This window comes from Echinimonas agarilytica, from assembly GCF_023703465.1.
In the GTDB taxonomy this organism is placed as follows: Bacteria; Pseudomonadota; Gammaproteobacteria; order Enterobacterales; family Neiellaceae; genus Echinimonas; species Echinimonas agarilytica.
In genome coordinates this window covers 461,373-518,891 of the sequence record NZ_JAMQGP010000001.1, presented here as the reverse complement: position 1 = coordinate 518,891, position 57,519 = coordinate 461,373, and the positions used below count along the sequence as shown (strand labels likewise).

Annotated in this window: 57 protein-coding genes and 3 tRNA genes (2 of these 60 running past the window's edge); 24 read left to right on the top strand and 36 right to left on the bottom strand. The window is 47.2% G+C overall.

Features of this window, described 5'->3' with window-relative positions; all coding sequences use genetic code 11:
• A protein-coding gene (xylA, locus tag NAF29_RS02235) for a xylose isomerase (protein WP_251259852.1) crosses the window boundary here: on the bottom strand, positions 1-345 show its start. The gene continues 975 nt to the left of window position 1, outside the view; only the first 345 of its 1,320 coding nucleotides appear in the window; its start codon is at positions 343-345; its stop codon lies beyond the left edge, outside the window.
• A 299-nt stretch (positions 346-644) separates the two neighbouring features.
• On the bottom strand, positions 645-2,096 hold the full coding sequence (gene xylB / locus NAF29_RS02230) for a xylulokinase (RefSeq protein ID WP_251259851.1): 1,452 nt from the start codon (positions 2,094-2,096) through the stop codon (positions 645-647).
• Positions 2,097-2,326: 230 nt separating this feature from the next.
• Between xylB and NAF29_RS02225 the strand changes: the two genes are divergently transcribed.
• Positions 2,327-3,556, top strand: coding sequence for a XylR family transcriptional regulator (locus NAF29_RS02225; protein ID WP_251259850.1), 1,230 nt, complete (start codon positions 2,327-2,329; stop codon positions 3,554-3,556).
• Between the two features lie 103 nt (positions 3,557-3,659).
• Positions 3,660-4,445: a Rho-binding antiterminator gene (locus NAF29_RS02220; protein ID WP_251259849.1), complete on the top strand. Its 786-nt coding sequence runs from the start codon at positions 3,660-3,662 to the stop codon at positions 4,443-4,445.
• Between the two features lie 93 nt (positions 4,446-4,538).
• Here the strand turns inward: NAF29_RS02220 and NAF29_RS02215 are convergent, their stop codons facing one another.
• The 7 genes from NAF29_RS02215 to rpsF all read right to left on the bottom strand — a co-directional run bounded on the left by NAF29_RS02215 (position 4,539) and on the right by rpsF (position 8,809).
• A complete protein-coding gene (locus NAF29_RS02215) occupies positions 4,539-5,063 on the bottom strand; it encodes a lipocalin family protein (protein WP_251259848.1) in 525 nt (174 codons plus the stop codon).
• Positions 5,064-5,150: 87 nt separating this feature from the next.
• Positions 5,151-6,290, bottom strand: a complete 1,140-nt coding sequence (gene chrA / locus NAF29_RS02210; RefSeq protein WP_251259847.1) for a chromate efflux transporter — start codon at positions 6,288-6,290, stop codon at positions 5,151-5,153.
• Positions 6,291-6,425: 135 nt separating this feature from the next.
• Positions 6,426-7,088, bottom strand: coding sequence for a YitT family protein (locus NAF29_RS02205; protein WP_251259846.1), 663 nt, complete (start codon positions 7,086-7,088; stop codon positions 6,426-6,428).
• 258 nt (positions 7,089-7,346) lie between these two features.
• The gene (gene rplI / locus NAF29_RS02200; protein ID WP_251259845.1) at positions 7,347-7,799 is read right to left on the bottom strand and encodes a 50S ribosomal protein L9; all 453 of its coding nucleotides are present in this window, start codon (positions 7,797-7,799) and stop codon (positions 7,347-7,349) included.
• A 25-nt stretch (positions 7,800-7,824) separates the two neighbouring features.
• Entirely contained in the window at positions 7,825-8,052 is a 228-nt protein-coding gene (gene rpsR / locus NAF29_RS02195; protein ID WP_251259844.1) for a 30S ribosomal protein S18, read from the bottom strand.
• Positions 8,053-8,063: 11 nt separating this feature from the next.
• Positions 8,064-8,372: a primosomal replication protein N gene (gene priB, locus NAF29_RS02190; RefSeq protein WP_251259843.1), complete on the bottom strand. Its 309-nt coding sequence runs from the start codon at positions 8,370-8,372 to the stop codon at positions 8,064-8,066.
• Positions 8,372-8,809, bottom strand: a complete 438-nt coding sequence (gene rpsF / locus NAF29_RS02185) for a 30S ribosomal protein S6 (RefSeq protein ID WP_251259842.1) — start codon at positions 8,807-8,809, stop codon at positions 8,372-8,374. Before rpsF ends, priB begins: the two co-directional genes overlap by 1 nt.
• A 328-nt stretch (positions 8,810-9,137) precedes the next feature.
• Here rpsF and NAF29_RS02180 point away from each other — a divergent pair, with 328 nt between their 5' ends.
• Together NAF29_RS02180 and NAF29_RS02175 are read left to right on the top strand one after the other, a co-directional pair.
• The gene (locus NAF29_RS02180; RefSeq protein ID WP_251259841.1) at positions 9,138-10,394 is read left to right on the top strand and encodes a serine hydrolase domain-containing protein; all 1,257 of its coding nucleotides are present in this window, start codon (positions 9,138-9,140) and stop codon (positions 10,392-10,394) included.
• Positions 10,395-10,546: 152 nt separating this feature from the next.
• On the top strand, positions 10,547-12,880 hold the full coding sequence (locus NAF29_RS02175; protein WP_251259840.1) for a beta-galactosidase: 2,334 nt from the start codon (positions 10,547-10,549) through the stop codon (positions 12,878-12,880).
• 148 nt (positions 12,881-13,028) lie between these two features.
• Here the strand turns inward: NAF29_RS02175 and NAF29_RS02170 are convergent, their stop codons facing one another.
• From NAF29_RS02170 to NAF29_RS02145, 6 genes are all read right to left on the bottom strand, one after another.
• Positions 13,029-13,424: a DUF2750 domain-containing protein gene (locus NAF29_RS02170; protein WP_251259839.1), complete on the bottom strand. Its 396-nt coding sequence runs from the start codon at positions 13,422-13,424 to the stop codon at positions 13,029-13,031.
• A gap of 3 nt (positions 13,425-13,427) precedes the next feature.
• Positions 13,428-14,171: a 23S rRNA (guanosine(2251)-2'-O)-methyltransferase RlmB gene (gene rlmB, locus NAF29_RS02165; RefSeq protein WP_251259838.1), complete on the bottom strand. Its 744-nt coding sequence runs from the start codon at positions 14,169-14,171 to the stop codon at positions 13,428-13,430.
• Between the two features lie 6 nt (positions 14,172-14,177).
• Complete coding sequence (gene rnr / locus NAF29_RS02160; RefSeq protein ID WP_251259837.1) at positions 14,178-16,640, bottom strand: ribonuclease R; 2,463 nt, start codon at positions 16,638-16,640, stop codon at positions 14,178-14,180.
• A 112-nt stretch (positions 16,641-16,752) separates the two neighbouring features.
• On the bottom strand, positions 16,753-17,415 hold the full coding sequence (locus NAF29_RS02155) for a tetratricopeptide repeat protein (RefSeq protein WP_251259836.1): 663 nt from the start codon (positions 17,413-17,415) through the stop codon (positions 16,753-16,755).
• A 526-nt stretch (positions 17,416-17,941) separates the two neighbouring features.
• A complete protein-coding gene (locus NAF29_RS02150) occupies positions 17,942-19,237 on the bottom strand; it encodes an adenylosuccinate synthase (protein WP_251259835.1) in 1,296 nt (431 codons plus the stop codon).
• A gap of 71 nt (positions 19,238-19,308) precedes the next feature.
• A complete protein-coding gene (locus tag NAF29_RS02145) occupies positions 19,309-19,500 on the bottom strand; it encodes a DUF2065 domain-containing protein (protein WP_251259834.1) in 192 nt (63 codons plus the stop codon).
• A 118-nt stretch (positions 19,501-19,618) separates the two neighbouring features.
• Between NAF29_RS02145 and NAF29_RS02140 the strand changes: the two genes are divergently transcribed.
• Positions 19,619-19,876, top strand: coding sequence for a GrxA family glutaredoxin (locus tag NAF29_RS02140; protein ID WP_251259833.1), 258 nt, complete (start codon positions 19,619-19,621; stop codon positions 19,874-19,876).
• A gap of 70 nt (positions 19,877-19,946) precedes the next feature.
• Here NAF29_RS02140 and hflC read toward each other — a convergent pair whose 3' ends face one another.
• From hflC to NAF29_RS02095, 9 genes are all read right to left on the bottom strand, one after another.
• Positions 19,947-20,828, bottom strand: coding sequence for a protease modulator HflC (gene hflC, locus NAF29_RS02135; protein WP_251259832.1), 882 nt, complete (start codon positions 20,826-20,828; stop codon positions 19,947-19,949).
• Positions 20,828-21,979, bottom strand: coding sequence for an FtsH protease activity modulator HflK (gene hflK, locus NAF29_RS02130; RefSeq protein WP_285817576.1), 1,152 nt, complete (start codon positions 21,977-21,979; stop codon positions 20,828-20,830). The genes hflC and hflK overlap by 1 nt, the downstream gene beginning before the upstream one ends.
• A gap of 44 nt (positions 21,980-22,023) precedes the next feature.
• A complete protein-coding gene (gene hflX / locus NAF29_RS02125) occupies positions 22,024-23,322 on the bottom strand; it encodes a ribosome rescue GTPase HflX (RefSeq protein ID WP_251259830.1) in 1,299 nt (432 codons plus the stop codon).
• Positions 23,323-23,353: 31 nt separating this feature from the next.
• Complete coding sequence (hfq, locus tag NAF29_RS02120; RefSeq protein WP_251259829.1) at positions 23,354-23,617, bottom strand: RNA chaperone Hfq; 264 nt, start codon at positions 23,615-23,617, stop codon at positions 23,354-23,356.
• Between the two features lie 79 nt (positions 23,618-23,696).
• The gene (miaA, locus tag NAF29_RS02115) at positions 23,697-24,596 is read right to left on the bottom strand and encodes a tRNA (adenosine(37)-N6)-dimethylallyltransferase MiaA (protein WP_251260255.1); all 900 of its coding nucleotides are present in this window, start codon (positions 24,594-24,596) and stop codon (positions 23,697-23,699) included.
• 51 nt (positions 24,597-24,647) lie between these two features.
• On the bottom strand, positions 24,648-26,501 hold the full coding sequence (mutL, locus tag NAF29_RS02110) for a DNA mismatch repair endonuclease MutL (RefSeq protein ID WP_251259828.1): 1,854 nt from the start codon (positions 26,499-26,501) through the stop codon (positions 24,648-24,650).
• Positions 26,498-27,781 (bottom strand): N-acetylmuramoyl-L-alanine amidase, encoded by a 1,284-nt coding sequence (locus NAF29_RS02105; protein WP_251259827.1) that lies wholly within the window; start codon positions 27,779-27,781, stop codon positions 26,498-26,500. The genes mutL and NAF29_RS02105 overlap by 4 nt, the downstream gene beginning before the upstream one ends.
• A 79-nt stretch (positions 27,782-27,860) precedes the next feature.
• The gene (gene tsaE, locus NAF29_RS02100) at positions 27,861-28,331 is read right to left on the bottom strand and encodes a tRNA (adenosine(37)-N6)-threonylcarbamoyltransferase complex ATPase subunit type 1 TsaE (RefSeq protein WP_285817539.1); all 471 of its coding nucleotides are present in this window, start codon (positions 28,329-28,331) and stop codon (positions 27,861-27,863) included.
• A 4-nt stretch (positions 28,332-28,335) separates the two neighbouring features.
• Positions 28,336-29,847 carry an NAD(P)H-hydrate dehydratase gene (locus NAF29_RS02095; RefSeq protein WP_251259825.1) on the bottom strand — a complete coding sequence of 504 codons (1,512 nt, stop codon included), beginning with the start codon at positions 29,845-29,847 and terminating at the stop codon, positions 28,336-28,338.
• Positions 29,848-29,853: 6 nt separating this feature from the next.
• Between NAF29_RS02095 and queG the strand changes: the two genes are divergently transcribed.
• The 4 genes from queG to ppgK all read left to right on the top strand — a co-directional run bounded on the left by queG (position 29,854) and on the right by ppgK (position 33,327).
• Positions 29,854-30,996, top strand: coding sequence for a tRNA epoxyqueuosine(34) reductase QueG (gene queG / locus NAF29_RS02090; RefSeq protein WP_251259824.1), 1,143 nt, complete (start codon positions 29,854-29,856; stop codon positions 30,994-30,996).
• A gap of 146 nt (positions 30,997-31,142) precedes the next feature.
• Positions 31,143-32,054, top strand: coding sequence for an SPFH domain-containing protein (locus NAF29_RS02085; RefSeq protein ID WP_251259823.1), 912 nt, complete (start codon positions 31,143-31,145; stop codon positions 32,052-32,054).
• A gap of 13 nt (positions 32,055-32,067) precedes the next feature.
• Entirely contained in the window at positions 32,068-32,538 is a 471-nt protein-coding gene (locus NAF29_RS02080) for an NfeD family protein (protein WP_251259822.1), read from the top strand.
• 18 nt (positions 32,539-32,556) lie between these two features.
• Complete coding sequence (ppgK, locus tag NAF29_RS02075) at positions 32,557-33,327, top strand: polyphosphate--glucose phosphotransferase (RefSeq protein ID WP_251259821.1); 771 nt, start codon at positions 32,557-32,559, stop codon at positions 33,325-33,327.
• Positions 33,328-33,368: 41 nt separating this feature from the next.
• Here ppgK and NAF29_RS02070 read toward each other — a convergent pair whose 3' ends face one another.
• On the bottom strand, positions 33,369-33,728 hold the full coding sequence (locus tag NAF29_RS02070) for a MaoP family protein (protein ID WP_251259820.1): 360 nt from the start codon (positions 33,726-33,728) through the stop codon (positions 33,369-33,371).
• Positions 33,729-34,163: 435 nt separating this feature from the next.
• Between NAF29_RS02070 and pfkA the strand changes: the two genes are divergently transcribed.
• The gene (gene pfkA / locus NAF29_RS02065) at positions 34,164-35,126 is read left to right on the top strand and encodes a 6-phosphofructokinase (protein WP_251259819.1); all 963 of its coding nucleotides are present in this window, start codon (positions 34,164-34,166) and stop codon (positions 35,124-35,126) included.
• A 92-nt stretch (positions 35,127-35,218) separates the two neighbouring features.
• On the top strand, positions 35,219-35,776 hold the full coding sequence (locus NAF29_RS02060; protein WP_251259818.1) for a hypothetical protein: 558 nt from the start codon (positions 35,219-35,221) through the stop codon (positions 35,774-35,776).
• Between the two features lie 87 nt (positions 35,777-35,863).
• Here the strand turns inward: NAF29_RS02060 and NAF29_RS02055 are convergent.
• The 4 genes from NAF29_RS02055 to orn all read right to left on the bottom strand — a co-directional run bounded on the left by NAF29_RS02055 (position 35,864) and on the right by orn (position 36,755).
• Positions 35,864-35,939, bottom strand: a tRNA-Gly gene (locus NAF29_RS02055).
• A gap of 19 nt (positions 35,940-35,958) precedes the next feature.
• Positions 35,959-36,034 (bottom strand) — tRNA-Gly (locus NAF29_RS02050).
• 25 nt (positions 36,035-36,059) lie between these two features.
• Positions 36,060-36,135 (bottom strand) — tRNA-Gly (locus tag NAF29_RS02045).
• A 74-nt stretch (positions 36,136-36,209) separates the two neighbouring features.
• A complete protein-coding gene (orn, locus tag NAF29_RS02040) occupies positions 36,210-36,755 on the bottom strand; it encodes an oligoribonuclease (protein ID WP_432763220.1) in 546 nt (181 codons plus the stop codon).
• Positions 36,756-36,836: 81 nt separating this feature from the next.
• Between orn and rsgA the strand changes: the two genes are divergently transcribed.
• The 6 genes from rsgA to NAF29_RS02010 all read left to right on the top strand — a co-directional run bounded on the left by rsgA (position 36,837) and on the right by NAF29_RS02010 (position 42,521).
• Positions 36,837-37,883 carry a small ribosomal subunit biogenesis GTPase RsgA gene (gene rsgA / locus NAF29_RS02035; RefSeq protein ID WP_251260254.1) on the top strand — a complete coding sequence of 349 codons (1,047 nt, stop codon included), beginning with the start codon at positions 36,837-36,839 and terminating at the stop codon, positions 37,881-37,883.
• A 58-nt stretch (positions 37,884-37,941) separates the two neighbouring features.
• Entirely contained in the window at positions 37,942-38,811 is an 870-nt protein-coding gene (gene asd / locus NAF29_RS02030; RefSeq protein ID WP_251260253.1) for an archaetidylserine decarboxylase, read from the top strand.
• Positions 38,808-39,680, top strand: a complete 873-nt coding sequence (locus tag NAF29_RS02025) for a DMT family transporter (RefSeq protein WP_251259816.1) — start codon at positions 38,808-38,810, stop codon at positions 39,678-39,680. Before asd ends, NAF29_RS02025 begins: the two co-directional genes overlap by 4 nt.
• 261 nt (positions 39,681-39,941) lie before the next feature.
• A complete protein-coding gene (locus NAF29_RS02020; RefSeq protein ID WP_251259815.1) occupies positions 39,942-41,336 on the top strand; it encodes an SLC13 family permease in 1,395 nt (464 codons plus the stop codon).
• 24 nt (positions 41,337-41,360) lie between these two features.
• Complete coding sequence (locus NAF29_RS02015) at positions 41,361-42,086, top strand: glycerophosphodiester phosphodiesterase (protein WP_251259814.1); 726 nt, start codon at positions 41,361-41,363, stop codon at positions 42,084-42,086.
• A gap of 12 nt (positions 42,087-42,098) precedes the next feature.
• On the top strand, positions 42,099-42,521 hold the full coding sequence (locus NAF29_RS02010; protein ID WP_251259813.1) for a hypothetical protein: 423 nt from the start codon (positions 42,099-42,101) through the stop codon (positions 42,519-42,521).
• A gap of 34 nt (positions 42,522-42,555) precedes the next feature.
• Here NAF29_RS02010 and NAF29_RS02005 read toward each other — a convergent pair whose 3' ends face one another.
• From NAF29_RS02005 to NAF29_RS01990, 4 genes are all read right to left on the bottom strand, one after another.
• Positions 42,556-43,329, bottom strand: a complete 774-nt coding sequence (locus NAF29_RS02005) for a metal ABC transporter permease (protein WP_251259812.1) — start codon at positions 43,327-43,329, stop codon at positions 42,556-42,558.
• Positions 43,326-44,240 carry a metal ABC transporter solute-binding protein, Zn/Mn family gene (locus NAF29_RS02000; protein WP_251259811.1) on the bottom strand — a complete coding sequence of 305 codons (915 nt, stop codon included), beginning with the start codon at positions 44,238-44,240 and terminating at the stop codon, positions 43,326-43,328. The genes NAF29_RS02005 and NAF29_RS02000 overlap by 4 nt, the downstream gene beginning before the upstream one ends.
• Entirely contained in the window at positions 44,230-45,462 is a 1,233-nt protein-coding gene (locus NAF29_RS01995) for a hypothetical protein (RefSeq protein WP_251259810.1), read from the bottom strand. The genes NAF29_RS02000 and NAF29_RS01995 overlap by 11 nt, the downstream gene beginning before the upstream one ends.
• 83 nt (positions 45,463-45,545) lie before the next feature.
• Positions 45,546-45,833: a hypothetical protein gene (locus NAF29_RS01990; RefSeq protein WP_251259809.1), complete on the bottom strand. Its 288-nt coding sequence runs from the start codon at positions 45,831-45,833 to the stop codon at positions 45,546-45,548.
• A gap of 293 nt (positions 45,834-46,126) precedes the next feature.
• Between NAF29_RS01990 and NAF29_RS01985 the strand changes: the two genes are divergently transcribed.
• Together NAF29_RS01985 and NAF29_RS01980 are read left to right on the top strand one after the other, a co-directional pair.
• Complete coding sequence (locus tag NAF29_RS01985) at positions 46,127-47,113, top strand: FHA domain-containing protein (RefSeq protein ID WP_251259808.1); 987 nt, start codon at positions 46,127-46,129, stop codon at positions 47,111-47,113.
• Between the two features lie 23 nt (positions 47,114-47,136).
• Positions 47,137-49,713, top strand: coding sequence for a serine/threonine-protein kinase (locus NAF29_RS01980; protein WP_251259807.1), 2,577 nt, complete (start codon positions 47,137-47,139; stop codon positions 49,711-49,713).
• Here the strand turns inward: NAF29_RS01980 and NAF29_RS01975 are convergent.
• Positions 49,684-50,184 (bottom strand): DP-EP family protein, encoded by a 501-nt coding sequence (locus NAF29_RS01975; protein WP_251259806.1) that lies wholly within the window; start codon positions 50,182-50,184, stop codon positions 49,684-49,686. The two genes, NAF29_RS01980 and NAF29_RS01975, sit on opposite strands and share 30 nt — an antisense overlap.
• A 321-nt stretch (positions 50,185-50,505) precedes the next feature.
• Between NAF29_RS01975 and NAF29_RS01970 the strand changes: the two genes are divergently transcribed.
• The 3 genes from NAF29_RS01970 (at position 50,506) to NAF29_RS01960 (ending at position 52,964) form a co-directional block, all read left to right on the top strand.
• Complete coding sequence (locus NAF29_RS01970; RefSeq protein WP_251259805.1) at positions 50,506-51,663, top strand: sensor histidine kinase; 1,158 nt, start codon at positions 50,506-50,508, stop codon at positions 51,661-51,663.
• A gap of 8 nt (positions 51,664-51,671) precedes the next feature.
• A complete protein-coding gene (locus NAF29_RS01965; protein ID WP_251259804.1) occupies positions 51,672-52,313 on the top strand; it encodes a response regulator transcription factor in 642 nt (213 codons plus the stop codon).
• Between the two features lie 84 nt (positions 52,314-52,397).
• A complete protein-coding gene (locus NAF29_RS01960) occupies positions 52,398-52,964 on the top strand; it encodes an elongation factor P-like protein YeiP (RefSeq protein WP_251259803.1) in 567 nt (188 codons plus the stop codon).
• Here the strand turns inward: NAF29_RS01960 and NAF29_RS01955 are convergent.
• Positions 52,961-54,139, bottom strand: coding sequence for a hypothetical protein (locus tag NAF29_RS01955; RefSeq protein WP_251259802.1), 1,179 nt, complete (start codon positions 54,137-54,139; stop codon positions 52,961-52,963). The genes NAF29_RS01960 and NAF29_RS01955 overlap by 4 nt on opposite strands.
• Before the next feature lie 250 nt (positions 54,140-54,389).
• Positions 54,390-55,226 (bottom strand): hypothetical protein, encoded by an 837-nt coding sequence (locus NAF29_RS01950; protein ID WP_251259801.1) that lies wholly within the window; start codon positions 55,224-55,226, stop codon positions 54,390-54,392.
• A 234-nt stretch (positions 55,227-55,460) separates the two neighbouring features.
• Here NAF29_RS01950 and frdA point away from each other — a divergent pair, with 234 nt between their 5' ends.
• Together frdA and NAF29_RS01940 are read left to right on the top strand one after the other, a co-directional pair.
• A complete protein-coding gene (gene frdA / locus NAF29_RS01945) occupies positions 55,461-57,248 on the top strand; it encodes a fumarate reductase (quinol) flavoprotein subunit (RefSeq protein WP_251259800.1) in 1,788 nt (595 codons plus the stop codon).
• Positions 57,245-57,519, top strand: partial view of a succinate dehydrogenase/fumarate reductase iron-sulfur subunit gene (locus tag NAF29_RS01940; protein ID WP_251259799.1) — the 5' end (the start) only. Its footprint extends 472 nt past the window's final position; the window shows 275 of its 747 coding nt (coding positions 1-275); the start codon lies at positions 57,245-57,247; the stop codon falls past the right edge of the window. Before frdA ends, NAF29_RS01940 begins: the two co-directional genes overlap by 4 nt.

Sequence of the window (57,519 nt, the reverse complement as noted above, 5' to 3'; positions counted from 1 at the left end):
ATACTCTTTAATCGAGTTGCCGCCTGGCGCTACGTCCGCATCATGGAATGAGTAGTATTGAACACCTAACTTGCTAAAGAATTCAAAAGCAACGTCAGCTTTCGCTTTCGCCATTTCCATTTCATCGCCTGGCTTCATCCAAGGACGATCGAAAGTGCCAGCACCGAAGATATCGAAACCATTCCAGCAGAAGTTGTGCCAGTAACATGCTGCAAAACGCAGATGCTCTTTCATAGTGCGACCAGCAACTACTTTATTTTCGTCGTAAAAGCGGAATGCCAAAGGGTTAGTTGAATCAGGTCCTTCGTATTGGATTTTTCCAATACCGTCAAAATATTCGCTCATGATTTGCTCCACGCTCGAGATAAGGTCCAAACCGCTTGGACGCTACGAATTGGGGACTATATTCGTCATCAGGGCGGGTTATCGCAATTATGTTATTTGCAGGCATGATTGTTTAATTTTTTATTTATGTGCCCAGCTCACAGTTCAGCCGTCTTAAATAGCTCTTAAAGACACGTTTTACCTACATTTACGCCACTTCTCATTTTTATTAAAGCTGACAAATTTCCATAAAAAAACCCGCTCATACGAGCGGGTTCTAAAATAAAACAACTTTATTTAAGGCTGAATTCTGAGCAAACTCAGAATAAATCTTCAACCTTTGCATAGAGCTTACGGAAGGTTGCACGACGCTCTTGGTACGCAGCAACATCCGCGACGACTGGTTTGTGAGTTTCAACCAACTCCGGTACTGGACAAATCTCAGCAATTGGCGTGTCTGGGTTCATCGCTAAGCGCGCCAAACGAGCCGCTCCCAAGGCAGGCCCAACATCACCACCTTTTCGATACACTAAAGTTTGATTCAAGATACTAGCAAGCATTTGACGCCAACCGGGGCTTCGAGCACCCCCACCAATCAAACTGACTTCATCGGGTTTAACACCACTTGCGTGCAGGGCATCAAAACCATCAGCAAAGGCAAATCCAACGCCTTCCAACACGGCTCTTGCCATCGCAGGGCGATCTGTTTCGTGGGTGAGCCCAAAAAACATTCCCTTGGCCATTGGATTGTTGTGCGGCGTTCGCTCGCCCGATAAATACGGGAGGAAGAACGGGTCACCGGGTTCTGGCGTGAAGCGATCTAATTCATCCAACATTTCTGGCACACCGGTTTTTCCCGTTGCGTTATCCAACCACGCAAGGCATGAAGCGGCGCTGAGAATCACTGACATTAAATGCCAAGTATTCGGCAACGCATGACAGAATGCATGAACCGCTGAATCTGGATTCGCGCTAAAGCCATCGCTCACTGCAAAATAAACCCCCGAAGTACCGAGTGACAACATCGCTTGGCCAGGCTGAGTTAAACCCACTCCTACCGCACCCGCAGCATTATCACCACCACCGGCAACAACACCCACTTGAGAGCACCCCCAACGCGCGGCTAGTTCAGCACTTAACGTACCTGTGATATCGCTGCCTTCGCAAAGCTTTGGCATATGGGAACGATTGAGCCCCGTGGCTGCCAGCATTTCGTTGCTCCAGTCACGCTTGCCGACGTCCATCCAGCATGTACCAGCGGAGTCAGACATATCTGAAGCAAAATCGCCGGTTAATTTGAAGCGCAAATAATCCTTGGGCAGCAACACCTTATCGATTTGAGCAAAGATGTTGGCTTCGTGACGCTGCACCCACAACACTTTAGGTGCGGTAAAACCGGTCATGACGATATTACCAGTAATGCTGCGCGCTTCTGGCACACGCTGTTCAATCAACTCACATTCAGCAGCGCAACGTCCGTCATTCCACAAAATAGCCGGGCGCAATACTTTTTGTTCTGCATCGAGCAATGTTGCGCCGTGCATTTGACCGCTTAAACCAATCGCTTTGACCTGTGCCATTTGGCCACTTTCTTTCAGGCCATCAACTGCTTCAAGCGTGGCATTCCACCAATCTTCAGGGTTTTGCTCTGACCACAATGGGTATGGACGTGAAATAGGAAGGCTCACGTTGTGTGATGCAACCACCTGATCATTGTCGTCTAGAAGCACCGCTTTAACACCCGATGTTCCCAAATCAATGCCGATATACATGCTATTCTCCTTAAAACAATTCAGCATCACTCTCACATTGAGCAGCTTACTGGTTGGCAAGAATAGTGCGAATTAGTTAAGTTGTGATCAATGACGAAATTTGTCAGTCACCATTCTTGTTTTTGTTCATTGTGAATTGCTTCACACACTGAGCTACAATAGCTTTCATCTTATTGTTCGCGTTAACATACTGTGTCGCGAAGGGCTCGGGAAGACAACGAGGGTAGTCCGTGTTTTCTAAACGCTATGGTATTACGCTGCTTTTTAATGCAAATAAGGTCTACGACCGACAAGTCATTGAAGGCATCGGAGAGTATTTACAAGCATCACAGTGCGACTGGGACATCTTCTTCGAAGACGACTTCAGGTGCCGCATTGCTGATATTAAAGATTGGATGGGTGACGGCATTATCGCCGACTTTGATGACCCTGAAATTGTTGAAGCAACTCGCGGTCTCGGTATCCCAGTCGTTGGCGTAGGCGGTTCTTACCACAACAAAAGTGAATACCCAGACGGCCCGTACGTAGCCACTGATAACGCTGCGCTGGTGAGTGCGGCCTATCAGCACTTGCGTGAAAAGGGCTTGGAGAACTTTGCCTTTTACGGCCTTCCCGATTTGCCACAAATGCGCTGGGCACGAGAGCGTGAGCTTGCATTTAAAGATCTGGTCTCAGCAGATGGCTACCAAGGTGATATTTATCGCGGAACGTTAACCACCCCTGAAAATTGGCGTTATGCCATGAATCGGCTGTCGGATTGGTTGCAACGACTTCCTCATCCAACCGGAATTATTGGGGTGACCGATGCGCGCGCACGTCACTTGCTTCAAGTATGCGAACGATTAGGCATTATCGTACCTGATAAAATCTCAGTGATCGGTATCGATAACGAAGATTTGGCCCGTTTCCTCACCCGTGTTCCTTTAAGCTCAGTGAATCAAGGCTGTAAACGCATGGGCTACGAGGCGGCGAAGCTATTGCACAACAAGTTAAGTGCAAAACCCATTCGCAATCAGCGTGTATTGGTTCCACCGCAAGGCGTTGTAGAACGACAATCCACGGATTATCGCGCGCTGCGTGATGCCTATGTCATTCAAGCCATGCACTTCATTCGCCATAACGCTTGTAAAGGTATTAAAGTCGATCAAGTGCTCGATTTTGTGGGGATTTCTCGCTCGAATTTAGAAAAAAGATTCCGCGAAGAGCGCGAACACTCAATCCATACAGAAATTCATGAAACCAAGTTAGAACGCGCCAAACAATTGCTTCGAAATTCAGAACTTCCAACGATGGAAATCGCGACTTTATGTGGCTATCCGTCACTGCAATACATGTACGCAGTGTTTAAGAAAGACCTTGGTCAGACCCCCAAGGAATATCGGAATAATTTAAGTGACGGTTCGGACGATCCAGATGATACCCACGAAGAATTCGACTTTTCTGACGACAACTCTGAATAATCTGAACCTAAGCTGACAATAAGCCTAACTTTTTTGATTGTTGGGCAATCCCCGACTAGCATGCTTATCAATCGTTTATTTGTTAAGCACTGCTGGAGGGCCCATGCTTACACCAATCCGATCCTTTGTGATTATTGTTGTGACTTCATTGTTCACACTAACTGCGTTTGCAGACACCGTTACGCTCAAAGATGGCCGCGTCATTGAAGGTGACTTTGTCTCACGTGACGACACGTCATTGGTACTGAATGTAGGCGGATTCAATACCACAATTCCTCTTGATCAAATTGCTGGGATGACCATGGGTGCAGCCACCGCAGCTCCCGCACCAGCAACTCCTGCAAAAGAGCCGGTGAAGGCCGCTCCCGCACCAGAGCCAAAGCCAGTCGCCAAAGCACCGCCTCCACCATCAATCGTCTCATCAGGCACGAGCATTACGATTCGATTGGGTCAGGGTATCTCTACACGAAGTAATAACAGTGGAGAACGCTTTAGTGGTGTACTCGAATCCGATTTGGTGGCGAGTGACGGTAAGGTCGTGGCCAAACGTGGCAGTCAAATCTACGGCCGTATTCACCAAGCTAAACGCTCTGGGCGCTTAACCGGAAAACCCGCTCTTACGTTGGAGCTGACAGAAATCATGGTCAATAACCAAATGAAAGCTGTGGTCACCGAAACGTGGAATGCAGCAGGCCCTAGCGCAACAGGCGGCCTTGTTAAGCGTACTGCTGGCGCTGCAGCTATTGGCGGCCTAATCGATGGTAGTGACGGTGCGAAGACCGGCGCTAAAGTAGGGGCAGGTGCTTCTATCTTAGTCGGCAAAGAAGACATTAATATCAATTCAGGCACGCTAATGGACTTCCGACTTCGGACACCATTTCAGCCATAATTCTCAGGTCAAATCCGCTATTTAGGCGTGATAAAGCAGCAAAAGGCCGGTCATCGACTTGGCCTTTTTTATCATTCAGGAACGTCTTTTCAATTAAGGGATCTGCAATGTTTTTGGGAAAATTAAAGCCTCTGTATCAACCCCAAAATCTTTCGCTTTTGCTACCAGCGTGTTAACAATGGCCAGATCAAGTTCCGGTTCTCGAGCAAGAATCCAAAGGTAATCCGTATTCGGCCCAACCACCAACGCATACCGGTAATCTTCATCTAACGCGGCGATCACGTAACTACCATAAAATGGTCCAAAGAAAGACACTTTTAGATATCCAACATCAGCAGACTCCACAAAATAGGCTTTGCCTTCTGCTTGTTCGAATTGTTTCTCCTCGATGGAATATCCGCGATTAATCACCTTCACCCCACCATCGTCTCTCATACTGTATTCGGCGGTGACTTGTTCAAGCCCCCGTTCAAATGAGTGATCAAGCCTTGCAATTTCGTGCCACTGTCCCAAATAGCGCTCAAGTTCAAAGTTTTTAATAGGCTCTACGTTTTGAGGAATTCCAGTACAACCCGCGCCCAACAGCCCACACAACAGCATGATCACACGTAATTTCATTTTATGTATTCCATTTCATTCATGACTTAATTCAGGTTAAACGCGCTTCAACTGCAAATGGATTTGCTTCGTTATATAATTGAGACGTTATCCAACAGCCGCGCCCAACAAGGCAAAACCGGGCACCAACCAAAGCACAGACACTTTTAGCTGTCGTAGCAACACAAAACCAATAATGGCCACCGCAAAATCTTGCGCTTCAAACACCGAACTGACAAAAACAGGGGCATACCAAGCACTTAATAATAGTCCCACAACGGCTGCGTTTACCGCAGCAATAGTTCCAGCTAAACGGGGGCGAGATGCGAGTGCTTGCCAATAGTGAATAAGCCCGATCATTAGTAAAAAGCCCGGTAAGAAAATAGCCAGCGTCGCAACTAAAGCCCCTACAATTGGAAGATCGGCGCCCAGCTCATACCCCAAAAAAGTAGCGATGGTAAACATTGGCCCGGGCACAGCTTGTGCGCTCGCATAACCTAATAGAAAGGTATCTGAGGTGACTTGGTCGGCCAAGCCTTCTTGCAGTAAAGGCAGCACCACATGCCCGCCACCAAACACTAAGCTGCCGGCTTGATAAAACTCGCCAAAGATCCCTAACCAATGGTTGCTATCTGAAATCCAAGGCAGGCCAATAAACAATACAGTGAAAAGGATAAGCGCCCACCACTGAGGTGATGCAGAGGCAGTCGTCGACTCTACCGACGATGATACTGGCTGCTGAAAGCCAACAAGAGCAGCGGCAACCAAGACCAACAATTGAGTTTCGATGCCGGGACTGACAAGCATGATCACCGCGGTAGTCGTGCCCACGATCAGGCCAAATCTTTGTTTCCAAAATTGCCCTGCCATGGTGAGCACCGCATCAGCCACCACCACCACCGCAAACAATTTGAGACCATGTATCACGCCTTGATACCAAGCGTTGTCAGTGAGCCCAACGTTCAGTGCTGCAATCGCAACCATGATGGCAAAAGAGGGCAAGGTAAACGCGATAAATGCAGTAAGCCCGCCCAATAGTCCCGCGCGTTGATAGCCGATAGCAAAGCCGACTTGAGAAGAGCCAGGGCCGGGCAAAAATTGACTCAATGCAACTAGTTGCGCATAACGAGCTTGGTCAAGCCAACCCAATTTTGTCACGAAGTGACGCTGAAAGTAACCAAGGTGAGCCGCCGGGCCACCAAAACTAACCCAACCTAAGGAAAAGAAATTCTTAAAAATTTGCCACATGACATCAAGTTGCTTGAACAATCGTGTGGCTATTATGGCAAGGCCTTCATGTATCAAGCAAACCTCGATTTGGCTCGAGTACAATTGATTTAGGCTTTATTCAGTCTTTACTCAGGCCGTGACGGCCAAACTTGCTTATGAATCGGTGATTGCTGTTTCAGACACAGGTGACACGCTCGCGTGTTGGGCGTCAGATTTTTTCGCTTTATTAGCCTGTTGCTGAATCGGAGCTTTCTTGTGGTAGCGACCTAAGACAGAGCTCAACACCACAAAACCCAATAATGAGTAAGCGACTTTGTCGATTTCATACAGGGTCAAAGCACAGCAAGCGACTAACACGTCAGACGCCAGTAGCACCTTGCCCGAATGAATATTAAAACGTTCTTCGAGATACAATCCAAGAATATTGACCCCGCCCAACGACGAGCGATAGCGGAACAACAAAATCAAGCCAATACCAATTAAACCACCGGCAATCACAGCGCCTAGCAAGGGCGGTAGTGCATCAAAACTAACGTAGTAATTCAGTACATCCGACATCAGCGATACCGCAACGATACAAATAAGGCTGCGAACCGCAAAGGCTTTGCCCATCTGACGAATCGCCAAATAGAAGAACGGCAGATTAATGATAAAAAACCAAAAGCCAAATGATACAGGCATGAACTTGTGGGCAATAAATGCAAACCCAGCCGTGCCCCCTACCAATAAGCCACTCGCGGCGAGAAAACAAATACCGAGAGACACTAAGAAGCAGCCCTCTACTTGCGCATACCATTGGAGTGCAACTTGTTTCATAACAACGTGAGCTCATAGAAATTGAATTGAGCCGAATTTTAGATGGCTCAGGCGCAATTGCCTATGCCCTGAGATGATTGATTAGAGGTGTGCTGAGGCGAGAATCGTAACGCAGTTCGTCACAAAATCTTTACAGAAGAAAAGGCACTGTACCAAGGTATTGACAGTCACTCCGTCCGCAAGTCTGCGTATTTCTGACATAAAAAAACACCGCCAGTTGGCGGTGTTTTTAACGCTCGAAATCAGCAGTACTGATTATTAATCTTCAGCAATAATTGAAACGTTAACAGCTATTGTTACGTCTGAATGAAGCTGAATATCGATGGCATATTCGCCAACGTTACGCAAAGTACCCAATGGCAAGCGAACTTCGCTTTTCGCCACTTTAACGCCTGCAGCAGTAATTGCATCAGCGATGTCGCGAGTACCGATAGAACCGAACAACTTACCTTCATCACCAGCTTTAGAGCTGATAACAACTGTTTCCAGTTCGCTGAGTTTTGCGCCATGTGCTTCAGAAGCAGCTAACTCGTCAGCTAGTTTCGCTTCTAATTCAGCACGACGTGACTCAAACAAAGCAACGTTGTCTTTGTTAGCAACTACTGCTTTGCCTAAAGGCAATAAGTAGTTACGTGCGTAACCAGATTTAACGGTTACTTCATCGCCCAGACCACCAAGGTTAGCGATTTTATCAAGCAGAATAACTTGCATGGTTTAATCTCCTAATTGGGTGGGCTTATTTATGGTTATCTGTGTAAGGCAACAATGCCAAGTAGCGAGCGCGCTTAATTGCACGAGCTAACTGACGTTGATACTTAGCACTTGTACCAGTGATACGGCTTGGTACGATTTTACCACTTTCAGTGACATAGCCTTTTAAAGTAACTATATCTTTGTAATCAATTTCGGTCACGCCATCCGCTGTGAAGCGGCAAAATTTACGACGACGGAAAAAACGAGCCATGAGGCTATCTCCTATTTAATCTGTTCAATGCTTTTGGCATGCAATACCACGGTACCTAAACCGTTAGCAGTTTTCCGGTAGCAGATAAATCCACTCACCCTCAATTGCATTGCCGTAGTCAAAGACGCTGTTTGCGTCTGCAGTTCGAATCCACTAGCGACCACTTCTAATCGGCACCAAGCTCGACGAAGATGACCGGCTTCCTCTTGCTCAGACTCGTGGTCTAAAGCAAAGTGGCAATGTGGAACGCCTGCGGGACTGACACTATGTTTGGGCTCGCGACTAACTACGCCACTTAAAACCAAACAATTAGCAGTCATTATTCGTCTGCACTTGCCTCAGTAGCATCAGCTGCTGCTTCGACTTGTTCAGGTTGACGCTCTTCACGTGGCTGGCGATCTTCGCGCGGAGCACGTTCTTCGCGAGCAGCACGCTCTTCTTTGGCTTTCGCCATAGGAGAAGGCTCAGTAACTGCGCCTTTCGTACGCATAATAGCGTTACGCAATACCGCATCGTTGTAGCGGAAGCCAGTTTCAAGCTCGTCGATGACGGCTTGGTTTGCTTCAACATTCAACAACACATAGTGCGCTTTGTGCAGCTTGTTAATTGGGTATGCCAATTGACGGCGACCCCAGTCTTCCAGACGGTTAACTTTACCACCGTCTGCTTCGATCAGGCCGGTATAACGTTCGATCATACCTGGAACCTGTTCGCTTTGGTCTGGATGGACCATAAATACGATTTCGTAATGACGCATCGTCGCTCCTTACGGATTATTAGCTTCACAGTGGCTCAGTCAACACCACAAAGAAGCAAGGAACTAATTAGAATGACTGATTTAAGGCGACGCATTGTATAGAAAGCAAGCACGAAGCGCAACTAAAGCAGAAAGATCGCAGCCCGCGTATTTTCAGGCCTAAAGGCAAATGAACGGTTTCAAATACAAGGGCTAATTTCAATTCCCAAACAAGCTTGCGCATTTGGCCTTCATACACTGCTCGCTTAACCTATAAGTGATTTGGTACCCTATACTCAGCCAACTTCACAATAATTTGAGTAGCACATTCACTTATGTACGAGCAATCATGCCTTTAATCGCAGTTCTAACCATCGTAGCCGGCCTACTCGCGGCAATTTCGATGATGTTTCCCGCAGAGGCTGCGACGACGCAAAATAAATCCCTCAATACGTTAGTCTCAGAGTTTGATCGCTACTTTGTGAAGAAAATGCGTGAGCACAAAGTGCCAGGCGCCGCTTACGTCATTGTGCATGGCGACCAAATTGTTAAAATTCGGCCTTACGGTGTGCGCAAACAAAAAAGCGCTGCGAAGGTCAATGCTCACACAACCTTCCGCCTCGCCTCTGTTTCTAAAACATTTGCCGCGAGCCTAGCAACGATCGAAGAACAACGCGGTACATTTAACTGGCAAGACCCGGTGATGCTATACGTGCCAGAATTAGACTTTGCGGATCAAAGCCACAAACAGCATTTAAAAGTTGAGCACTTACTCAGTCATACCGCAGGTGTTGTGCCAAACGCCTACGACAACCTGATTGAAGCGAATCGGAAACTTCCAAAAATCCTGCCGCAATTTAAAAAGCTCCAACCCATGTGTAAACCTGGTAAATGTTACGCATACCAAAATGTGCTTTACAGCATGATTGAACAGGTGATCGAGCACGGCCACGAAATTTCTTACGAAGCACTCATGCAGCAATCGATTTTTGATCCCCTAGGCATGGGCGATGCAAGTGTTGGTTTAGACGCCTTTATGAGTAACCCCAATCATGCAACCGGCCACTTAAAACTAAAACGCGGTTGGTATCCAAAATCTCCCAAGCAAGCCTACTACAACTACCCAGCGGCTGCGGGTGTAAACGCAAGCGCATCCGACATGGGACAATGGCTGATGGCACAGCTAGGTCACTTTCCTGAAGTGATTGCGCCAAGTGTTGTAAAGACGATGACGACAGCTCGTGCAGGCACACGTAAAGATTTACGACGCAAACAATGGCGCAAATATTTGTCGAAAGCAGAATATGGTTTAGGTTGGCGCCTGTATCAATTCAATGATGAGCCTCTGGTATATCACGGTGGCTGGGTAGCCGGCTACCGTGCCGACGTCGCCTACTCGCCTGAACGTCAAATTGGCATTGCAGTGCTGTTGAATGCAGAGTCTCATGCCATTAATTTTGTGAGTACCCATTTTTGGAAAATGGTGACCCAGCAAAGTCGAGTCGCGATGACCATAGAGCGGCACGCGAATAGGGAGCGTCCTGACCCCGTATCGGCACTCATTCCTCACAACATGGCACAACCGCACGACAGCGCAAATTTCTAACCAACTACCGCAAAATCTCACGTTTGTACTAGTCTTTTGTGGACTCCTTAACATTAACGACAACCAAATATTGTTAACAATTTTCATTGTGCAATTTAGTCTGTATACTCTTAGCTGCGTTTACACACTGGTGATAAATCAACGGTAACACAATGAAAAACAACTATTTATATGCCATCTCCAGCTTGTTTTTAGTGTCTGTAGTGGGGTGTCAATCTGGCACCGAGAGCACTGCCACAGAACAAGTTGCAGCAGCTTCTGGCACAATCACAACTTTACTTCCTCTTAATACCTCAATCGATCGCAACGTCGTGAAGCCGTTCAATGCGTCCCTCAAGTTGAATACAACGGGCGAAACAGGTCTTCAGGTTGATTTTCAATCAAAGCAGCATTCTTACTCTTCTATTGTCTTTAGCCCAGAAACACCTTGGAACTGGAGTGAATACCAAGACTTCAACTTAGCCATGGACATCGCCAACCCAGGCGAGCATTCGGTTCAAGTTTACTTAGATATTTCTGATGTTGACGGCGGTAACTACACACGTACTGTGAGTATTCCCGTTGGCGGCAAAAAAGTATATTACGCGAAGATGGCAGGCCACGACTTAGTATCTATGGATGCTGACCCTTCGGTTGAACTCAATTTTAACTCAGGCCTTCGTTCCAACCCTGACACATGGGAATCTGACGATATTCAGTTCATCTCAATGTGGGGCAAAAAGAACCTCAACTTGTCCGGCATTACGAAAATCGGATTGAGCGTGCAAAGCGCAATGCATGACAAAGAGATTGTGATTAGCAATATTCGATTACGCCACAATCCTGAATTCAACGAACGCTACCTTACACATATTGTCGATAAGTTCGGTCAGAACTCAACGGTAGATTTCGAAGGCAAAATTCATAAAGAAAGTGACTTTGCAGCACAACGCGACGAAGAAGCGAAAAGCTTAGACAACAAATTGCTGAGTGATCGTTCTAAGTGGGGCGGCTGGAAAGATGGTCCAAAACTAAAAGCTACGGGTTATTTCCGCACTGAAAAAGTGGATGGTAAATGGTCTCTGGTTGATCCCGATGGTCATATTTATATTGCCACAGGCTTAGACATTATTCGTCTTGCCAACTCAACAACAATGACAGGCTATGACTTCAACCATGCCAAAATGACTCAGCGCTCCATTGACGACCCTACACCTGAAGATTCACAAGGTTTGAACCGTGTTGACGACTCCTTGGTTTCTACTCGTGAAGTCACATCTGAACTGCGGAAAGACTTGTTCCAAGAGTTACCTGCGTACGACTCGCGCATGGGTCAACACTATGGTTACCGTAAAAGCGCTCACTCAGGCCCTCTACAGCGAGGTGAAACCTACAGCTTCTATTCGGCCAACCTCGATCGTAAATACGGCGACAACGGCGCAGACTACATGCAAGCTTGGGAAGACATTACCGTCAAGCGCATGAAAAACTGGGGCTTTACGTCACTAGGAAACTGGACAGATCCTCGCTTCTACGACAACGACCAAGTGCCTTATTTTGCCAACGGTTGGGTCATCGGCGATTTCAAAACCGTTTCAAGTGGTAACGATTTCTGGGGTGCATTACCAGACGTCTACGATCCAAAATTTGCTGAACGCGCAGACTTTACTGCACGTACCGTTGCTGCTGAAGTGAACAATAGCCCTTGGTGTGTGGGTGTCTTCATCGATAACGAAAAGAGCTTTGGTCGCAGTGAAAACGACGAAGCACACTACGGTATTGTGATTCACACGTTAAAGCGTGACGGCAAAGACGTCCCAACCAAAGCCGCATTTACCCAAATCATGAAGGATAAATACGGCACGATTGATGCGCTCAACAAGGTTTGGGGTACACAATCTAAGTCGTGGGACGACTTCAACACACACGTTGATTCAACCATCAACAACAAAGCCCAAGTTGCTGACTACGGAGTCCTTTTAGGCGCCTATGCGGGTAAGTACTTTAGCGTTGTTGAGGCTTCTCTTGAAAAGCACATGCCAAATCACCTTTACTTAGGGGCTCGTTTCCCTGACTGGGGCATGCCAATTGAAGTGGTAAAAGCTTCTGCTGAATATGTGGACGTTGTCAGTTACAACGCATACAAAGAAGGCCTACACCCAAGCTCTTGGAAGTTCTTGGAAGAGATCGATATGCCAAGCATCATTGGCGAATTCCACGTCGGCGCAAGCGATAGTGGTTTGTATCACCCGGGTCTTATTCACGCATCAGACCAAGAAGACAGAGGCCGGATGTTTGTTGATTACATGAACTCAGTGGTCGACAACCCTTACTTTGTGGGTGCGCATTGGTTCCAGTACATTGACTCACCTATCACAGGCCGTGCGTACGATGGTGAAAACTACAATGTTGGCTTTATCTCTGTGACAGATACTCCGTATCGCCCAATGGTTGAAGCAGCCAAAGAAGTAAACACTAACTTATACAAGCGCCGTTATTCTAAATAACTCTTTAGAGACGCTTGAATCCTAAACAAAGGGTGAATCACTGAGTGATTCACCCTTTTTTATGGCTTTGATATGCCAAAGCCTAGGTTAAAATCCAGACCTAAAAAAAGCGCCCTACGGCGCTTTTTTGTATTCGAGCTAGGCTCGATTATGCAATCGGTGCTTTCTTGGCTTGCAACTTGAGAGTCACTGCCAATTCTTCTGAATCAAGCACAGTGCAACTACCTTCGTCGTTCGGAAAGACAGCTGCTGCTATTTCATCACCCGACATGCCCGGCGCCCAATTTTCGTAGAAGTTATCAAGAGTGATTTTCAAAGGTGAAAAACCTTCCCATTCTTCGGCCACGGCTTGCTGTGCATAAATCTCAAGTGGCCACAGTGGCAAACAGTTTTCATCTTCCATAGCGACCATCAAACAACCTTCGTCATCTGACAACGCCCATACTTCTTTGTGCTTCACAACAAGCCCTAAAAAGGCTTCAAAGCGCGGTTCGTCATCAAGCTGAGCCCAACCCTGAATTTTTTCTGCTGAATAATCTGACATGTTTTAGGCCCCTTGGCGCTGTCTAACAACTTCATATAAACAAATGCCGGTGGCAACCGACACATTCAAACTACTGACGGAACCTGCCATCGGTAATTTCACTAACTCATCACAATGCTCGCGTGTGAGGCGGCGCATGCCCTTACCTTCTGCACCCATCACAATTGCGATACCGCCTTTAAATTGAGTATCGAATAGGCTTTGGTCGGTTTCTCCGGCTGTGCCCACTAACCATACATGGTGCTCCTGCAAAAAACGCATGGTTCGAGCCAAGTTAGTTACTTGAATGAGAGGCATGGTTTCAGCAGCTCCGCTGGCAACTTTACGGACGGTCGGGTTTAAACTGGCCGACTTATCCTTCGGTACAATCACCGCATCCACTCCAGCACCATCTGCGTTGCGCAAACATGCCCCTAGGTTATGCGGGTCGGTGACACCGTCTAAAATCAAAAAGAACGGTTGATGTTTTTTCTCTAAAATGTCATCGAGATCGGCTTCAGTTTTGACCTTAGCTGCTTTAACACGTGCTAAAACACCCTGATGATTTTCGCCTTTGGCGCTGTTATCAAGCGTTTTTCGGGCCACAAATTGAACACTAACACCGTACTCTCTTGCACGTTTGATAATGGCATTGAACGCGGCATCTTCGCGGCCTTTTAAACACCATAACTCAACCACACGCTCTGGCGTATTTTGCACTAAGGCGGTGACTGAATGGATTCCGAATACTGATTCTATTTGGCTCATGACCTTTTATTTCTTCACTTTTTTCTTGCCGCCTGCTGCGGATTTTTTTTTGCCTTTAAATTTAGGCTTTTTCTTCTTACTCGCGAGTTCAGCCCCAGCTGCAGAAACAGCCGCGCGCGCGGAACCCGCTTTTGGCTTGGAAATTCCAGTATCTTTCCACACACCACTTTTAGCGTTGGCAGAAGATGATTTCTTACCTTTTGACGCCTTGCCACTTTTACTGCTATTTGACTTCCCACGGCGAGGTTTGCCAGTGCCTTTCATCTGCCCAGCCAACATGAAGTCGATCATTTTGTCGTCTAAGTTAACAGCTGCAACTTTCACTTCAACAGGGTCACCAATGCGATAGGTTTTGCCACTGGCATTTCCTACCAAGCGCTGACGCGCGCCATCAAATTGATAGTAATCATTTTGCAAATTACTGATGTGTACCAAGCCGTCCACATGCAACTCGTTTAACCGCACGAAGAAGCCAAAACTAGTTACCGAGGCGATCACACCTTCAAATTCGTCGCCCACATGATCTTGCATGTATTCGCATTTCAGCCAACTATCAACGTCTCGCGTTGCCTCATCGGCGCGGCGTTCTGCTTTTGAACAGTGCGGACCAAAGTAGTCCATGTCCTCTGCAAAATAATGATAACCACCAATGGGTGTCCAACGATCGGGCACTTCACCATGCTCTTTCGCAATTAAATATTTAATGGTGCGATGAAGCAATAAGTCGGGGTAACGACGAATAGGCGACGTGAAATGCGCGTATGACTTCAATGCTAAACCAAAGTGGCCAATATTTTCAGCGTCATAAACCGCTTGTCGCATGGAGCGCAACAACATGGTTTGAATGAGTTCAGCATCGGGTCGATCTGCCGTGCGTTTTAACACGTCGGAGTAATCTTTCGGGCTCGGGTCCATCGCACCTCCCAAGTGAAGCCCAAGCTCACTTAGAAAGTTTCTAAAGGTCACAAGGCGCTCTTCACCGGGCGTATCGTGCACTCGGAATAACGCTTCGGCCTTATGCTTTTCAACATATTTAGCCGCAGAAACGTTCGCTAAAATCATGCATTCTTCAATGATTTTATGGGCGACGTTGCGTGTCACAGGCACAATATTATCGATTTTTCGGAACGCATTGAAAATAAAACGCGTTTCAAGCGTCTCTAACCCCAACGCTCCGCGTTCGATACGGGCAACATTGAGTGCATCATATAAATTGTGCAGTTGCTGTAAGTGACCCACAAGCGGCTTATAACGTTCGATTAGAGTTGAGTCACCATCCAGAATCGCAGCCACTTTGTTGTAGGTTAAGCGCGCCTTGGACTCCATCACAGCAGGATAGAATTTGTAACCTGACAATGCGCCTTTTGCGCTCACTGTCATTTCACACACCATACATAAACGATCGACTTCAGGATTCAAAGAACACAATCCGTTCGACAACTCCTCAGGCAACATTGGAATCACTTGTTGCGGGAAGTAAACCGATGTTGCACGTTCAACGGCTTCGTCGTCCAGCGCTGTACCGGGACGAACGTAGTAACTCACATCAGCAATAGCAACCCACAAACGCCAACCACCGGACGGTTTGGTTTCGCAATACACAGCATCATCAAAGTCACGCGCATCCTCACCGTCAATGGTGACTAAGGGCAAGTGCCGCAAATCAACACGGCCATTGCCTTCCTTATCTTTTTCAGGCACTAATTCAGGAATGTGCTTGACCGACTTAGTGACGGCGTTGGGCCATTTATGCGGGATCTCGTGACGACGAATGGCGGTTTTAATTTCCATTCCCGGCGCCATGTGTTCACCTAAAATTTCGGTGATTTTACCCAGCGCATTTTGGCGAGCATTAGGGCGTTGAATTAAATCAATCACCACCACATTGCCTTGACGCGCTCCCATCGTATTTTCTTTGGGGATCACAATGTCTTGGTTTAACCGATTGTCATCGGGCACCACAAAACAATTGCCTTTTTCCACAAAGAAACGCCCAACAATGCTACGCGGTGTTTCGTCTAACACACGCACGATACGCGCTTCTTTTCGGCCTTTGCGGTCTTCTCGAACAGGCAATACAAGGACGCTGTCGCCATGCATTACAGATAACATTTGGCGCGGCGGTAGGAACATGTCGCTGCCGCCCTCGTCTAATTTCACAAAGCCATGCCCATCTCTGTGACCAATTACCTTGCCTGTCACCACTCCCATGCGCTCTGGTAATGCATAGCATTGCGCGCGAGTGAAGACTAACTGACCATCTCGTTCCATTGCGCGCAAACGGCGACGTAATGCCTCCTGCTGCTCTTCATCTTCAAGTTGAAGTAGCACTCGGATTTGTTCACGATTAATGGGGCTTTCTTGCTCCTGCAAGAGCTCAAGAATCAATTCACGACTGGCAATGGGACGGTCGTAATTGCGCGATTCGCGCTCCTGATGGGGATCTTTATACGGTTTTTTCTTGGTCACACGGTTTCTTCTAAATGGAGATACGCTCCTAGTATACCGCAAGCACCTATTAAGCTGCGGTTATTTTTACATCGTCGGCTCAGTTCAAGTTAAGCGGGAAATAATGGAGCGATTAGCGCTCCAGTGGTTGTTTGGCTTGGGTCACGACAGTTTCGGGCATTTTTTTAGAAAGCTGTGCTAGTAATTGCTCTGCTTTTTGTTGATCTTTGCCCTGTTCAATAATCGCGTTATGTAGCCAATGATAGGCATAGTAGTAGTCATGAGGGGCGCCATAGCCGGCATTATACAGCTCGATCAATTGCATTTGAGCGCGTAAGTGGCCAACCGACGACGCCGCGTAAAAATACTCTGTTGCACGGTTTTTATCTTTGCGCACAAAGCGCCCTTCATTATAGTAACGCCCCAATTGCTCTAACGCATCGGGCAGGCCTTGATTTGCAGACTGGTGTATAAAGTCCATACCAAGGTTTACGTTTTTATCAACACACACGCCGTACAGCAACATGTCGCCATATAAGAATTGGTAGGCTGGCACCTTCATTTTTTCAGAACGCGCTTTAATGTCTTCCACCAGTTGGCAATCATCCGCTTTCACGCGTTGCAGATGCTTGTTTTTACCAATTAGATTGAGCAATTCGTCTTGGCTATAGATTTGCACAGCCGTTAACGTTTCCGCACTTGCAGCAGCGCTTAGTAGCACGGCACTGAAGAGCAGTAGTTTTAACGTGTAATTGATATTTTTCATGGCACAAAATGATGGCTGTAAGTCACTCATAGTCATTATATCGGCATCAACGTATTTTTCTTGAGCCTGTATTGGATTTCATCAGAATCAAGGAAGGAGAAATGCCATATTCATACCTCCCGTTAATTGAAACAATACCTAATGCAAACATCTCAGGATGTTTTTCCGGATGATGTTAAAGATAAGTCGATGATTAACTCACGATAGTAAGCTAGATTGAGCCCCGGCACGGCGCGTTCCCATGTCTGAACACTAAGCGAAGTTTCAGCCTTATGAGAAAGTGAGTTTAGTCAAACTCGAAATCATCAAGGACAACCGCCGGCATTGAGCCGCCGATAGTCACTCATTCATATTCTTCAATGCCCGATATAATATTTGATAGGGAAATAGCTGAGACTATTCACATAGGGAGCCGACGTTTATCAAGCAACTGAAATTAAGACATAAAATTGAGAAATACGCATTAACATTCACGTTATTTTACTCTTAACAGTCCTACATTTAGGCACAAAAAAGGCGAGCATTAGCTCGCCTTTTGAATCATCTGTCATTGCATTTATTTAAATGGATGACGACGAATAATTGTTTCAACACGATCTGGCCCCGTTGACACCACATCACATGGCACTTCAAGCAGTTCTTCCAAGCGCTCAATGTAATTAAGAGCCGCTTGTGGCAAGCCTTCCATAGACTGAACACCAAATGTGCTATCGTCCCAACCTGGCATGCTTTCGTACACAGGTGTAGCTTCTTCGTAGCCTTCTGCCGCCAAAGGGGGCACATCAACAATTGAACCATCAGCCATTTTGTAGCCGGTACAAATCTTGATTTCTTTCAAACCGTCGAGCACGTCTAACTTGGTCAGGCACAAACCTGTAATACTGTTGATTTGAATCGCGCGGCGCATCACCACAGCATCAAACCAACCACAACGGCGCTGACGCCCTGTTGTTGCACCAAATTCATGGCCTTTCTCGCCCAAGTATTGTCCCACTTCACAATCAAGCTCTGTTGGGAACGGACCGCCACCCACACGCGTGGTGTAAGCCTTCACGATACCCAATACGTAGTCGAGATGACATGGACCGAAGCCAGCACCCGTTGCAACACCACCAGCGGTTGTGTTGGAAGACGTCACATAAGGGTAAGTACCGTGGTCGATATCGAGCAATGTGCCTTGAGCGCCTTCAAACATGATGGCTTCGCCGTTCTTGCGGGCTTTATCCAGCACATCAATCACATCGACCGACATGGCTTTTAAGGTGTCGGCTACTGCAAGCGCTTGTTCAAGCACTTCTTCGTAGCTGACTTCGTCCACTTTGTAGAGTTCGCGTAGCGCAAAGTTATGGTAGTCCACAACTGTTTTGAGCTTCTCTGCGAATTTCTCTGCATTGAACAAGTCACCTACGCGCAATGCACGACGTGATACTTTATCTTCGTAAGCTGGACCAATGCCACGACCGGTAGTACCAATCGCTTTCTTGCCCAGAGCTTGCTCACGAGCTGCATCTAATGCCACATGATACGGCAGGATCAAAGGACACGCTTCGCTGATGAACAAACGCTCTTTTGCAGGAACGCCACGTTCTTCAAGCATTGCGATCTCTTTGAACAATGCTTCCGGTGATAGCACAACGCCATTACCGATAATGCATTTCACGTTATCACGTAGGATGCCAGATGGAATTAGGTGGAGAACAGTCTTCTCACCATCAATAACCAGTGTATGACCCGCATTATGGCCGCCTTGATAGCGAACCACATAGCTGGCCTGGTCAGTCAGCAAATCAACAATTTTGCCCTTACCCTCGTCACCCCATTGGGTGCCGAGAACCACAACATTCTTGCTCATGTTTGGTCTCTTTTGGTCTGATTGGACGCACGAAAGGGGCGGATTTTAGCAGACTTTGGGCACCTTGATCATCAGTTTTGTGACGAAAGCCGCCACAAAATTACAACTCCGGCGATAACCATTGCTCCACCAAAGCGTCTCACACGATTATTGGGCAACTCTGAAAGGGCTAAAAGTGCGCGTTTCCAAGCGTTTGGCGCCAATGCTGGCATGAGTCCTTCGAGCAACAAAAAAATTCCGATGGCCATCAACAATAAACTCATAGAGCTAATCTCCTCACTCATAAAGAATACCTATTAATCCAATGGGAATGTTCCACTTTGCGCAGCGAACAGAACCCGTTATGCTTGCCCTAATCTTCATGAGGAATTAGGAACTATTATGTTTGCTGTTATTTTTGGCCGCCCAGGCTGCCCCTATTGCGTTCGTGCTAAGCAGCTTGCTGAGCAATTGACCGAAGCACGCGATGATTTCACATTTCGTTATGTTGATATTCACGCGGAAGGCATTACTAAAGCTGATCTGTCTAAGTCTGTGGGTTCAGAAGTTGAAACCGTTCCACAGATTTTCTTAGATGAGAAGCCCATTGGTGGCTGCACAGACTTTGAACAAATTGTACGTGAACAAGGTCTACTCTGAGATTCAGCTGCCATCATTGAGACGAAAAAAAAGATGCCCAAGGGCATCTTTTTTTGATCGTGCAATGTGCTTACTTGCCTGTTGGGTTCTTCATGTACTTGAAGAATTCACTGTCAGGCTGAATCACCATCATGTCACCACTCTGGCCAAAGCTTGTGCGGTAAGCTTGCATGCTACGGAAGAACTCATAGAACTCTGGATCTTGACCGTAAGAGTCCGCATAAATCTTAGCGGCTTCTGCATCACCAGTACCCCGCTGCTCACGCGCTTGACGCTCGGCGTCTGCTAACATCACCGTTACACGGGCATCAACGTCGGCACGAATGGCTTCGGCTTGCTCACGACCTTCTGAACGGTGCTCACGAGCTACAGCAGTACGCTCTGCTCGCATGCGGTCATAAATACTTTCACTGACCTCTGGCGGTAAGTTAATTTGCTTCACACGCACATCAATGACTTCGATCCCCAGCTCTTGGGCACCTTCCGCAACTTGAGACAATGCTTTTTCCATCAACTCACTGCGCGCCCCTGACACGATCTCTTTAATCGTACGGGCACCAAACTCAGTTCTCAAGCCGTTACTAATTCGACGTTTCAACAAGGATTCGGCTTTAAAAATATCACCACGTGTCGATAAGTAGAATTTAGAAAAGTCACTGATACGCCACTTCACGTATGAATCAACGATCAAATCTTTCTTTTCAGATGTCACGAAACGGTCGGCACGATCATCCAGAGTTTGAACACGCGCGTTGAGATAACGCACATTATCAATGAATGGAATTTTCACGTGTAGACCCGGCTCAAACACAACGGTTTCAGCTGTTTGGGCATCGCGTAACACTTTACCAAATCGAATCGAGATTCCCCGCTCACCTTCGTTAACAACGAACAGTGACGAATAACCTGCCAGTGCAAACACTGCAATTAAAACTAAAACTAGAGGCCTCATTAGTTTCTTCCTCCCGCGTTAAAGCGATCATTTCGTTCTTGGCCGCTCGAATTAATTGGAGCAGATTGCGTTGAACGAGTGCGTTTAGGCTGCGTCATGTTGCTATCAGTTTTAGTGCGCTTTTCTCCCGACATAATCTTGTCGAGTGGCAGATACATGAGGTTATTACCTCCGTCTACATCAACCAACACTTTATTGCTATTGCCATACACTTCTTCGATCGTTTCAAGATACAAACGTTTGCGAGTGACTTCTGGCTGGGCTAAATACTCGGGAAGTAACTGATTGAATCGCGCCACATCACCACGTGCATCAAGTACTTTTTTCTCTTTGTACGCTCGAGCATCTTCTAACACACGCTTCACTCGACCACGGGCTTGTGGCTCAACTTCACGTGCATATGCTTCGGCTTCTCGAATATAACGTTGCTCATCTTCCTGTGCAGAGATGGCGTCATCAAACGCACCTTTCACTTCCTCAGGTGGACGAGACTGCTGAACGTTCACATCAACAATGTCTAAACCAGTGTTGTATGGGTCAATAATTTTCTGAATTTCTTCCCATGTTTCGGCACGAACTTGCTCACGACCGCTGGTCAATACATCGTCCATGTCGGTGTGGCCCACAACAAAACGCAAGGCACTGTCCATAGCCTGACGCAATGTGTCATCGGGGTTTTGTACGCTGTACATATACAAATAAGGGTCAGAAATACGGTACTGAACATCCATCTCAACACGCACAACATTTTCATCACGCGTGAGCATGAATCCATTGGTTGGCATTGAGTTGACGGTACGCACATCGATGGGCGTTACTTCGTCAACAAATGTTGGTTTCCAATGCAAGCCTGGCTGCACTGTACCTGCATATTGACCAAACCTAAGTTTCACACCGAGCTCAGCCTCACGAACGGTGTAGAAGCCACTAAGCCCCCAAACGACAAGCAAGATGATAGCGACTAATATGCCGCCAAATTTCATCGCGCCTGAGTCGTTTCCGCCGCCAGGACGTCCACCACCAAATTTGCCACCAAGCTTTTTAGAAATATTACTCAGCACTTCATCAAGGTCGGGTGGACCTTGATCACCTTGTTTCTTCCCATTCCAGGGATCGTTAGGTTTTTTCCCACCTGGTTCGTGCCAGGCCATCATCGATTTTTTCATAATAGTTTTTGAGTCTCTGAAGACCTTAATTAATCAATTTTTTCTGAAATGATGTAGTCATTCGCTTGCGGATAGTCGCGTTTAAGTAACGATTTCCATGCCGCTACCTGAATGCGAATCACAAGCTCTGATTCACCTTGTTCAGTGTACTGCTCATCTTGAACAACGTGCTTTTGATAGAGCATACCACGAAGCTTTCCCTGTGCAGGGGGGATTCGCAATGTATACTCCACCATGTTTCTTCCCAACCGCTCTTTAAGCGCTTGAAATAGAAGTTCAATACCAAGCCCTTCTTGCGCAGAGACCCAAACACGCCAAGGCATGCCGTCTTCATCTCTGTCAATACGAGGCAAAGCGCCTTCCAACAAATCAATCTTGTTACACACTAATAGTACGGGCACTTCACCGGCATCGATCTCTTCGAGAACATCATTCACCTGATCGATGTTCTCTGAGAATCGATCATCAGCACCATCGTACACATGTAGTAACAATTCAGCTTCTTGGGTTTCTTTCAAAGTTGCCTTAAATGCAGCAACCAAGTCGTGCGGTAAGTGTCGGATAAAGCCAACGGTATCCGCCAAAATTGTGGGCCCAACATCTTCAACCTCAATTTTTCGCAGCGTCGGATCGAGCGTCGCAAACAGCTGATCAGCTGCATACACTCCGGCGTCTGTGATTTGATTAAACAGCGACGATTTACCGGCATTGGTATAACCCACCAACGAAACGGTTGGCACCTCAGCACGCTGACGCGAGCGACGCCCTTGTTCGCGTTGCTTCGATACTTTTTCCAGTCGTCCGGTGATGTTGTCGATACGAGCTCGAATCAAACGTCGATCGGTTTCGAGCTGAGTTTCACCCGGACCGCGCATCCCGATCCCACCTTTTTGACGCTCAAGGTGGGTCCAACCTCGCACAAGTCGAGTAGAAATATGGCGCAACTGAGCCAACTCGACTTGCAACTTACCCTCATGCGTTCGTGCGCGTTGAGCAAAGATATCGAGGATCAATCCTGTTCTTGCAAGCACATGACATTCACACAACTGCTCGAGATTGCGTTCTTGAGCAGGTGACAATGCATGATTAAAAATAATGATATCGGCTTCGTAGAGTTTAACGGCTTGGGCAATTTCTTCGGCTTTACCGGCCCCTACAAAATATTTTGGATGGGGGGACTTACGCGTCCCCCGAACCACGCCTTTCACCTCAACGCCAGCGGAAGTCACTAGCATTTCGAGCTCGCGCAAATCTTCTCGCTCGTGCTCGTCGGTGAAGTCAATGTGAACAAGAACTGCCTGTTCACCGGCCTGATAACGATCAAACAATCGTTTGACTCCTTACTGCGTCGTCAGTGATTTATTCATCACTTCCGTCAGATTCACCTTTTCCGCCATGCTGCGGCTGAGTGACATGAGAAACTGGTCGTGCTGGAACGACAGTTGAAATCGCATGCTTGTATACCATTTGGTTTACAGTGTTCTTCAGCAGAATGACAAACTGGTCAAAAGATTCAATTTGGCCTTGTAATTTAATACCGTTTACGAGGTAAATTGAGACAGGAATACGTTCTCTGCGTAGCGCATTCAAAAACGGGTCTTGTAATGATTGCCCTTTAGCCATGGATAGATCCTTTATTTTCTAATTTATGTTTTTTTAAAAATACTGATTGCTGCCGCAAGTATAACCTATGTCTAGTGGACTAGCGAAGGCTGCATATGGACAGTAAATCAGCTAAATTTGTCTCTGAATGTGTATCTAGCCAATGCACATCAGGCCACCCGTTCAGCCACGTCATTTGACGTTTTGCAAGCTGGCGCGTTGCTACAATTCCGCGAAAGACCATTTCATCATAGTCAAGATCGCCGGCTAAATACGACCACATCTGCCTGTATCCGACACTTCGAATAGACGGTAGTTCCGTATGTAGCTCTTTTCGTTTAAATAAAGCTTCCACTTCAGCTTGAAAACCTGCCTCAAGCATCAGCTTAAATCGGCGCTCAATGCGTTCGTGCAACATGGAACGGTCAGCCGGAGCAATGGCAAACTGTACAAAGCGATATTCGGGCATCGTTTGTTGCTGCCGTTCAAGGTGAGACGTCATAGTCTCACCTGAGATTCGATACACTTCAATGGCTCGATTTAAACGCTGCGGATCATTCGGATGAATACGAGCTGCCGCCACAGGATCGACTTGCGCTAATTCATCGTGCAAAGTTTGCCAGCCCTTATCGGCGGCCTCTGCTGCAATTTGTTCTCTGATTTGTGGGTCAGCACTAGGCAGACTCGACAAGCCTTCCAGCAATGCTTTGAAATAAAGCATGGTGCCGCCTACCAAAACTGGCGTTTTGCCTGCCGCCGTGATTTCGGCCATGTGCGCCAATGCATCAGTGCGAAAGTCGGCTGCCGAATAAGGTTCGCTCGGGTCACGAATATCAATTAAACGATGAGGTGCTCGAAGCTGCTCTTGCGTGGTTGGCTTCGCGGTTCCAATGTTCATACCACGATAAACCAGAGCCGAATCCACACTGATCAGCTCACAGTTATGATGCTCGGCCAACGCGATGGCAAGATCTGTTTTACCTGAAGCCGTAGGCCCCATAATGGTAATTGCCAATGGCAGTTCGCTCTGATTTTCCAATGTGGATTCCAGTTATTGGGCCAGTGAAATTAGGGTTTCGGCGCTTAATTCACGTAACCACTGAGTCGGTTCTTGTTGCTGCATTACGCCTTCAACTATCAGGTTAGCTCGTGATTTCCAACTGTCGTGACCATAGGCCATAGACAATAACGACTGAGCAATACACGCCTCTGAATCATGTTGCAATGCGCCAAGCAGAGCGTCCAACTGCTTGGCCAAATTATTGTGACGAAGCAATGCCGGCAAACTGCGGATAATTAGTTTCTTGGGGCTTTGTAGGTAAATTTCAATGCCAAAGCGTTCAGAAACCTCAGAAACAGCCTGCCACTGTTCACTTTGTGAACGTTCAATGGCCACTGCAAGCGGCAATAACAGTGGCTGTTTGCGCCAAGGTAGCGGTTGTAGATCGGTGTGAAGATCCGATTCGGCCTGTTTGATGTCGAGTATCCAAACCTTATCATCATGAAAAATCACGCCGTGATGCGGTGAAATAAGCTGGTGAGGCGTCGAATTCAGCGTACGCTCAGCGATTAGGGCGTCAGGAGCCGTTGAGCGCGGGGTTGCAGGGTAAGAAGAATCTGCGGCGCTAGAACTTGCTATTGATGGCCCAGAAGTCACTCCATGCTGCGGGCTCATTAAGGCGTTATAGCCTTGCCAATGCTCTGCCGTTGGCCGTTTTTCTCGGGCATATGAAGGTGCAGATTGCGTTTGGTTTGGGTATCTAGGTTCAGGGGCTGAATAAGGTTCGTTCACTGGCGCTGTTGTGGCTCGATGAACCTGTTCAGGCGTTGGTGATGTATCGAGCACTTCCCCTGTCTCGTAGTCAATGCGCTCTGCTAGCACTTCTTCGTCGTCTGTTGCAAGTGGCAATTGCTGGCGCAACGCATCTTGTACTGCTTGCACCACAAAGTCATGCACCAAGCGCGACTGAATAAACCGCACTTCGTGTTTGGCCGGATGAACATTCACATCCACTTGGTCAAACGGCAAGGTTAAGTACAACGCATATGCCGAAAGCCCGGTGTCTGAAATAAACTCAGCGTAGGCCTGACGGATGGCATGCGTCACCACTTTATCGCGAATCATGCGGCCGTTAATAAAGGTATACTGCGCAGGACTTTGCTGAGCACAAGAGCTCGGAGGCAAAAGCCACCCCGACAATTGAATGTCACCACTTTGCCCTGAAATATAAAGAGCTTTGCGAGCAAACTCGGTTCCACAAATACTGCCAATTCTACGAGAAGTTTGCGCATCTGTTTTGCAGATCGGCAAATTGCGAATGGTTTTGCCGTTATGAATAAGCGTGAAACCCACATCAAAACGTGCCATTGCCAGGCGTTTTATCAGCTCTTCAATATGATGAAATTCCGTTTTTTCTGCCCGCAAGAATTTGCGGCGAGCAGGCGTATTGAAGAAAAGGTCCGCCACTTCCACACTGCTGCCGTTGGGGTGCGCTGCGGGTTTGATTTGTACCCCCATATCGCGCCCTTCGGCGTACGCCAACCAAGCTTCCGTTTGATCAGCCGGTTTGGAGGTTAGAGTGAGCCGCGAGACTGAACTGATACTCGCCAGCGCCTCTCCTCGAAAGCCCAATGTGGCAATTCGTTCAATGTCATCAAGGTGATCAACCTTACTGGTCGCATGACGACTTAACGCAAGCGTGAGCTCATTTTTGGCAATTCCACTGCCATTGTCTCGGATCAGAATCCGTTTATGACCGCCTTGGTCAATTCGCACCTCAAGCTGTGTTGCTCCTGCATCAAGGCTGTTTTCAATCAGCTCTTTGATCACCGACGCAGGGCGTTCCACCACTTCGCCTGCTGCAATTTGGTTGGCAAGGCGAGGCGGTAATATTTTGATCGTCATGAGCCACTCGGTATTTTTAATACCTGACCAATGCGTACAACGTCAGATTTTAGATTATTGGTGTTTTTCAGATCACGCACCGAAACATTATATCGGCTAGCAATAACCGACAAAGACTCACCACTTTTCACAGTATGGCGCTCGGCCGACTGTGCGGCAAAATAGGTACCGGAAGGTGGTACAGCTTTAAAATAGTCAGCGGTGCCCCGAAAAATAGCGCGTGCGAGTTTGTCTTGATGGCTGGCGGTGGAGAGCAATTTGGCTTCTGTTGGATTTGAAATGAACCCAATCTCGACCAAAATAGATGGAATATCGGGCGACTTCAGCACCGCCAAACTTGCGGCCACAGGTTTACGCTTGTGCATTTTGGTGACTTTCGTCATTTCTTTCACTACGCGTTCAGCAACGGCTTGGCTTTCAACCATAGAGCGGTCCATCGACATATCTAATAGCGCCCGAGCAACAAACTTCTCGCTATTGGTATTTTCAATCACTTCCGCAGCACCGCCTAGCAATTCAGAGTGCCGTTCGGTTTGCTCCATCCAGCGTCCAATTTCTGAATTGGCTCGGCGCATGGACAATACCCACACAGACCCACCTCTCGGTTTGGGAGAGGTAAACGCGTCAGCGTGAATAGAAATGAGCAAATCGGCTTGTTTCTCACGTGCCACATCAGAGCGCTTATTCGGATGCAAATAGTAATCGCCGGTCCGCACCATAATGGCTTTCATGCCTTTTTGGCTATCGATATAGCGTGCAAGTCGTTTAGAAACTTCTAGGGTTATCTTTTTCTCGTAGCGCTTTCCGGGCCCAATGGAGCCAGGGTCTTCTCCGCCGTGCCCTGCATCAACAGCAATAATAATATCCCGATTTTTACCGGCTTTTTCCTCGGCAGTCACTGCTTTGGCAGGTTCACGGGTGTCAAAGGCGTCAATGACTAACCGATTGCCGTAGGGTTTGGTGGGCGAGAGTGGAAATAAGACAGGCTTCACAGGGCGAGTTAGTTCTAGCACAACGCGCAAGGTACCTTTTTCAGGTGCGGACGAGGTGCGGACTTTGGTGACTAGCTTGCCGTCGGCCTTGATACTGCTGAAATCTATTTTTGTTGCCGTGCTTTTCAAATCAATGACGAGGCGATTGGGGTTCGTCAGGCTGAAGTGGCTGTATGAAGGCTGCTCGGCCATATCAAACACGATTCGAGTACTGTCGGGTGACGGCCAAACACGCACACTTTTAAGCTGGTTAGCTGCCCAAGCAGTCCCAGATAGAGTCATCATCATGACAACGACAAATAGCGCTCGCGATAGCGACCTAAAAAAGCATTTCAAAATCAATCCAATTCACCAGTAAAACTAGCATCTAATAGTGTTTGGACAACGCCTCTAACGTGCGTTTTCCGTTGTCCGAATGAGCAAGCAACTGTGCGGTGCGCCCTTCAGCTTCATACTTTAATGTAATCTCAATATCTGCGGGCGGCAAGACTCCCTCACCGCACTCAGGCCATTCAACCAAACACAAACTCGTTTGTGTGAAGTATTCACGGATCCCCATAAACTCGAGTTCTTCGGGGTCCGACAATCGATACAAATCGAAATGGTAAACTTGGGCACTGTCAAATTCATAGGGCTCAACCAAGGTATAGGTCGGACTTTTCACCGTGCCTTTATGACCAAAGCCACGCATCACTCCGCGACTTAATGTTGTTTTACCTGCGCCCAAATCACCATGCAAAAATATCACGTTTGGGAGGGCGACATGAGCAGCAAGGTCCTTGCCCAGCGCCATTGTCGCTACTTCGTCAGCCAAATTTATGATTAAACAATCGTTCATAAGGTTAGTCACTGCTTGGGTTCACTAAACGACGAACATGCGGATACAAGTCACTGGCGAGCATGCCTCGTTCACCCACTTCTGCTGCCAAATCAGCCGCATCACCATGGATACAAACTGCCAAACAAGCCGCTTCAAATGCTGGAATACCTTGTGCAAGCAAGCTTCCAATGATACCACTGAGAATGTCCCCCATGCCGCCGCTTGCCATGCCCGGATTGCCCACGCGGCAAATTCGAATCATGTTGCCATCAGTAACCACTGTACCCGCACCTTTGAGGATGACCACGCCGCCATACTTAGCCTGCAACTGAGTCGCGGCAGCAAAGCGATCATCTTCGATGGCTTCAACGGAGGTGTCGAGTAAACGAGCAGCTTCCCCCGGATGCGGAGTTAAAATCCAGTTGTCGCGTTTTGAAGGTGTGGCGGCCAATATATTCAAGCCGTCTGCGTCCACCACTAATGGCACATCGGTTTCTAAACACATTTGGAGCATTGACTGGCCCCAGTTTTCAGTGCCCATGCCTGGGCCTACCACAATCACCTTCGCGGCCGCCGCCAATTGCTGGCGTAAAATTGCCCCTGCGGTTTGCGCGCCCGAGACAATGAGTTCAGGGCGATGCGACAAAATAGGGCCAATATGCTCTGGACGACTGACCACAGTGACAATCGACGCTCCTGCTCGCTGGCATGCTTCGGCCGCCAAGCGAATTGCGCCAGGCATGCCTAAGTCGCCACCTACTACATAAACTTTGCCACACATGCCTTTGTGATATGTTCGATTTCGGGGGCGGAGAAAATGTTTGAAGTTCGCATAGCGGACTTGTTCAACATTACTTTCGACTTGATCTTGAAAGGCTTGACGAATACCCAGCTCATCGAATTCGATATCGCCCACAAAGTCGGCTGCGCGGCCGGTGTACATGCCACGCTTGCGCGCCACAAACGATACGCTCAAATCGGCCACCACAGCATCGCCCAGCACTCGACCGGTATTGGCGCAAACGCCTGATGGAATATCCACCGCACAGACCGGTTTATTGAGCTGATTGATCACTTGGATCATGTAATCGAACGGCGGCTCGACTGGTCGGTTTAATCCAGTACCCAGTAACGCATCTACCACAATATCGGCCTGCTCAATGTTGGCTTCATCAAAAGGTAAGATTTGTCCGCCTATTTGTAGCCACTTGTCGCGAGCTTGAGCGACTTCGCCACTGAGTGCATTCGGGTCTCCCACTTGCACCAACTGCACACCGAAGCTGTGCTGCTTGGCCAAACGAGCCACCACGTAGCCGTCGCCACCATTATTGCCTCGGCCGCATAAAATCAACAAGCGTTGCTTGTTTTGCCAGCGACGACGAATCGCGTTAAAGCAAGCTTCGCCCGCGCGCTCCATGAGCGCAGCCAAAGTCGCGCCTGCAATTTGAGCCGCCACTGGCTCATATTTTCTTACTTGGTCTCCGGTATAGAGCTTATATGGTAAACTCGTCGGAGAAAGTTCGTATCCAGTCATGGGCTTATGTCGACACCGAGTGAAACAGATCTAATTAAACTGGCAAACAATATCAGGCAGTGGGCCAAAGAGCTAGGCCTCAACGATGTTGGAATCAGTGACATTGACCTTTCAGAGAACCGTGAAGCCATTGAAACTTGGCTTGAAAATGGTTACCACGGCACTATGAGCTTTCTAGAGCGCAATGGTGAGTTGAGACTCGATCCGTCCTTGCTGCATCCGGGGACAGTTCGCGTTATTTCAGTCCGCATGGATTACCTACCGGAGCATGCGCGATTTGCTTCAGATCTTGAGCAACGCGATCATGCCTACATTAGCCGCTATGCCGTGGGACGCGACTATCACAAGGTCATGCGTAAACGCATTAAACAATTGGGCGACCGTATTGCTCAAGAGGTTGAATCTCTAAATGCTCGCCCCTTTGTCGATTCAGCCCCTGTTCTTGAACGTCCCATAGCCCAAAAAGCGGGGTTAGGTTGGATTGGCAAACATTCATTACTGCTCAATGCTCAATCAGGCAGCTGGTTTTTTTTGGGAGAATTGATGGTCAATCTCCCACTGCCTGTTACGTCTGATGCCATTCAAGAAAATCAGTGCGGCGAATGTGTCGCCTGCATTAAAATATGCCCAACGGATGCTATTGTTTCACCTTATACGGTTGATGCTCGCCGCTGCATCTCCTATCTCACGATAGAACACGAGGGGTCAATTGACGAAGCTCTGCGGCCGCTTATGGGCAATCGCATATACGGTTGCGATGACTGCCAGCTCATTTGTCCTTGGAATCGCCACGCCGAGATTTCACCTGAACCCGACTATCAGCATCGGGCGATTTGGGACGACCACAGTTTAATCACCTTATTTCAGTGGTCCGAAGATGAGTTTTTGAGTCACACTGCAGGCTCACCCATCCGTCGAATAGGCTTTGAACGTTGGCAACGAAATATCGCTATTGCCATTGGTAATGCATCTGCATCTGAGGCTCATATTGCAGCCCTTCAGCAACCGCGCCAATGTGTTAGCGATGTGGTGGATGAACACATCGACTGGGCGTTGCAACGGCAGCAACAAGCGCTATCTGCCGCCACACGCAAGACCGCTCGTTTAATTCGTAGCGTGCGCCAAGGCTTACCCCGCGACGCCGACTAACCTTACTCAATAACTTGATTTTTATGATCAAACTCATTTTGTAACAGGATCAATATCGACTTTTGACGATGGCAATGTAAGCTTGTGATTGACCGCGCCTCCCCCTCAATGAGGCCTAAACGACATCAAAACGAAAGGAAGCATTTATGTCTGGATTACCCATATTGCCATTGGTCATTGTGGTCTTTGTTTTATTCATTGCCTTCTCTGGCATTGTTAGTGTGAAACAGGGGTTCGAATACACCATCGAACGCTTTGGTAAATTTACTCGATCTTTAAAGCCTGGATTGCACTTTATTGTGCCTTTTGTCGATCGCATTGGTTACAAAGTGAATGTGATGGAGCAAGTGCTCGACATCCCTTCTCAAGAAGTCATTAGTGCTGATAACGCCATGGTCAACATTGACGCCTTGCTGTTCTTTGTGCCGGTAGATGCCGCTAAGTCTGTATATGAAGTGAATCATTTACACCATGCGTTGCGTAACCTCGCCATGACCAATATTCGTACCGTTCTGGGTTCTATGGAGCTGGATCGTATGCTCAGTGAGCGTGACGAAATCAATTCACGTTTACTCCACGTTGTAGACACCGCCGCTGAGCCTTGGGGTGTTAAAGTCGTCCGAATTGAAATTAAAGACATTGCTCCGCCGCAAGACTTGGTGGATGCCATGGCCAACCAAATGAAGGCTGAACGTGATAAGCGTGCCTCAATTTTAGAAGCGGAAGGCAAGCGCCAAGCCGCAATTTTAAACGCCGAAGGTGAGAAGTTATCTCAAATTCTAGAAGCCGAAGGCCGTAAAGAGTCAGCATTCCGTGATGCTGAAGCGCGTGAACGTGAAGCCCAAGCCGAAGCCGAAGCCACCCGTATGGTCTCCGAAGCAATTGCCGCAGGTAACCCCCAAGCATTGAATTACTTCATTGCACAGAGCTATGTCACTTCACTGGAAAAAATGGCCTCTGCCGATAACCATAAAGTCATCATGATGCCACTTGAAGCAAGCGGCGTGCTTGGGGCTGTGGAAGGTGTTCGAGAGCTACTCCAAGGCATGCAAAAATAACAAGGAGGTTTCCATGAATGTGTTCACCGAAACCCTACAAAACTTAACGTCAACGCACTGGGCAGTGTTCGGTATCGTGCTGGTCATGATCGAAATTGTGGTGCCATCGAGCTGGCTGTTATGGCCCGGTTTAGCCGCTTTGATCATTGCTCTGGTACATTGGCTCATTCCCATGAGCTGGACAGTGCAATTGGTCAGCTTTTCAATATTAACCGTGGCGATGGTGGTGATCGGACGTCGCTTTTATAATCCTGCGAATATTGAAAGTGATCAACCTGACTTGAATCAACAGTCGGGACGACATGATGGCAAAATATCCAACTTGTTGGAGCCTAGCGAAAATGGCTTAAGCACGATACGACTCGGTGACTCTGATTGGCGTGTAGAAATCCAACAAAGTGATAAGCAAGATTGGCCTTTAGGCACTAAAGTAGAAGTCATTGGGCAACGCAGCAATACGCTTCTTGTCGAAATTAAAGACTAATCGTTCAGAGGTAATACTATGCAGATTTTGGGTGTTGATATTGGTGGTTCTGGAATTAAGGGTGCCGTTGTAGATTCAGTGACAGGTGAGCTAACATCCGAACGAATTCGCATTCCAACTCCTCAGCCTGCCACCCCCCAAGCTGTGTCTGAAACCGTAGCTGAAATCAGCCGGCAACTGAAATGGAACGGTTTGATTGGCTGTGGATTTCCAGCCGCCATTCAACAAGGAGTTGCCCGCACCGCGGCCAATATTGATGACAGTTGGCTCAATTGCAATGTTCAAGACACGCTTCAAAAAGCCACGGGCCTGCCTTGCTATGTGGCCAATGATGCTGACGTAGCAGGGCTTGCTGAAATGCGTTTTGGAGCGGGGAAAAACTACCAAGGAACGGTTTTTATGGTGACCATTGGAACGGGTCTTGGTACTGCATTATTTGTGAATGGCCAACTTGTGCCAAATACTGAATTGGGTCACTTACTCGATCACAAAGGCCGAGAATGGGAACATAGGGCATCGGACTTTGCCCGTAAAAACGATGACTTAAGCTGGGATAAATGGGCCGAACGTTTTAATCAATACTTAACCCACCTCGAGCAATTATTTTGGCCCGATGTATTTATACTCGGTGGAGGTGCGAGCAAGAAGTTCGACAAGTTTGCCGACGCTATCTCGGTCAATGCGCCTGTTGTGACGGCAGAATCGCTGAACCAAGCGGGTATCATTGGCGCTGCCGTATTCGCCCAACTCGCTCAAAAATCAGTAGACATGACGCAGCTTCCTAGTTAAGTCAAAGCTGCATCAATCACTATTGTTTAGCCGTCTGTGGGTTAGGTTAAGTCCTCGTCATCATCAATCGTCACGGAATCATCCACATCGGAGTCAGTACTGACTGACTTCGAAGACAACGCACTCACGTGTGGCCGATTGATGCGGTTTTGATATTTCATCCAAACGCGTTCAAGCAATGTTTCTGCCGGAACCTCGCCTCGAATCACCTGAACCAATCGAGTTTCTTCATTGTCTTGGGGTTGCACTAAACCGTCGGCAAAAGCGGCCATTTTACGACCGTTTGATTCGAGCACCTGACTTTCTTTGATTGAAAAATCACCTGATCGAGAAAAGCCATACGGGTAGTTTTTTAAATCTTGAAACAGCGCCCCAAAGGTCGCTCTTATATTGTTCGTCATCGTTCAATGAACTCCAAAATCCAAATAACAATTTGTACCTAATCTTAGATAAATCCGTATCCTTAAAAAGTCAAAATAATCCTTTGTGACAGTCACGAAAAATGTGACTCATTTGAAGTTAATTCGTCGTACCTCCCTTTGTGAAACCGCATCCACATAGTAAATATCGCGATAATTACAACTTTACTTGAACCAGATCAACCGTATGTGGATGATATGCGTCCGAAAATAATTACAATACCCAGACTTAAAACATTAAAAGTTACGCCTATACTGCAAAAGTCAAAATTTGATCATAAACTGCACGCTATACTGATCAGCCTACGGCGACTCAAAAATTCATAATTACATGGGTCTAGGCATACGCAATTTGCTTCAATTTGCGGTATCGAATTTTAAGATTTTTTATTTAAGAGCTTGTTATAGAGGAAAACCATGATTAAGAAGATTGGTGTACTGACCAGTGGTGGAGACTCCCCAGGAATGAACGCGGCAATTCGCGGCGTGGTGCGAGGAGCATTGTCAGAGAACCTCGAAGTCTACGGAATTTACGATGGTTATCAGGGCCTGTATGAAGACAACATTGAGTTGCTAACACGCCGTTCTGTTTCTGATGTGATTAACCGTGGCGGCACAATGTTAGGTTCCGCTCGATTCCCACAGTTTAAAGAGGAAGAAATTCGCCTCAAGGCAATTGAAAACCTTAAGAAGCATGGCATTGAGGCACTTGTTGTCATTGGCGGTGACGGTTCATATATGGGGGCAAAATGCCTCACCGAAATGGGTTACCCATGTATTGGTATTCCGGGCACAATTGATAATGACGTGCCGGGCACTGATTACACCATCGGTTTTTTAACCGCGCTGAACTGTGTTATTTCAGCGATTGACCGCTTACGCGATACGTCTAGCTCGCATCGCCGCATCTCTATCATCGAGGTGATGGGTCGCCATTGTGGCGACTTAACGATTGCAGCGAGCATTGCAGGTGGCGCAGAATACGCCATCGTCCCTGAAAAGCCTTACGACGAATCAGAGCTAGTTGAAGGTGTTGCAGAAGGCATTGCCAACGGTAAGAAGCATTCGATTATTTTAGTTACCGAGCACATTACCGATGTGCACGAACTTTCTAAGAAAATTGAAGCCCGTACCGGTCGTGAAACTCGTGCAACCGTATTAGGCCACGTTCAACGTGGTGGCGCGCCTACAGCGTTCGATCGCGTGCTTGCCAGCCGCATGGGCGTTTATGCTGTTGACCTTTTGATTCAAGGTTTTGGTGGACGTTGTGTGGGGATCCAAAAAGACGAATTAGTCCATCATGACATTATCGACGCAATTGAAAACAAGCGTCGACCATTCAACGAAGAACTTTACCGCATTGGTCAAAAGCTGTTTTAAGCTGCCAAAGTAGTGTTTTTGAAAGCTCCCTATATGGGAGCTTTTTTGTTTTTGGTATGCTGTAAACGCCTTTATCTCAATGCCGAAAGTTCATGAAAGCCTTTAGCAACATCCTGAGCACATTATGTATTCTGCTATGCATCAGCCCTTTAACCCAAGCTGAAGTGCTCGATGGAGTCTGGCGTATTCGCGCATTTGAAGACGAAAAAACCATCCAAACTCGCTTCGACTTTAAGCCCAAGATCATGCATACCGGAGCGCTCGTTCTTCATCGCTATCCGCCTATGTGTAAACGCTCTGAACTTTATTTTGAGCTAGGCCCAGCGGTATTTGATGACAGCCTCAACCGCGACGACATTACGATGACCTTCAAAGTCGATTATTATCCGGCGCGAAAGGCTAAATTTACGGGCTTTATTCAGGCACGTGAAACAGGTGACTTTTTGGTTTTACGCATGGATAGTTTGGAACGTTCATCGACCTTTCTTGCCGCCATCTCTGCAGGCTCAAACTTAACTATACAAATGTCAGATAGCGCTTTGCACCGCACTTGGGAATTTCCTTTAAAGGGCACACAGAAAGCTGTGGAAGACGGTTACCAAGGCTGTATTCGTATGAGTCATGAGCTAGATGGTAACGGGACGTTGTAATGCTCAGTCGTACGATTGATAAATGCGAACGCAATTAAAATTGTTGCTATCAATGTTTTGGAACTGATGAGATTTGAAAGGAAAAATTGGAGCGGCACATCGGGTTCGAACCGATGACCTCGACCTTGGCAAGGTCGCGCTCTACCAACTGAGCTAGTGCCGCATTTGTATCACTGAGAGATTGGAGCGGCACATCGGGTTCGAACCGATGACCTCGACCTTGGCAAGGTCGCGCTCTACCAACTGAGCTAGTGCCGCGTCTCTGTGATCGCCACTTGATGATTGGAGCGGCACATCGGGTTCGAACCGATGACCTCGACCTTGGCAAGGTCGCGCTCTACCAGCTGAGCTAGTGCCGCGCTTCATCAAGCGGATGCGAATTTTACGCAAATCCGCCAATGATGCAAGAGCTGAGCCCAGTTATTTTGGATTTTTAGTCGCTTTCGCGCAAAAAATGTTCACGATAGTACGCTAATTCCCCAATCGACTCGCGAATGTCGTCCATGGCCAAGTGCGTTCCCGACTTTGGAAAGGGCGCAAGCTCTGGTCGCCAACGGCGTGCCAATTCCTTCAAAGTGCTCACGTCTATATTTCGGTAATGAAAAAACTCGCCCAGCAATGGCATGTACTTATAAATAAACCGGCGATCTTGACCAATACTATTCCCGCACATAGGGGACTTACCTGCAGGCACGTACTTTTCTAGGAAGGCAATGGTCTCTGCTTCAGCTTGAGTTTCAGTATAGGTGCTGTCTTTCACGCGTTGAGTCAGCCCAGACTGGCCATGAGTTTTGGTGCACCATTCATCCATTGCGCCTAAGACCGTATCAGTTTGATGAATTGCAATTGTTGGCCCTTCGGCAATCACATTAAGGTCTTTATCGGTGACAATCGTAGCGATTTCGATGATGACATCCGTCACGGGCTCTAGCCCTGTCATTTCTAAGTCGATCCAAATTAGATTATTTTCGTCTTTCACTGCGCACTCCATGGATGTGAATTGCTAATAATCGGTTATCATAGCAACTCATTGGCAGACAACCCAAACCGGAACCCCGAATTGGCAAAACGTAAAAAGCTCAATATTGGACAAATACGCCGTATTCAGCAGAATCGTCAACGCAAGTTAGACAAAGCTGAATCTAAAACTGCGGACGTAAATATCAGTGATGACATGCTCGGTGCCGATCAGCAAGGGCTCGTCATTAGTCGATTTGGGCAACATGCAATTATTGAAGATAGTGACGGAGAAACGCTGCAGTGCGATATTCGCCGTACCGTAACGAGCCTTGTTTGTGGCGATGAAGTGGTTTGGCGTGAAATATCGGCCAGCTCTGCCAAGCGCACTGGCGTGATCGAAGCGGTATTGCCGCGTCGCAGTGCCCTGACCCGCCCCGACTATTACGATGGCGTAAAAACGGTGGCTTCAAATATTGACCAAATATTCGTGGTGTCTTCCATTTTGCCCGAATATTCGAATCAGATTCTCGACCGCTACATCATTGCTGCTGAGAACATGTCAATCACACCCGTCATCGTTCTCAATAAGGTTGATTTAGCAGACGAATCAGCGCTTGCGCCCATTCGCCAGCAGCTCGACTACTACCATTCTTTGGGGTATCCGATTATTGAATTGAGCTGCAAAACAGGTGTGGGTATTGCACAACTGCATGACCAATTGAATGAAAACACCAATATTTTTGTTGGGCAATCGGGTGTGGGAAAATCATCATTGGTGAATCAACTACTGCCTGATGCCGACGAAATTGTGGGCGATGTATCCGACAACTCCGGTTTAGGACAACACACCACCACCGCTTCTAAAATGTTGAGTTTACCGTCTGGTGGCCGCCTCATCGATTCTCCCGGTGTGCGAGAGTTTGGCTTATGGCATATGAACCAAGAACAAGTGGTGAACGGCTTCATCGAATTTTTGCCATTGCTGAGCCAATGTAAATTCCGCGATTGTAAGCATAAAAATGATCCTGGATGCGCTATTCGAGCAGCGGTTGAAAGTGGCGAAATTGCACAATTTAGGTTCGATAACTACCACAAAATCGTATTGAGCATGGAAGAAAACCGCAGCAACCGTACATTTGTCCGCTAACGGTTTTGTTTTGTTATACACTATCGCTGATTTTAGATGATGAGGTTGTATTGTGTCTTTGGATTCGTTGAAAGTTGCCCTTCAATATTGTTTTCCACAACATGGTTTAAGCCGTGTTCTTGGCAAACTTGCTGCGGCAAAAGCAGGAACTTTAACCACGTCGATTATTCGCTGGTTCATTGGCAAATATAAGGTCAACATGAGCGAAGCTTTGCATGAAGATCCAGCTCATTTCGACACCTTCAACGATTTCTTCACTCGCGAGCTCAAACCCGGAGCGCGGCCCATTGATCAAGACGTCAAATCATTGGTACACCCTGCCGACGGTGCCGTTAGCCAGTGCGGGCCTATCGATCAAGACCGTATTTTTCAGGCCAAAGGGCATGACTACACGACGCAAGCGTTGCTCGGTGGCGAATCGGCATTAGCAGAGCAATTTAAAAAGGGCTCGTTCATTACCACTTACCTATCACCCACCGATTACCACCGTGTACACATGCCCTTTAGCGGCACCCTACGTCGCATGATTTATGTACCCGGCAAGTTATTCTCAGTAAACCCTCTGACCGCTCAAAATGTTCCGGGTTTATTTGCTCGGAATGAACGAGTGGTCTGTATTTTTGATACCGAGATTGGTCCAATGGCATTGGTATTAGTAGGCGCTACCATTGTAGCCAGCATGGAAACCGTGTGGGCAGGTACCATTACTCCACCTGCCGGAAAAAGCGTGTTTAGCTGGCAATATCCAGCCACGGGAAACACTGCTGTTCATCTTGAAAAAGGCGATGAAATGGGCCGCTTTAAGTTGGGCTCTACCACGGTACTGCTATTTTCCGAGGATGCCATTGAATTTGCCGAGAGTGTGACTGCCGAAGCTCCTACCCGAATGGGAGAAGTCATGGCGCATACGACTGGCCGCTCAGAGTGACGCTAGACAACGATCGCCAAAAAGGGCTGTGGTCACTGCATGGGGCCACATTGCTATTTGGCGCTACCGCGCTTTTTTCTCATTTAATCCCTCTCAGTGCGTTAGATATTACGGTTATTCGTTGCTTTATTGCGGCAATAACACTCATCATTCTGTTTAGAATTCAAAACAATCGCCTGCGCTTATCTAGCTTTAAGGATTACGGTGTTGCGCTGCTCCTTGGCATCATCATGGGTGTTCATTGGTTCACTTACTTTGCCGGTATGCAATTGGCAGGGGTAGCGATTGGAATGATCTCGTTCTATACCTATCCGTTAATGACGGTCATTCTAGAGCCGCTATTGCATCGCCAATTGCCTCATTGGTCAGACTTATTGCTTGGTGTTGTTGGGCTGGTAGGACTTTGGTTGATTGCCGAAGGTGGAAAAGCTAACCCTGATGTGATCAGCGGCATTATGACGGGTGTTTTCTCGGCGCTGCTATTTACTTTAAGAAACTTACTGTACCGCTATAAGTTTTCTCGCTATTCGGGCCCTCAAGCCATGTTTTATCAAACGTTGGTGTCGGCCATTATTTTACTGCCATTTCTTTCTGATGACTGGAAAGGCATTGAAGCTAAAGATTGGGGCAACCTTGTTGTACTCGGCATATTTTTTACCGCGCTCTCACACGCGCTCTACGCGACCAGCCTACGATATTTAAAAGCCAAGACAGTCAGTTTGATTGCTTGCTTGCAACCTTTTTACTCAACCTCGCTGGCGATTATTGTGTTGTCAGAAATCCCAACAATTCAAACGGTCATTGGTGGCTGCCTCATTGTTTCAGCCGCAATTTATGAAACTTTATACGGGCATAAACGAAAAAGCTAAACAGCTGTTGCTCAATGACCGCTAATTGTGTGGAAAAGCATCGCATGCGATTGCCTTAAAATATGGCGAGCCATACCTTTTCCAATATAACTCAACCCACAACGCTAGCAGTCCACAATTTCCGAGTTCCAAAACTGCGGCACTGATCATTCTAATTAACACAAGTCTCGAATTTAACGCCAAAAACTGATCGAGCGCAGACTCTTGTTTGATAGCCTTCTTACACTACGCTTACAGTCTTTCTGTTTGGTGGTGGTCGTTATGATTCAGTGGCGAAAATTTGCCATTTGTGTAGCTCTATTCGTCGCGGTTTGGGTCATGCCGGCCGAATGGATTCCGCTTGCGGAGATCAATCCAATTCAGCAACGTCTGCTGGCTATTTTCGTGTTAGCCGCCGGTTTGTGGATTCTTGAACCCATTCCAGTGTTTGCAACCTCAATTACCATTATCTCGCTCGAACTCATGCTGCTGTCGAACGCGGGCATCGGGTTTATGGTTGACGGCCATCGAGAAACCGAGATGCTGCTCCCATACACCAACATACTCAACTCTCTCAGCTCGCCCATTATCATTCTATTTTTGGGTGGGTTTGCATTGGCTGTGGCAGCGTCAAAGTACGAACTAGACATCAACCTTGCACGAGTCTTACTTAAACCATTTGGTCATAAGCCCCAATTTGTCATGATGGGTCTCATGCTCATTACCGCAGTGTTCTCGATGTTTATGAGCAATACTGCAACCACGGTGATGATGTTAGCCATTTTGACGCCTGTACTCGCAGCGGTACCTCACGGTGATCCGGGTGCAAAAGGGTTGGTATTGTCCATTCCGGTGGCTGCTAATCTGGGCGGTATTGGCACTCCCATAGGCACGCCCCCCAACGCAATTGCGCTGCAATACTTAGAAGGGGAGCATGCAATTAACTTCATAGACTGGATGATGCTTGGCGTACCTTTCGTTTGTATTATGCTGGCCATTGGCTGGTTTTTGTTGTGCCGTTTTTTCCCGCCCACCATGCGTGAATTAAAAATAGATATTAACCGTAAATTCCGTACCTCACCTCGCGCGCTCATTGTTTACTGCACCTTTGTAGCCACCATTGTTCTGTGGCTCACAACCGCTGTTCATGGCATGAATTCGTATGTTGTGGCTATTCTTCCGCTCGCAGTGTTTACTGCCACCGGCATTATCAGCAAAGAAGATTTAAAACAGTTTAACTGGGATGTGATTTGGTTAGTTGCCGGTGGTATTGCCATTGGTATTGCTCTTTCCGAAACAGGATTGGCAGACTTACTTGCCACCTCGGTCGACTTTAACGCCATGCCGTCGGCTGCGGTGTTTATCGGATTAGCGATTCTTTGTTACCTCATGGCCAATCTTATGTCGAACACCGCCACCGCCAACTTGTTAATGCCTGTGGCTGCCGCTGTTGCAACCACGCTCATGGCGGCCGATCACCTAGATTCGATCACCCCGCTTATTTTGGTTGTGGCTCTGTCGGCTTCAATGGGCATGGTTTTACCTGTGAGTACACCGCCCAATGCTCTGGCCTATTCAAGTGGCAAAATTGATAACAAAGATATGGCGAAAATTGGTATAGCGATATCGCTTATTGGTTTGACGTTTATCATTTTGGCTTGTTTACTTGCTGTATAGAGATAGCAACATGAGTCAACGCAGATGGAAATATTTGCCCATCGAGGGGCCAGTGGCGATCATCCTGAAAATACGCTGATCGCTATTGAGCGCGCGATTGAATTTGGTGCCGACGGCATTGAAATTGACGTACAGCTCGCTGACGGCCAAGTCATGGTGTTTCATGACCGATGGTTGCACCGTACCACCAACGGCTATGGTCGGCTCCAAGATTTAAGCTTTGACAGACTCAGAGCATTAAGCGTAGGCCCAGGCCAGCAAATTCCAACATTGCTCGAAGTACTGAACTGCATTCAAGGCCGGTGCTGCTTAAATGTTGAGCTCAAGCACAAAGAAGTCGCAGGCCCTGCGCTAACAACGTTGGCGTTTGCCTGCCAACAACTCCAATTTGACCCTCAGCAGCTTATTATCTCTAGTTTTCATCACCGATTACTGGCCCAACTCAAACAGCATTGGCCACAATTTCAATACGCGGGGTTAACCGCCAGCGTACCACTGGACTTAGCTTGCTTTGCCGAGCGCATCGGCTGTTCGGCGCTGCATATGGATCTTTCGTGTCTTGACGAAGAGCTAGTCAACGATGCCCACCAACGTGGTCTTCAGGTTCGCGTTTATACGGTAGATGAAGTGGATGATATCGCGCACCTTGCTGAAATGAAGGTCGATGGTATTTTTTCTAATTTTCCGGCCCGTGCGATTGGCTACTTGCAGCAGGCTAGGCAATGCAGCGCGTCGATATCAATCAAGTAATTGGAGTGCTGAATGAGCTTAATCGGTGATGTAAAAAAGCAGTGGGTAGGCGTCGTGAGTGTGATGATCGCTACTGCCGCACTGATCACCAGTATCTGGCAAAGCAATATCACAGAAACCAATCGGACCACACGTGATGCATGTTTTGAGGTATTACGAGAATTGGGCGCGTTGCAGCAACTGGTTGATCAAAGCCACTTTAGTGAGATGCCGCCAGAAGACCTGAATATCAAAGGTTGGAATCACGTATTGCTGATTCAAGATTTCAGTTTGTTGCTGCCCACCCCCATACTTGAACATACTCAAGATTTAACCCAACAATGGCAGCAGCATTGGCCTACTCTAATCACCAGCCGACAAAGCAATGAGGTACTTTCAGCTCACATTAAGCAAACTCGTATGGCTGTGACAGGCATTATTAAAGACTTAAATTGAGGCCTCCGATTGAAGGCCTCATCAACCACGGGGATTATGCCGGTTTGTCTTTCGCAGGTTGAGTCAAACCACCCAAGACCGCGCACAGTGCAATTAAAGCCAAACACCAAACTAAGGTTGCTCCACTGGGTAAGTCCCAATAGGCAGAGGCCGTTAGGCCAAGGGCATAAGCCAAGGCACTTAAACCATAGGCTGTAAACAAGCGTTTAGAGCCTGCCTTCATCGCTTGGGTTGCCAACGGCACCATGATCAAACTAGCAAATACCAAATACACGCCCACAAGCTCAACCGCACTGGTAATCGCAATGGCAAACAATGCATAAAACCAAACGCCTTTAAGCACATTCGGCTTTAACAACATCGTGAGCAATACCGCTGACACAACCAAACCATGCCACAACAAAGTGTCCCAAGTGACCCATAGAATTGAGCCCGACAGAGTTTGTTTCAGTAACTCCCCGCCGTGAGGATCATGTGCCAACACCAACAACCCAGCTGTGGCTGCCAACACATAGCAACACCCAATAACAGCTTCGAGCTCATGATGAACCCGCTTTTCCAACAACGCCAACAAGGTTCCCGCCGCAACAGCGAACACTCCCGATACAATATATTCTGCACCGGTGAATAGACCTTCAAAATGGAACTGGTGAGCCATCACTATGCCCAAAGCGGCCACTTGAGCGATCGCCAAATCGATAAAAATGATCCCTCGCTTGAGTACCTGATACCCCAAGGGAATGTGGGTACTTAGCACCAATAAACCGGCCACAAAGGCCGGTAGTAAGATAGGAATCAACTCCATCATTTAGGTAAACCTGCCTCGGTGAGCAATTGATCGATAGCCGTTTCATACAAGCGGAACAAATCAGCTTGTTGAGGTTTTTCCGGATCAACGCTGTACACCATTTGCAGATTCGGAACGTCTACCTTAGCCGACAGCCAATTCGCGCCTTTGCTGTCTTGGTAATCAGCATAAATAACGAGTTGGTAATCGTTCGAGTTTTTAAGACTAACCAGTGACGCCAAATGGCTACTTGTAGGAGGTAACCCTGGCTTAGGCTCTAAATCACCCACTTGAGTGACCCCCAACCAATCAAACAAATATCGGTAGCTACTATGATAAGCAACCACCTTTAATTGCTTCAGCGGCTTGGCTTTGGCTTGCAATGACTCAATGTGCACCAACCAACGTTGTTGGAAGTCAGCCAGGCGACTGAAATACGCATCTGAATTGCTCGGGTCAATTTGAGCTATACGTTCAGTGAGTTTTTCAGCAATGACGACCATTCGATCAGGAGACCAATGCACATGCGGATTACCACTTGCGTGAACATCTCCCATTGAGCGGTCGACATTTTCTAGCACATCTAAGCGTTCCACTTGTTCAGCCGCATAAAATGCACCGAGTTGCCCGTTGCGAACGTTAGCATTGTTAGCCTTCATTTGCAGCGCCGGTAACCAGCCAATCTCCAATTCAGAACCACTACACACAAACATGTCAGCGCGTCGAAGCTTTGCAATAAGACTTGGACGAGCCTGAACAAAGTGTGCATCTTGATATGCAGTCGTTGCGCTGTAGAGCGTAGCGTCAGGGGCAATTTCTTTGACCAAAGACGCCCACTCGGGCTCACAAGCAAACACATTTAATGCCATTGCTTGAGGGCTCGCAACACTGAATAGGGCCGCAATTGCGGCCCCTACGAATTTAGAATGCATGCGCGCCATGATCTCCTATCGCCATTGTGTATTGAAGCGTAAATACATTGTCGTCTAGGTCTTCCATGCTCTCATCTCGAGTGTATTGAACACGTAATGTCGAGAAATGCGAGAACTGATACTGCAACATTGCGTCGTAAGCTTTAGGTTTAAAGCCTTCGTCGTCATAAGCGTTATCAACTTTAATTTGGCTATAACGCACACCCGCAGACCAATTTGGTGACCATTGATACACAAGTGACGAGTACCAAGCCGTGTTGTCAGCAGAAAATTCATCCCACTCGTCTTCATCTTCGTGGAATACATCACCGTCTTCTTCCACGCGAATCACTTCAGACTGCCACGTTAGGTGCTGGTATTTGTAGTTTCCACCCGGTGCCCATTTCATGACGAAGTCGGCAACGTAGAAATCTTTCTCGCCTTTGAATTCACAGAAACCTGGACCACCATGTTCTTCATGGTCGTGCTCTTCGCCTTCGTGGTCCTCACCTTCGTGGTCCTCGCCTTCGTGGTCGTCATGATCATCATGGCTATGAGAGCTGCAGTGATCAGGGTCGTTGTCAGTTCTTAGCCAACTCAAACCTGCTTGCCAGCTCAAGCTATCGTTAATGTCATCGCCTAACTTGGTATAGACCACAGAGCTGCCGACCGTATCACCAGATGATGCAGGGAACTGCCCTCCTTTAAACACTTCTGCACCTAACTCTAGGTACATATCGGTTGGCGCAATCCAGTTCAAACGAACGCCATCATCAAAATAGTGAGTCCCTAATGTGCCACGGTAAGCAATCGGGCGGTCTGCAAAGTAATCCGTATGAGCATGCTTACTATTTAGGTAGCCTACATTTGAAAGGAATCGACCCGCACGGATGCTAAAGCCCGCTGGCATTGCTAGGGTTTGCACAAAGGCTTCTTCAAGCTCAACTTCGGTTGAGCCATCATGCTCTTCCAATACCGTGGTGACCTTGCCGTAAAACATGTCATCAACGTTGCCAGAAACAGCCAATTCGGTGTGATCCAACCAAAAGCCATCTTCTGGCCCCGCAGAATGATCACCATCAATCGGTAATCCTCCAATGCCCTCAAAATCGTGGTCACGCGAGGTGAAACCACCATTCAAAATAGCGCTAATGTTCAGTCCTGCAAATGCAGGGGTTTCAGTTTGTGCTTGTACAGGCGCGGCCAAAGCCAATGCCACCATAGCGCTAATACGCTTCAACATGGTTTAAATCTCCAATAGCACAACAGCTCAAAGCGGCTGCTGTGAACAACTAGTAAAAAATAGATATGTAATAATATGGATGATTAAACGATGGAAGGTGGGCCACGACAATGGCCTGGCTCAGAGATAGAGAGAATGAAGCGCAGGCAAACAAATGTGCGCGTACAAAAGCCAAGAGACAGTAGTGGAATTAAAATAACAAGCAACGATGTGGGCGTTGCTACCGACGACTTCACCAAGCACAGGGTACAATGATGCGTTGCGCTATCGGCCTCCGACAAATGCGCAGCACTATGCCAGCTCGCTGCAATTTGCAGTGCGAGCAGTGCGCCGAGCACAAAGCCGATGAAGAGTCCGTAATAGCGTGTCATTGATTTAAACTGTGAGAGTCATCTAACTTATCTACTGAATATAGGATGCAGATGCTAAACAACAGTGTTAGTGGATGCAAACAATCAATTGTAAATAAATTATGACAGTGATGTATTAGCATTTGAGTAATGCATAGGAATTCATTGAAAAATGACATGGATTATTCGGTTATCAGGCTCTTCTTAATAGAATTGCTTCTTTAGCCATTTACATTTTATTTACAGGCCTCATAGTAGTCACTACATTTGAGTAGGCTACTTAAATCGACTTTTAAGTGTCTCAGGAGACTGAAATGGCTCACATACGCAATATTCAGACTGGAGAAACAATTTACCTCCATGTGCACCATATTTTTGGCCGCCAAGCCAACGGCGTGAATACCTGCATCCAATCAGCATCCATTTCTAAAATTCATGCTGTGATTGAATGGAATGGCCAACAATGGCAGATTCGCGATCTCAGCCGCAACGGAACATGGCTTGAGTCAAATCGTGTTGAACTCAATCAACGCATGCCGTTGCGCCAAGGCAAAGTCATTTCAATGGCGGCTCCTTATGGTCCTCAATATATTGTGGAAGACCTATCACCACCGTGCAATCTGCTGATTCCTGAGTCAGACGCCCCTGTATTGCAGCTCGATGCACACACATTAGTGACCATTAATAACGATCCGGCATTTGTGTTTTCCTTGTGCCCCGACACCAATGAATGGTTTGCCGAGCCACTCGCTGGAGATAGTTCTGAACGACAAGGGCCATATCAAAATGGACAACGCATTGTATGGGGCGATTTAGCATGGACCCTGTTTGTGGTCGACCCTATGCTTCAAACACAAGACAACATGACGCAAAGCACTACGCTGCATGATGCCTTCTTTGAATTTAATTTAAGCGCTGATGAAGAAAGTACTCAGTTAGCGATTAATACCGGCGAGCATTTAATTGAACTTGGTGAGCGCTCTCATCACTACGCCTTGCTGCAACTGGCGCGACACAAAGCCGAGCAACGCCTGAATGGCTTACCCGACAGCGAGCAAGGCTGGATTTATGCAGATCAGCTTGCTCAAGAGCTTGGGCTTGAAGTGACGCACCTGAATATTTTGATTTTTCGGGCACGTAAACAAATCAATGAAAGCTTGCGCTCAGTGACAGGCTTGTCGCAATTGATTCAGCGCCGCGGTGGCCGACTGCGTTTGGGTGATTCACAGTTCAGAATCACTAAAGCAGGCTCGGTTGAGTCAGAATATCTATTTTCCTCTAGTCCGAGCCCTTCTCCCTAGTGCCAATGGTCGTAGAAGGGTCGATGTTGGCTCATTATCAAGTACTTCGTCTCCTCGGCAGTGGTGGTATGGGGGACGTGTATCTTGCACTTGATACTCGCATTAATCGAAAGGTCGCAATAAAAACCATCCGAGATGAGGCTTGTGATGCATCGTTAAAGAAGCAAGTGAACGATGAAGCGAAATCACTGGCCGCGCTAAATCACCCGCATGTGGTTCAATTATATGACATCGTTGACTCCGATACCGGTTACGGGCTCGTCATGGAGTATGTTGAAGGCCGCTGTCTACGTCAGGTTCAGCGCGAATCAAACAACAACCTAAACCAGAAAATTCAATGGCTTTATGAAATAGCAACAGGCCTCAAGGCAGTGCATGCCAAGGGCATTGTTCACAAGGATCTAAAAGCCGACAACATCCTCATTAACCAAGATAATTGGGCCAAAATAACCGACTTTGGTATTTCACAAAGCTATTCGCTAGATGCCATGAAACAACCGGTACCAAACACAGAGTCGGTGACGTGTACTTACGGCAGCTATCATGCCGTATCCCCCGAACAAGCATTGGGTAAACCGGTAGACGTACGCAGTGATTTATTCTCATTTGGCATGCTGGCTTATGAACTCTTGTACGCAGAGCACCCATTTGGGCATGCTGGCACTCCAAGCGAATGTGTGGAACGAATTGTCAATGATGCCCACAAACAGCCTGCCCCACTTGATGTGTGTGTCCCGCAATCCTTGTATACACTGCTCAATAAATTACTGCAAAAAGACCCCGAGATGCGGCCACAAACAGCGCATGAAGTGGTCACTGATTTACGTGCAGTCTTGCAAGCCATTCCATCGAATCTCGAAGTCGATGCCGATACTCAACCTATTGATATTCAAAACGTCCGCACCTCTCGTACGCGCCCCCGATGGCCGCTCATGGCATCCTTGGTTGCTCTGATCGTAATCACCGGAATTTTAGGCTGGCAACAATTCGGCGTTCGAGCCGCGATCGCCCCCATTTATGTTGCTGTTCTGGACCCACAGATTACAGTGGACATAAGCACTTCCAAACAGCAAACAGATATGGCGGGACTGGCTCTGCGCGACGGCCTTCAGCAAGCCGTGATGAATATAGATTCCATCATACTCATTCCTCACAGCGAATTATTGAAGGTTGACAAAGAGACCCGAACTCTTGAAAAAACAGTTGGGGCTACCGAAGCGATACGGTCTAAAATTGATTGCAAAGGCAGCTACTGCCAAGCCCAATTATCTCGCCTGGACTCCAATCGAAATATCATCGCCCAACACTCATTTCCATTTATCTCAGATGATATGACTAACTTGATGGATACCGCCGCCCAACAGCTGATGAGTTTGTATGGTGAACGGTTTAGCAATGATATGAGTTTTGCTGCCATTGATGATGTGAGTTATCTCGACTACATATCATTGTACAAGCAGATATCCATTGATAAAAAACTAGACCCGAGTTTACAGGCAGAGCTTGATCTGCTCATTGCCGACAACCCCAATTATGAGCCGCTGTATTCTTTGTATTCACAGCTTGCCTTAAGCTCTTACTATCAAAGCTACAACCCCAAGCACCTGCATCAGCTGTCAGATGTACTCGGTGGCCTCAAGCGCATTAAAAGCGACTCTACACATCGGATTTATCTCAAAGCAATACTCGCCATTACACTGGAACGTTTTGATGAAGCGCGCACGCTCATTGCAGTGTTTGAACGACAAACCCAAGATTTTGCGCGTGTTGAATTAGTCAAAGGCGAATTGGCCACAGCGTCAGGCGACTTAGAACAAGCACTCATTCATCAGCTCAATGCCGTTGAGTTGCGCTTGAGCCGCAAGCATCTTTACCATGTTGCACTCACCTATTGGTACTTAGGCGACATTGGCAAGTCACGAGAAACCATCGAACAGATTTTTTTGTTAACCGAACATGACTATTACGCCAGCTTGCTGTTAGCCAATATATCCCTTCTCAGTGGCGATATAGACACCGCCATTGCAAGCTACACAGTATCCATTGCACAACGTGATGATTCATCGCTAGATTATAGTAACTTGGCGTTGGCCTACATGCTTCGTAAGGATTACGTCCAAGCTGAGCAAGCACTTCTCAAAGCCATAGAGATTGAGCCCACCTCGCCACAGCTGCACTTAAATTTAGCTGACGTCTATAAACTCAAAGATCAGCCCGAAAACGCAACGCATGAATACAATGTGGTGATGGATTTATTGCAAAATGAAGGAAGCGGACCGAGCTTGGAACTCAAGGCTCAGGTTTATGCGCATCAAAATCGTCATCACGAAGCCATTCGTACGCTTCAAACCATGTATAAAGAAAATCCAGACGCAGCAGAAACGGCGTTTACAGCAGTGATTGTTTATACCTTAAGTCATCAGTATTTGTCGGCGGTAATTGAGGTAGAAAAGGCCTTGTCAGCGGGCTATCACCCGATATGGTTTAGTATTCCTTGGTTTGATTCATTATGCGCCATCGAATCATTCACAGACTTGATGGCGCAATATAACTATTCCGAACGATGCCCGTTAGACCTCACCACGTCCAACACGAATTGATGGGTCAGGTGACTCAACAATCTTGCACTCACCTGAAGCAATTTCTTTCACTAAAACCACAAAACTCGACTCCATTATCTCAACAGATTTAGCACTTTCACACTGAACTGACAATGTGAGTACCGAACCGTCCGATGAAACAGAATAGTCAACATCACTGTAAACATCTGATTTTCCAGTCCAAAATTGCAAGCCATCGTCAATGAAACGAGTGTAGTAACCTTGGCCGGGTTGATTCATAGTCGGATCAAAAGCAATGTTAATCACACAACGCTCAATGTTACGGCTGACCGATGACGTTTCCTCAGGGAATACAACACTGATACCATCGATTGCATCGCCACCATCAAAGTCAGTCAATACCCAGTCGCTTGTTTGAGGGGCAAAGTTATTGGGCGCTGCAAGGCGTAAATTCAATCCTACAACTTCGTTTGGACACACTGAAACTGTCTTAATGTTTTGTTCAGACATGACTGTCTTCCTTTAATAAAGTTCGAACTACCGTGTTGATAACTAATATAGCTGCATGCGTCGTGATGCCGTTGCACCCCCTTTCCACACAACATTAGTCTACGAGGTGTTAAATAAGATTCCATAGACCCCATTTAACAATTTGTTAACCTAACCTAGTTTCGTCTAGAACAAAATAGAAGAAACAATTAGTTAGTCACAATTACACTGCATTACAAAATCACTGCACCGCTATATTTGATGTTCGAGTAGCAAGGTTACAAAATGACTTTCGGCACCTCTATTTAGCGGGAAACTCGCGTAGGATACATTTACATTCTCATGTTCAATCAAGCACTCATGAATCAGACGCTCCGAGGCCTGTTTAGGCTTCATTCCAAAGAAGACATTATTCTCATTGCCAGCGGCATCATTACCGTGGCGATCGTGGCGTGGATTGATGTCAAAATATCTTCAGATTTGTGGCAAGTGAGAGCACTGCTATACGTTGCTTTTTTAGGGCTATTTTTAGCGCTGGTCGTGTACCCAGAAGCCCAGCCTACACGACGTGCTAAGTTGCTCCTCGCGGGCCAATGGTGCATTGGTATTGCCGTACATGCGTTATCACCCAGTATTTTGGCGTCAGTGCTATTAGTCATTGTCGCGTCAGAGCTTCCTACCGTCGTTCGAGGTCGCCATTGGATAGGCTGGTTATGTGCAATGATGCTATTCCAATTAGCATGGGATTTATACTTCGCTTGGGAAGTGAAAACACTATTCAATACGCTCGTTTTTTTTGGATTTGCGCTATTTTCAGCCAGTTCTACCATGGCAAGGATCCGCGCTAGAAAACAGCAACTTCAGCTACAAAACCTCAACTTAGAATTGGTTGCTACACAGTCTTTATTAGCTCAAAAAGGAGGTTCGGAAGAGCGGCTCCGTATCGCACGAGATCTGCATGACAGCATCGGACACCAGCTCACCGCATTGAGTTTAAACTTAGAGCATGCCATGCACCGTCCTCCGGAAAATCTCAATACTTTTTTGGCACAAACCAAATCCGAGGTGAACAACACACTCAATCAAACCCGAGAAATAGTTCGCGAAATGCGCCATCGCCACCAAATATCATTAATTTCAGTGATTGAGAGCATTCGTCAGAACTTACCCAACGACATTGAACTTAGGGTTCAAGGCAACATCAACATTCAACAAGCAACTTTGGCTGAACAATTAGCCTTTTGCATTCAAGAAGGCATTAGCAATGCGCTTCGTCACGGCAATGCAAAACTGATTTTGATTCAATTTCATCAGCATAAAATGCTTCATATTGATATTGATGATGACGGCCTTGGGTGCACTCAATGGCATGAAGGAAGTGGTCTCATCGGTATGAAAGAGCGGCTGAACCGGTTCTCGGGTCAAGTCACATTGAACACTTCAGCGCAACTCAGCGGCATGTGCTTGTCCATTCATTTACCCATGACAACATTGATTTAGGAACGGCTATGATTCGTATCGCTCTGATTGACGACCAAGCACTCATTCGAGATGGCATTGCCCGGCTCATCGAATTAAACCCTGACCATCAAGTTGTTTGGCAAGCCGAACATGGTCAACAAGCATTAGAACGTCTCAATGCAGCGCCAGAACAGGTAGATCTGATCATTTCTGATATTCGAATGCCTGTGATGGACGGTATTCAATTTGTAGAGCAGCTCCGAGCGCAAGAGCACCCTCACGCCGTCCTCATGCTCACCACCTTTGATGAACATGAATTGTTTGTTCGAGCACTTCAAGCGGGCATTAACGGATTCTTGTTGAAGGATGTAACGGTTGAGAAACTAGAAGAAGCCATTGTCACCATTGCCCAAGGTGGTTTTCTTGCAGAACCCGAGTTGCTAAACCGGAAATATCTACCCCACAATGAGTCAGAAAATGCTACGCCAGCGGCCTATGAAAAGTTAACAGATAAAGAGCGGCAAATTCTGCGTTATTTAGCGGCAGGGTTTAGCAATAAAGAGATAGCAGCGGCAATTTGTCTGGCCGAAGGTACGGTAAAAAATAGTATTTCATCCATATTAACCAAACTGCATAGTCGCGACAGAACCCAAGCAGTGATTAAGGCATTGCGTCTGCAATTGATTTAACTCAGCTGCAATCACTAGCCAGAACTGTATTGAATCGTTACCATCTTAAGCATACAAGGGCTTACCACAGTGAGATGGTCGAAAATGGCAAAGGCCAGTGAATTTAAAAAAGGCATGGTGCTTGAAGTCAATAGCGTACCTCACATTGTCAAAACAATCGAAGCTCGCAACACGTCTTCGCGCGGGGCTGCCACCCTATACGAAGTCCGCTTGAATAACCTCATCACCCAACAAAAGTTCGATCTATTGCTCAAAAGTGATGATCAATACCCCGTTTTAGACTGCGAACGAGCAGAAGTGCAATATTCGTATACCGACGGTGATCAATACGTGTTCATACGCATGGATGACTATAGCCAACATCCGGTTAATATTGAAGATATTAGCGATGAACTGGGATATATCACCGAAGGGCTCGAAGGCATCGTGGCATTGATTGTTGGTGGGGTAGTTGCAGGGTTAGAGCTTCCCTCTAGCGTCATTTTGCCGATTGTCGACACGTCCACCAGCATCAAAGGCTCATCTTCGAGTGCACGCACGAAACCTGCCATATTATGCACTGGCCTTGAGGTTCAAGTTCCTGAAGACATTGCCCTTGGCGACATCATAAAAATTAATACCGCCACCGGCCAATACATGAGCCGAGCTTAACCCTTTTGAGCCAACAAAATCGCTTTTGTCGCCGTACGGTGCCCCCAATAAAACGCACCTACGAACAACAAGCATAACGCCGCTAAAAAAATAATCAGGTACACAATGAGCGACTTAACTAATGCTTCCAGTTGCGTCATCGTATTGTCGATGAGGTGATTGCCTGTCACCTCTAAGTCTGCACTAAATCTCTCGCTTTGCTGAGTCATTAACTGGCCTAGAGCTTCACGCTCTTTCGCAATAAGTAAGCCAAGTTCTTCACGCTCACGCCCCAATGCAATTACTGCTTGCGAAGCTTGCTCGTCGAGTTCATTTAACAACGGCGTCAGCTCATGTTTAATAGTCACGGCAAGGTCTGCCATGTATTTGTCGTTATTTTGAATCATGTCGAGAATACGGGCGGAGGTGGCATTCAAGTTTTGGCTGATCGTTTCCAACCGCTGAACTTGAGGCCCCGCCTGTTGCGCCAAAATTTGTGAGCGCCACTCCAATGATTTAGGCACCTGTGTGGTGGCCGAATAGATGCGATCAGAAAAGTCTCCCACTACTTGCGGTAACGTGCCTTCATTGATTCGAAGCTCGGCTAAGTCAACGTTCTGATACTCCAACCAAGCCTCATAAAAACGACTACGCCGGAAACTAAAATCAACCAACACATGTTGCGCCTTGTGCGCATCAACAAACCCTTGCGCACTGCTAAACACATCTGGTTTTGAATTGGTTTTAGCCACCTCAATCACTTTTGAATGCATTGAGTTGAGAACATCCAAGGCAATGTGTTGATGCGGGCCGAATGCAGTTCGCCCTGCACCGGTTTCAAAAAAATCGATTTGCTGCTCAATGAATAACCAAACATCCAGTAACGCGACTTCGGGGTTGGTTTGATAGGCACCTTTGTGTATCGCGGCTTGGCCGTTGAGCTTCCAAAACAGGGTATTCGTTTGAATTTGAGCATGACCATCAGCCAAGTGGTAAATTTGGTCTGCCGCGTCTTCAGTAGCAAGGTCGTACACACTAACAAAGTCACGCGTCATAGCGCGCGTATTGACCTCTTGCTGACTCAGTGGAACCGTGTTGGTTTCAATATCAATGCTCAATAGCGAACAGGCTGACATCATCAGCCCTAAGCACGCTAACACCATCGTCCGCAACAAGCGACCAAGATCCAACATCATAACGACACCAAACAGAAACAAAAGATATGCTCCGTGTAAGTGTAGCCGTGAATTTATTGATGTCTCAAGGTATTACCATTGAAGCGGTCTTTGGCGGAGGTTCATATTTTCAGATTGTGCGCTTGGTGTCTTTACCATTGGTTTTGTCTTGTACCGAAGTGGGCGATTCGCAATCCATGAGCAGATCAGCACCTGTGGGGGGGGGCCGATGGAAAACGAGTGTCTCAGTGTGCAAGTGGAGATTTTACGTTTAGAACTCGTATCCAACGAGTAGCATGGGACCGTGATAGGTTAAGTCGACATCCCATTTTCGTACGCGGTTTTCATCATCATACTCGACCGCAAAATATTGATAAGCAACACCGGCGCTAAAGTGTTCGGTAATGTGTTTAAACGCGCTTAGCCGCGCTTCTAATAAAAAGCCCGTATACTCATCAACGGTTACTTTCAAATATTGAGAGCGGAGCCCAACGGTCACATCATACGGCAGCCGGTAATGACCATACAAACCCACATTGGGCAAAGGAGCAGTCAGGTCGTGATCAATGAGTTCATCAGCAAACTCCTGCTCTTGGCCATTCACAATCGTCAATAATTCACCTTGAAAAGCGGTGGTAATATCCAAAATATGAAGCCCAACACTGGCTCCTGCCGCTACATTCTCGGCTTTGTAAAACTCATACCCATAGGCGAGCTGATAAATATCAATATCGAGCTGAGTCTCCAAAGCTGCTCCCACAGTCACTCGGTAATAGTCATCATTGTGCTCAAACTCAAAATCTCGAGTCATCTCTGGTTGGTAACCTCGCCGATTGAGCTGATAAAAGTTACCGATGAATAAATGATGGCCTCGACGATATGCCGCTTCTATAAAAATTTCACCTGAGCTTTCCTCAAGATTTAGGTGATGCTCAAAGTCGAGTACCTCATCAATATTGCCCTGTGCCGTTCTAAGCTTCATTTTAGAGTCAACGTTCGCCCAATAACCTCCCACGCGAACAGACAGTCCATCAACATCATAAATGGCAAAAGCAGAGCTGGAAAAAGTCCAGATTAATCCCATCAAAAGCAGCGGTTTGATATTCATCTCACTCTCTAATATTTTTGGTTACTTTAAGCTCAGCGCGGACTATACAAGAATGTTGATAATGGGACAAAAAGAGCAAGGTCTCAGAACCCTCAAACACCTTGAATCGTTGCGACAAAAACCGATCAAGATCAAGCATATGGTCTAGAGTGATGAGTACCATCAACCTCAGCACCAATACCTTTGAATCCCAATATAAATTATAGATAGAGCCAACTATCAGGAGATGATGTTTTGGAAATAATCACAACGGACATCGCCATCGTCGGAGCCGGCGGCGGCGGTCTAAGAGCAGCCATTGCCGCTGCCGAAAAATATCCAGACTTGAATGTCGCGCTAGTTTCAAAAGTCTACCCAATGCGCAGCCATACGGTAGCCGCAGAAGGAGGCTCGGCAGCGGTCATTCAAGATCACGACACTCTCGACAATCACTTCAATGACACAGTAGCCGGTGGTGACTGGCTGTGTGACCAAAACGTGGTTGAATACTTCGTTGAAAACTCCACCGCAGAAATGATGCAACTCGAACACTGGGGTTGCCCGTGGAGTCGCAAAGAAGACGGCCATGTGAATGTGCGCGCTTTTGGCGGTATGAAAATTGAGCGCACTTGGTTTGCAGCCGACAAAACTGGCTTTCACATGCTGCACACCTTGTTTCAAACATCGACCAAATACGACAATATTCATCGCTACGATGAGTTTTTCTGCCACGATTTATTAGTCGAAGACGGGCAAGTCAAAGGTCTTGTTATGATCAACTTGGCCGAGGGTACATTCCACCTCATTCGCGCCAAGTCAGTTATTTTAGCCACCGGAGGTGCAGGGCGCGTCTATCGCTACAACACCAACGGCGGCATCGTAACCGGTGACGGCATGGCTATGGCCTATCGTCACGGTGTAGCACTGCGTGATATGGAGTTTGTGCAATATCATCCAACAGCCCTACCCGGCACAGGCATTTTAATGACCGAAGGCTGTCGTGGTGAAGGCGGGGTATTGGTCAATAAAGACGGCTACCGCTACTTGCAAGATTACGGCATGGGCCCGGAAATTCCTTTAGGTCAAACCAAAAACAAATACATGGAATTAGGGCCTCGCGATCGTGTTTCTCAAGCTTTTTGGCACGAAGAGAAAAAAGGCAACATGATTGACAGCAAGTGGGGCAAAGTAAGCCACCTTGATCTGCGCCACTTAGGCGAAAAGAAAATCAACGAACGCCTGCCATTCATTCGCGAATTAGCCAAAGCTTACGTGGGCGTTGACCCCGTATATGAACCGATTCCGGTGCGCCCAACAGTTCACTACACCATGGGCGGTATTTGCGTGGACCCCAATTGTGAAACCTCCATCAAAGGACTCTTCGCTGTTGGTGAATGTGCTAGCTCCGGCTTGCATGGCGCAAACCGCTTAGGTTCAAACTCACTGGCGGAACTAGCAGTACTTGGCCGAGTGGCCGGTGAAAAAGCAGCCGAGAAAGCCGCGTCGGGTAGCCATATTTCAGAGCAAGAGGCCATCGCTCAAGCTCAAGAGTCAAAGCGCAAAGCCGAAGAAATATTGCAAGAATCAAATGGGACCGAAAACCTTGGCGAGTTGCGCCAATGCTTGATTGAAACCATGGAAGCGGGCGTGGGTATTTATCGTGAAGAAAGCTTGATTCAAGGCGCTATCGAAAAACTGGCAGAGTTACGCGTACGTTTGGGCAACCTTAAATTGGATGACCGAACCACGGTATTTAATACTGAGTGGCTTAGCGCTATTGAGTTTGGCTACATGCTTGATGTGGCTACCGTGATGGCCCACTCAGCGCTCAACCGGCAAGAGTCACGCGGTTCGCATCAACGCATTGATGGCTACGAAAAACGTGATGATGAGAATTATCTCAAACACACGTTGGCGTTCTATCAAGACACTGGCGTTCCAAATATTGAATACCAAGATGTAGTGATCACCAAATCTCAGCCGAAAGAACGCGTATATGGCGCCGCGGCAGAGCAACAAGAAAAAGTAGGAGGATCAGAATGAGCGAATCAATGATCCGAGTTTCTGTGCAACGTTACCGCCCTGAGCTTGATGAGGCGCCCTTCACACAAGACTTTGAAGTGCCTTATGAAGAAGACATGTCGGTCATTGATGCCCTGCATTACATCAAAGATAACATTGATGGCAGCTTAAGCTATCGCTGGTCATGCCGCATGGCAATTTGTGGCTCGTGTGGCTACATGGTGAATGGCGTACCTAAACTCGGTTGTAAAACCTTTTTACGCGATTACCTTGGCAAAGGCATCACTGTTGA

Bases quoted from the DNA above. Each gene is read 5' to 3' on its own strand.
- NAF29_RS02220 (WP_251259849.1), top strand. From the start codon at position 3,660: ATGCTTACACCAATCCGATCCTTTGTGATTATTGTTGTGACTTCATTG.
- NAF29_RS01950 (WP_251259801.1), bottom strand. From the start codon at position 55,226: ATGAATATCAAACCGCTGCTTTTGATGGGATTAATCTGGACTTTTTCC.
- NAF29_RS01975 (WP_251259806.1), bottom strand. From the start codon at position 50,184: ATGTCTGAACAAAACATTAAGACAGTTTCAGTGTGTCCAAACGAAGTT.
- NAF29_RS01955 (WP_251259802.1), bottom strand. From the start codon at position 54,139: ATGATGTTGGATCTTGGTCGCTTGTTGCGGACGATGGTGTTAGCGTGC.
- NAF29_RS01965 (WP_251259804.1), top strand. From the start codon at position 51,672: ATGATTCGTATCGCTCTGATTGACGACCAAGCACTCATTCGAGATGGC.
- NAF29_RS02170 (WP_251259839.1), bottom strand. From the start codon at position 13,424: ATGTCAGATTATTCAGCAGAAAAAATTCAGGGTTGGGCTCAGCTTGAT.
- NAF29_RS02175 (WP_251259840.1), top strand. From the start codon at position 10,547: ATGAAAAACAACTATTTATATGCCATCTCCAGCTTGTTTTTAGTGTCT.
- tsaE (WP_285817539.1), bottom strand. From the start codon at position 28,331: ATGAACGATTGTTTAATCATAAATTTGGCTGACGAAGTAGCGACAATG.
- rlmB (WP_251259838.1), bottom strand. From the start codon at position 14,171: ATGAGCCAAATAGAATCAGTATTCGGAATCCATTCAGTCACCGCCTTA.
- hflK (WP_285817576.1), bottom strand. From the start codon at position 21,979: ATGGCCTGGCACGAACCAGGTGGGAAAAAACCTAACGATCCCTGGAAT.
- NAF29_RS02180 (WP_251259841.1), top strand. From the start codon at position 9,138: ATGCCTTTAATCGCAGTTCTAACCATCGTAGCCGGCCTACTCGCGGCA.
- NAF29_RS01985 (WP_251259808.1), top strand. From the start codon at position 46,127: ATGGCTCACATACGCAATATTCAGACTGGAGAAACAATTTACCTCCAT.
- NAF29_RS02010 (WP_251259813.1), top strand. From the start codon at position 42,099: ATGAGCTTAATCGGTGATGTAAAAAAGCAGTGGGTAGGCGTCGTGAGT.
- NAF29_RS01990 (WP_251259809.1), bottom strand. From the start codon at position 45,833: ATGACACGCTATTACGGACTCTTCATCGGCTTTGTGCTCGGCGCACTG.
- rplI (WP_251259845.1), bottom strand. From the start codon at position 7,799: ATGCAAGTTATTCTGCTTGATAAAATCGCTAACCTTGGTGGTCTGGGC.
- NAF29_RS01960 (WP_251259803.1), top strand. From the start codon at position 52,398: ATGGCAAAGGCCAGTGAATTTAAAAAAGGCATGGTGCTTGAAGTCAAT.
- NAF29_RS02205 (WP_251259846.1), bottom strand. From the start codon at position 7,088: ATGAAACAAGTTGCACTCCAATGGTATGCGCAAGTAGAGGGCTGCTTC.
- rpsR (WP_251259844.1), bottom strand. From the start codon at position 8,052: ATGGCTCGTTTTTTCCGTCGTCGTAAATTTTGCCGCTTCACAGCGGAT.
- priB (WP_251259843.1), bottom strand. From the start codon at position 8,372: ATGACTGCTAATTGTTTGGTTTTAAGTGGCGTAGTTAGTCGCGAGCCC.
- NAF29_RS02060 (WP_251259818.1), top strand. From the start codon at position 35,219: ATGAAAGCCTTTAGCAACATCCTGAGCACATTATGTATTCTGCTATGC.
- NAF29_RS01970 (WP_251259805.1), top strand. From the start codon at position 50,506: ATGTTCAATCAAGCACTCATGAATCAGACGCTCCGAGGCCTGTTTAGG.
- NAF29_RS02085 (WP_251259823.1), top strand. From the start codon at position 31,143: ATGTCTGGATTACCCATATTGCCATTGGTCATTGTGGTCTTTGTTTTA.
- NAF29_RS02155 (WP_251259836.1), bottom strand. From the start codon at position 17,415: ATGAGTGACTTACAGCCATCATTTTGTGCCATGAAAAATATCAATTAC.
- NAF29_RS02105 (WP_251259827.1), bottom strand. From the start codon at position 27,781: ATGATGATGACTCTATCTGGGACTGCTTGGGCAGCTAACCAGCTTAAA.
- miaA (WP_251260255.1), bottom strand. From the start codon at position 24,596: ATGGGGCCTACGGCTTCAGGTAAAACAGATCTTGCCATCGCGTTGGCC.
- chrA (WP_251259847.1), bottom strand. From the start codon at position 6,290: ATGTGGCAAATTTTTAAGAATTTCTTTTCCTTAGGTTGGGTTAGTTTT.
- ppgK (WP_251259821.1), top strand. From the start codon at position 32,557: ATGCAGATTTTGGGTGTTGATATTGGTGGTTCTGGAATTAAGGGTGCC.
- mutL (WP_251259828.1), bottom strand. From the start codon at position 26,501: ATGACGATCAAAATATTACCGCCTCGCCTTGCCAACCAAATTGCAGCA.
- queG (WP_251259824.1), top strand. From the start codon at position 29,854: ATGTCGACACCGAGTGAAACAGATCTAATTAAACTGGCAAACAATATC.
- rpsF (WP_251259842.1), bottom strand. From the start codon at position 8,809: ATGCGTCATTACGAAATCGTATTTATGGTCCATCCAGACCAAAGCGAA.
- NAF29_RS02005 (WP_251259812.1), bottom strand. From the start codon at position 43,329: ATGATGGAGTTGATTCCTATCTTACTACCGGCCTTTGTGGCCGGTTTA.
- NAF29_RS02145 (WP_251259834.1), bottom strand. From the start codon at position 19,500: ATGAGTTTATTGTTGATGGCCATCGGAATTTTTTTGTTGCTCGAAGGA.
- NAF29_RS02140 (WP_251259833.1), top strand. From the start codon at position 19,619: ATGTTTGCTGTTATTTTTGGCCGCCCAGGCTGCCCCTATTGCGTTCGT.
- pfkA (WP_251259819.1), top strand. From the start codon at position 34,164: ATGATTAAGAAGATTGGTGTACTGACCAGTGGTGGAGACTCCCCAGGA.
- NAF29_RS02070 (WP_251259820.1), bottom strand. From the start codon at position 33,728: ATGACGAACAATATAAGAGCGACCTTTGGGGCGCTGTTTCAAGATTTA.
- NAF29_RS02000 (WP_251259811.1), bottom strand. From the start codon at position 44,240: ATGCATTCTAAATTCGTAGGGGCCGCAATTGCGGCCCTATTCAGTGTT.
- NAF29_RS02020 (WP_251259815.1), top strand. From the start codon at position 39,942: ATGATTCAGTGGCGAAAATTTGCCATTTGTGTAGCTCTATTCGTCGCG.
- NAF29_RS02080 (WP_251259822.1), top strand. From the start codon at position 32,068: ATGAATGTGTTCACCGAAACCCTACAAAACTTAACGTCAACGCACTGG.
- NAF29_RS02015 (WP_251259814.1), top strand. From the start codon at position 41,361: ATGGAAATATTTGCCCATCGAGGGGCCAGTGGCGATCATCCTGAAAAT.
- xylB (WP_251259851.1), bottom strand. From the start codon at position 2,096: ATGTATATCGGCATTGATTTGGGAACATCGGGTGTTAAAGCGGTGCTT.
- NAF29_RS02150 (WP_251259835.1), bottom strand. From the start codon at position 19,237: ATGAGCAAGAATGTTGTGGTTCTCGGCACCCAATGGGGTGACGAGGGT.
- NAF29_RS01995 (WP_251259810.1), bottom strand. From the start codon at position 45,462: ATGTTGAAGCGTATTAGCGCTATGGTGGCATTGGCTTTGGCCGCGCCT.
- NAF29_RS02095 (WP_251259825.1), bottom strand. From the start codon at position 29,847: ATGACTGGATACGAACTTTCTCCGACGAGTTTACCATATAAGCTCTAT.
- hfq (WP_251259829.1), bottom strand. From the start codon at position 23,617: ATGGCTAAAGGGCAATCATTACAAGACCCGTTTTTGAATGCGCTACGC.
- hflC (WP_251259832.1), bottom strand. From the start codon at position 20,828: ATGAGGCCTCTAGTTTTAGTTTTAATTGCAGTGTTTGCACTGGCAGGT.
- NAF29_RS02215 (WP_251259848.1), bottom strand. From the start codon at position 5,063: ATGAAATTACGTGTGATCATGCTGTTGTGTGGGCTGTTGGGCGCGGGT.
- NAF29_RS01980 (WP_251259807.1), top strand. From the start codon at position 47,137: ATGTTGGCTCATTATCAAGTACTTCGTCTCCTCGGCAGTGGTGGTATG.